Source organism: Paracoccus denitrificans, assembly GCF_900100045.1.
In the GTDB taxonomy this organism is placed as follows: domain Bacteria; phylum Pseudomonadota; class Alphaproteobacteria; order Rhodobacterales; family Rhodobacteraceae; genus Paracoccus; species Paracoccus denitrificans.
The window spans coordinates 53,391-111,061 of the sequence record NZ_FNEA01000014.1 but is presented as its reverse complement, the minus strand read 5'-3'; the positions used below and the strand labels follow the sequence as shown (position 1 = coordinate 111,061).

The 57,671-nt window shown below is 67.9% G+C and carries 45 protein-coding genes and 1 tRNA gene (2 of these 46 cut by a window edge); 14 read left to right on the top strand and 32 right to left on the bottom strand.

Annotation, left to right across the window (positions count from 1 at the left end):
* Both BLT64_RS14025 and BLT64_RS14020 read left to right on the top strand, forming a co-directional pair.
* On the top strand, positions 1-389 hold the 3' end of the coding sequence (locus BLT64_RS14025; protein WP_230998701.1) for a FecCD family ABC transporter permease. Its footprint begins 604 nt before the window's first position; the window shows 389 of its 993 coding nt (coding positions 605-993); its start codon lies off the left edge, out of view; its stop codon occupies positions 387-389.
* Complete coding sequence (locus tag BLT64_RS14020) at positions 377-1,150, top strand: ABC transporter ATP-binding protein (protein WP_011747203.1); 774 nt, start codon at positions 377-379, stop codon at positions 1,148-1,150. The genes BLT64_RS14025 and BLT64_RS14020 overlap by 13 nt, the downstream gene beginning before the upstream one ends.
* Before the next feature lie 28 nt (positions 1,151-1,178).
* Here BLT64_RS14020 and ptsP read toward each other — a convergent pair whose 3' ends face one another.
* Positions 1,179-3,422: a phosphoenolpyruvate--protein phosphotransferase gene (gene ptsP, locus BLT64_RS14015; RefSeq protein ID WP_011747202.1), complete on the bottom strand. Its 2,244-nt coding sequence runs from the start codon at positions 3,420-3,422 to the stop codon at positions 1,179-1,181.
* 31 nt (positions 3,423-3,453) lie between these two features.
* Positions 3,454-4,710, bottom strand: a complete 1,257-nt coding sequence (locus BLT64_RS14010; RefSeq protein ID WP_011747201.1) for an aspartate kinase — start codon at positions 4,708-4,710, stop codon at positions 3,454-3,456.
* Between the two features lie 172 nt (positions 4,711-4,882).
* Between BLT64_RS14010 and BLT64_RS14005 the strand changes: the two genes are divergently transcribed.
* Positions 4,883-5,080, top strand: coding sequence for a hypothetical protein (locus tag BLT64_RS14005; protein WP_041530092.1), 198 nt, complete (start codon positions 4,883-4,885; stop codon positions 5,078-5,080).
* On the opposite strand, the gene BLT64_RS14000 is transcribed toward BLT64_RS14005, so the two are convergent.
* From BLT64_RS14000 to pdxH, 5 genes are all read right to left on the bottom strand, one after another.
* Positions 5,077-5,277 carry a hypothetical protein gene (locus tag BLT64_RS14000; RefSeq protein WP_041529781.1) on the bottom strand — a complete coding sequence of 67 codons (201 nt, stop codon included), beginning with the start codon at positions 5,275-5,277 and terminating at the stop codon, positions 5,077-5,079. The genes BLT64_RS14005 and BLT64_RS14000 overlap by 4 nt on opposite strands.
* A 180-nt stretch (positions 5,278-5,457) precedes the next feature.
* Positions 5,458-5,534, bottom strand: a tRNA-Pro gene (locus tag BLT64_RS13995).
* A 76-nt stretch (positions 5,535-5,610) separates the two neighbouring features.
* Positions 5,611-6,105 carry a DUF192 domain-containing protein gene (locus tag BLT64_RS13990; protein WP_011747200.1) on the bottom strand — a complete coding sequence of 165 codons (495 nt, stop codon included), beginning with the start codon at positions 6,103-6,105 and terminating at the stop codon, positions 5,611-5,613.
* Complete coding sequence (locus tag BLT64_RS13985; protein ID WP_011747199.1) at positions 6,102-6,695, bottom strand: cold-shock protein; 594 nt, start codon at positions 6,693-6,695, stop codon at positions 6,102-6,104. Before BLT64_RS13985 ends, BLT64_RS13990 begins: the two co-directional genes overlap by 4 nt.
* Positions 6,696-6,825: 130 nt before the next feature.
* Entirely contained in the window at positions 6,826-7,488 is a 663-nt protein-coding gene (gene pdxH / locus BLT64_RS13980) for a pyridoxamine 5'-phosphate oxidase (protein ID WP_011747198.1), read from the bottom strand.
* Between the two features lie 83 nt (positions 7,489-7,571).
* On the opposite strand from pdxH, the gene fabI reads away from it, so the two are divergent.
* From fabI to gpt, 3 genes are read left to right on the top strand one after another with little or no spacing between them, the layout of a single operon-like run.
* Entirely contained in the window at positions 7,572-8,399 is an 828-nt protein-coding gene (gene fabI / locus BLT64_RS13975) for an enoyl-ACP reductase FabI (protein WP_011747197.1), read from the top strand.
* A gap of 9 nt (positions 8,400-8,408) precedes the next feature.
* A complete protein-coding gene (locus tag BLT64_RS13970) occupies positions 8,409-9,011 on the top strand; it encodes a LysE family translocator (RefSeq protein WP_011747196.1) in 603 nt (200 codons plus the stop codon).
* Positions 9,012-9,020: 9 nt separating this feature from the next.
* On the top strand, positions 9,021-9,518 hold the full coding sequence (gpt, locus tag BLT64_RS13965) for a xanthine phosphoribosyltransferase (protein ID WP_011747195.1): 498 nt from the start codon (positions 9,021-9,023) through the stop codon (positions 9,516-9,518).
* Between the two features lie 106 nt (positions 9,519-9,624).
* On the opposite strand, the gene BLT64_RS13960 is transcribed toward gpt, so the two are convergent.
* On the bottom strand, positions 9,625-11,091 hold the full coding sequence (locus tag BLT64_RS13960) for an MORN repeat-containing protein (RefSeq protein ID WP_011747194.1): 1,467 nt from the start codon (positions 11,089-11,091) through the stop codon (positions 9,625-9,627).
* A 131-nt stretch (positions 11,092-11,222) separates the two neighbouring features.
* Between BLT64_RS13960 and BLT64_RS13955 the strand changes: the two genes are divergently transcribed.
* A complete protein-coding gene (locus tag BLT64_RS13955; protein ID WP_011747193.1) occupies positions 11,223-12,893 on the top strand; it encodes an NAD+ synthase in 1,671 nt (556 codons plus the stop codon).
* Positions 12,894-13,062: 169 nt separating this feature from the next.
* On the opposite strand, the gene pncB is transcribed toward BLT64_RS13955, so the two are convergent.
* Together pncB and pncA are read right to left on the bottom strand one after the other, a co-directional pair.
* Positions 13,063-14,373, bottom strand: coding sequence for a nicotinate phosphoribosyltransferase (pncB, locus tag BLT64_RS13950; RefSeq protein ID WP_175474410.1), 1,311 nt, complete (start codon positions 14,371-14,373; stop codon positions 13,063-13,065).
* Positions 14,370-14,966, bottom strand: coding sequence for a bifunctional nicotinamidase/pyrazinamidase (gene pncA, locus BLT64_RS13945; RefSeq protein WP_011747191.1), 597 nt, complete (start codon positions 14,964-14,966; stop codon positions 14,370-14,372). The genes pncB and pncA overlap by 4 nt, the downstream gene beginning before the upstream one ends.
* Before the next feature lie 99 nt (positions 14,967-15,065).
* On the opposite strand from pncA, the gene trhO reads away from it, so the two are divergent.
* A complete protein-coding gene (gene trhO / locus BLT64_RS13940) occupies positions 15,066-15,989 on the top strand; it encodes an oxygen-dependent tRNA uridine(34) hydroxylase TrhO (protein ID WP_041529779.1) in 924 nt (307 codons plus the stop codon).
* A gap of 221 nt (positions 15,990-16,210) precedes the next feature.
* Positions 16,211-16,810, top strand: a complete 600-nt coding sequence (locus tag BLT64_RS13935; RefSeq protein WP_011747189.1) for an outer membrane protein — start codon at positions 16,211-16,213, stop codon at positions 16,808-16,810.
* Between the two features lie 60 nt (positions 16,811-16,870).
* On the opposite strand, the gene BLT64_RS13930 is transcribed toward BLT64_RS13935, so the two are convergent.
* The 4 genes from BLT64_RS13930 to BLT64_RS13915 all read right to left on the bottom strand — a co-directional run bounded on the left by BLT64_RS13930 (position 16,871) and on the right by BLT64_RS13915 (position 22,875).
* Positions 16,871-19,153 carry an NADP-dependent malic enzyme gene (locus BLT64_RS13930; RefSeq protein ID WP_011747188.1) on the bottom strand — a complete coding sequence of 761 codons (2,283 nt, stop codon included), beginning with the start codon at positions 19,151-19,153 and terminating at the stop codon, positions 16,871-16,873.
* Between the two features lie 84 nt (positions 19,154-19,237).
* Positions 19,238-20,611 carry an oligosaccharide flippase family protein gene (locus tag BLT64_RS13925; RefSeq protein WP_011747187.1) on the bottom strand — a complete coding sequence of 458 codons (1,374 nt, stop codon included), beginning with the start codon at positions 20,609-20,611 and terminating at the stop codon, positions 19,238-19,240.
* Positions 20,611-22,095 carry a GumC family protein gene (locus BLT64_RS13920; protein ID WP_074810523.1) on the bottom strand — a complete coding sequence of 495 codons (1,485 nt, stop codon included), beginning with the start codon at positions 22,093-22,095 and terminating at the stop codon, positions 20,611-20,613. Before BLT64_RS13920 ends, BLT64_RS13925 begins: the two co-directional genes overlap by 1 nt.
* A 42-nt stretch (positions 22,096-22,137) precedes the next feature.
* Entirely contained in the window at positions 22,138-22,875 is a 738-nt protein-coding gene (locus BLT64_RS13915) for a P-loop NTPase family protein (protein WP_011747185.1), read from the bottom strand.
* Positions 22,876-23,143: 268 nt separating this feature from the next.
* On the opposite strand from BLT64_RS13915, the gene BLT64_RS13910 reads away from it, so the two are divergent.
* Entirely contained in the window at positions 23,144-23,971 is an 828-nt protein-coding gene (locus BLT64_RS13910) for a glycosyltransferase family 2 protein (protein WP_011747184.1), read from the top strand.
* On the opposite strand, the gene BLT64_RS13905 is transcribed toward BLT64_RS13910, so the two are convergent.
* Positions 23,968-24,726 carry a hypothetical protein gene (locus BLT64_RS13905; protein ID WP_232290488.1) on the bottom strand — a complete coding sequence of 253 codons (759 nt, stop codon included), beginning with the start codon at positions 24,724-24,726 and terminating at the stop codon, positions 23,968-23,970. The two genes, BLT64_RS13910 and BLT64_RS13905, sit on opposite strands and share 4 nt — an antisense overlap.
* Positions 24,727-25,043: 317 nt before the next feature.
* On the opposite strand from BLT64_RS13905, the gene BLT64_RS13900 reads away from it, so the two are divergent.
* The gene (locus BLT64_RS13900) at positions 25,044-25,742 is read left to right on the top strand and encodes a sugar transferase (RefSeq protein ID WP_011747182.1); all 699 of its coding nucleotides are present in this window, start codon (positions 25,044-25,046) and stop codon (positions 25,740-25,742) included.
* Here the strand turns inward: BLT64_RS13900 and BLT64_RS13895 are convergent.
* A complete protein-coding gene (locus tag BLT64_RS13895) occupies positions 25,736-25,897 on the bottom strand; it encodes a hypothetical protein (RefSeq protein WP_230998633.1) in 162 nt (53 codons plus the stop codon). The genes BLT64_RS13900 and BLT64_RS13895 overlap by 7 nt on opposite strands.
* Positions 25,898-26,130: 233 nt before the next feature.
* Here BLT64_RS13895 and BLT64_RS13890 point away from each other — a divergent pair, with 233 nt between their 5' ends.
* Positions 26,131-27,336 (top strand): glycosyltransferase, encoded by a 1,206-nt coding sequence (locus BLT64_RS13890; protein WP_011747180.1) that lies wholly within the window; start codon positions 26,131-26,133, stop codon positions 27,334-27,336.
* Here BLT64_RS13890 and BLT64_RS13885 read toward each other — a convergent pair.
* The 5 genes from BLT64_RS13885 to BLT64_RS13865 form a co-directional block, all read right to left on the bottom strand.
* Positions 27,317-27,940, bottom strand: a complete 624-nt coding sequence (locus BLT64_RS13885) for a 4'-phosphopantetheinyl transferase family protein (RefSeq protein WP_011747179.1) — start codon at positions 27,938-27,940, stop codon at positions 27,317-27,319. The genes BLT64_RS13890 and BLT64_RS13885 overlap by 20 nt on opposite strands.
* Complete coding sequence (locus BLT64_RS13880) at positions 27,937-32,562, bottom strand: MupA/Atu3671 family FMN-dependent luciferase-like monooxygenase (RefSeq protein ID WP_011747178.1); 4,626 nt, start codon at positions 32,560-32,562, stop codon at positions 27,937-27,939. The genes BLT64_RS13885 and BLT64_RS13880 overlap by 4 nt, the downstream gene beginning before the upstream one ends.
* On the bottom strand, positions 32,559-33,551 hold the full coding sequence (locus tag BLT64_RS13875) for a glycosyltransferase family 2 protein (protein WP_011747177.1): 993 nt from the start codon (positions 33,549-33,551) through the stop codon (positions 32,559-32,561). Before BLT64_RS13875 ends, BLT64_RS13880 begins: the two co-directional genes overlap by 4 nt.
* Positions 33,552-33,553: 2 nt before the next feature.
* On the bottom strand, positions 33,554-39,835 hold the full coding sequence (locus tag BLT64_RS13870; RefSeq protein ID WP_011747176.1) for a type I polyketide synthase: 6,282 nt from the start codon (positions 39,833-39,835) through the stop codon (positions 33,554-33,556).
* A gap of 99 nt (positions 39,836-39,934) precedes the next feature.
* Positions 39,935-41,359, bottom strand: coding sequence for a hypothetical protein (locus BLT64_RS13865; protein WP_011747175.1), 1,425 nt, complete (start codon positions 41,357-41,359; stop codon positions 39,935-39,937).
* Between the two features lie 117 nt (positions 41,360-41,476).
* On the opposite strand from BLT64_RS13865, the gene BLT64_RS13860 reads away from it, so the two are divergent.
* Positions 41,477-42,250, top strand: a complete 774-nt coding sequence (locus BLT64_RS13860) for a WecB/TagA/CpsF family glycosyltransferase (protein WP_011747174.1) — start codon at positions 41,477-41,479, stop codon at positions 42,248-42,250.
* Positions 42,251-42,286: 36 nt separating this feature from the next.
* Here BLT64_RS13860 and BLT64_RS13855 read toward each other — a convergent pair whose 3' ends face one another.
* The 6 genes from BLT64_RS13855 to BLT64_RS13830 all read right to left on the bottom strand — a co-directional run bounded on the left by BLT64_RS13855 (position 42,287) and on the right by BLT64_RS13830 (position 49,310).
* Positions 42,287-44,002 (bottom strand): calcium-binding protein, encoded by a 1,716-nt coding sequence (locus BLT64_RS13855; RefSeq protein WP_011747173.1) that lies wholly within the window; start codon positions 44,000-44,002, stop codon positions 42,287-42,289.
* Positions 44,003-44,507: 505 nt separating this feature from the next.
* Entirely contained in the window at positions 44,508-45,542 is a 1,035-nt protein-coding gene (locus BLT64_RS13850) for an ABC transporter ATP-binding protein (protein ID WP_011747172.1), read from the bottom strand.
* A complete protein-coding gene (locus BLT64_RS13845) occupies positions 45,539-46,321 on the bottom strand; it encodes an ABC transporter permease (protein WP_011747171.1) in 783 nt (260 codons plus the stop codon). Before BLT64_RS13845 ends, BLT64_RS13850 begins: the two co-directional genes overlap by 4 nt.
* A complete protein-coding gene (locus tag BLT64_RS13840; RefSeq protein ID WP_041529778.1) occupies positions 46,318-47,166 on the bottom strand; it encodes an ABC transporter permease in 849 nt (282 codons plus the stop codon). Before BLT64_RS13840 ends, BLT64_RS13845 begins: the two co-directional genes overlap by 4 nt.
* A gap of 53 nt (positions 47,167-47,219) precedes the next feature.
* On the bottom strand, positions 47,220-48,326 hold the full coding sequence (locus BLT64_RS13835; RefSeq protein WP_011747169.1) for an ABC transporter substrate-binding protein: 1,107 nt from the start codon (positions 48,324-48,326) through the stop codon (positions 47,220-47,222).
* A 144-nt stretch (positions 48,327-48,470) separates the two neighbouring features.
* Positions 48,471-49,310 (bottom strand): 2-keto-4-pentenoate hydratase, encoded by an 840-nt coding sequence (locus BLT64_RS13830; RefSeq protein WP_011747168.1) that lies wholly within the window; start codon positions 49,308-49,310, stop codon positions 48,471-48,473.
* A 156-nt stretch (positions 49,311-49,466) separates the two neighbouring features.
* On the opposite strand from BLT64_RS13830, the gene mutS reads away from it, so the two are divergent.
* Positions 49,467-52,103: a DNA mismatch repair protein MutS gene (gene mutS / locus BLT64_RS13825; protein WP_011747167.1), complete on the top strand. Its 2,637-nt coding sequence runs from the start codon at positions 49,467-49,469 to the stop codon at positions 52,101-52,103.
* Between the two features lie 12 nt (positions 52,104-52,115).
* Here mutS and BLT64_RS13820 read toward each other — a convergent pair whose 3' ends face one another.
* From BLT64_RS13820 to BLT64_RS13800, 5 genes are all read right to left on the bottom strand, one after another.
* Positions 52,116-52,841, bottom strand: a complete 726-nt coding sequence (locus BLT64_RS13820) for a proteasome-type protease (protein WP_041529777.1) — start codon at positions 52,839-52,841, stop codon at positions 52,116-52,118.
* A gap of 63 nt (positions 52,842-52,904) precedes the next feature.
* Positions 52,905-53,711: a transglutaminase family protein gene (locus tag BLT64_RS13815; RefSeq protein WP_011747165.1), complete on the bottom strand. Its 807-nt coding sequence runs from the start codon at positions 53,709-53,711 to the stop codon at positions 52,905-52,907.
* A gap of 10 nt (positions 53,712-53,721) precedes the next feature.
* A complete protein-coding gene (locus BLT64_RS13810) occupies positions 53,722-54,681 on the bottom strand; it encodes an alpha-E domain-containing protein (protein ID WP_011747164.1) in 960 nt (319 codons plus the stop codon).
* A gap of 14 nt (positions 54,682-54,695) precedes the next feature.
* The gene (locus tag BLT64_RS13805) at positions 54,696-56,108 is read right to left on the bottom strand and encodes a circularly permuted type 2 ATP-grasp protein (protein ID WP_011747163.1); all 1,413 of its coding nucleotides are present in this window, start codon (positions 56,106-56,108) and stop codon (positions 54,696-54,698) included.
* Between the two features lie 210 nt (positions 56,109-56,318).
* Positions 56,319-57,671: the 3' portion of a M10 family metallopeptidase gene (locus BLT64_RS13800; protein WP_011747162.1), read on the bottom strand. The gene runs 1,110 nt beyond the window's last position; only the last 1,353 of its 2,463 coding nucleotides appear in the window; the start codon falls outside the window, past its right edge; its stop codon occupies positions 56,319-56,321.

The window sequence follows — 57,671 nt, the reverse complement described above, 5'->3', positions numbered from 1 at the left end:
CCGCACCGCTGCTGGCCCTGCGCTGGCGGATCGGGCTGCTGGCCATGGGCGATGACGAGGCCCGGGCCATGGGCATCGATGCGACGCGCCTGCGGCTGCTGGTCATCGCCTGCGCCACGCTGATGACGGCGGCAGCGGTGGCGCTGGCCGGGGTGATCGGCTGGATCGGGCTGATGGTGCCGCATATGGCACGGCTGCTCACCGGGCCGCGCTTCGACCGGCTGCTGCCCGCCGCCATCCTGATCGGCGCGGGCTTCATGGTGCTGGTCGACACCGCCGCCCGCAGCATCGCGACGCTGGAAGTGCCGCTGGGCATCCTGACGGCGGTCTTGGGTGCTCCGGTCTTCGTCTGGCTGCTGGCACGCGGGGCAAGGCCATGGAGCGAGTGACCCCGCTGATCGAGGCCCACGGCCTTGCCGTCGGCCATCGCGGCAAGGCACTGATCGCAGGTATCGAGCTGCGCCTCGATGCGGGGCGGGTGCTGTGCCTTCTGGGTCCGAACGGCGCCGGCAAGACGACGCTGTTCCGCACCCTGCTGGGCCTGATCCCGCCCATCGCGGGCGAGATCGCGCTGGACGGCCGGCCGCTGGCCCGGCTGACGCGCGCCCGGATCGCCCGCCACCTGGCGCATGTGCCGCAGGCGCTGGCCACGCCCTTCGCCTTCAGCGCGCTCGACATCGTGCTGATGGGTGCGGCCGCCGGCCTGGGGCCCTTCGACCGTCCCGGCAAGGCCGAGGCCGAGCGGGCCATGGCGGCGCTGGATACGCTCGGCATCGCCGATCTCGCGCATTCCGAGGTGACGCGGCTGTCGGGCGGCCAGCGCCAGCTTGTGTTGATCGCCCGCGCACTGGCGCAGGATGCCGGCGCCATCGTCATGGACGAGCCGACGGCAAGCCTTGATTTCGCCAACCGGATCCGGGTGGGCCGGGCGGTCCGGGGGCTGGCCCGCGCGGGCATCGGCGTGATCCTGTCCAGCCACGACCCCAACCAGGCGGCCGCGCTTGGCGACGACGCCCTGCTGATGAATCGCCACGGCGTGATCGCCTGCGGTCCCGTCGACGAAACCATGACCGCCGGGAACCTGACCCGGCTTTACGGCATCAGGGTCCGGCGCGAGCAAGGCTCGGACGGGCGCCTGCGCTTTTCCTGACAGGCCCCGCAGACGGCCCGCGCGTCGGTCACTGCCGCGCCAGCCAGTCGGTGATGCTGCGGCGCAGGTTCGTCTCGCCCAGGGCGCGGGCATCGTCGATCAGCCGCCTCAACTCGCTCAGGTCGACCCGCCGGATCAGGTGCTTGACCGGCCCGATCGAGGCCGGACGCATCGACAGCCGCCGGAAGCCAAGCGCCGCCAGCGTCACCGCCTCGATCGGCCGGCCGGCATCCTCGCCGCAGAACGACACCGGCACCCGCGCCTCGTCGCAGCGCTGCACGATCTGGTCCAGCAGCGAGATGAACGAAGTGTTCAGCGTGTCATAGCGCCGCCGCACCCGCTCGTTCTCGCGGTCGGCAGCAAAGAAGAACTGCTTCAGGTCGTTGCCGCCGACCGAGATGAAATCGCACATCTCGAAGAACTTCTTCGGCGCAAAGGCCAGCGAGGGCGTCTCGAGCATCGCGCCGACCCGGATGTCCGAGGGCATCGCATGACCCAGCCGCTGTTCGCGCGCCAGTTGCTCCATCAGCAGCTTGTGCGCCTCTTCGAACTCGCCCATCTCGGTGATGAAGGGGAACATCACATGCAGCGGCCGCCCGACCGCGGCGCGGATCAGCGCCTGCAGCTGCATCCGCAGCACGCCGCGCTTGTCCAGCCCCACGCGGATCGCCCGCCAGCCCATGGCCGGGTTCGGCTCGTCCTGCGGCTTCATGTAGGGCAGCACCTTGTCCGAGCCGATGTCCAGCGTGCGGAACATCACCGGCTTGCCATGGGCGTTGTCCAGGACATAGGCGTAAAGCGCCGCCAGCTCGCCCCGGCGCGGCACACGGGTCCGGGTCAGGAATTGCAGCTCGGTGCGGAACAGCCCCACCCCTTCGGCGCCCGAGCTTTCCAGGCTGGGCAGGTCGGCCATCAGTCCCGCATTCATGTAAAGCTGGACCGTCGCGCCGCATTTGGCGGTGGCAGGCAGGTCGCGCAGCCCGGCGTAGCGTTTCTGCGCCTCGGCCTGCATGGCCATCTTGTCGCGGAACGCCTTGGCGACCGTGTCCTCGGGGCGCAGATGCACCACGCCCATGTCGCCGTCCACCAGGATCGGATCGCCGTTCAGCGCCTCGGAGGTGATGCGCTCGGCATGGATCACCAGCGGGATCGCCAGCGCCCGAGCCACGATGGCGGCATGGCTGCCGACCGAGCCCTCTTCCAGCACCACGCCCTTCAGGCGCCGGCCGTAATCCAGCAGCTCGGCCGGGCCGATGTTGCGGGCGACCAGGATCGGATCGTCGGGCATCTCGGCGCCAGTGTCGCGGCCCTGCCCGGTCAGGATGCGCAAAAGCCGATTCGACAGGTCGTCCAGGTCGTGCAGCCGGTCGCGCAGATAGGGATCGGCGGCGCTTTCCAGCCGGGCACGGGCCTGGCTCTGCTCTTTCTCGACCGCGGCCTCGGCGGACAGGCCCAGATCGATCGCCTCTTCCATCCGGCGCAGCCAGCTGCGGGAATGGGCGAACATGCGATAGGTTTCCATGACCTCGGCCGAATCGCCCGCCCCCATGTCGGTGGCGGCCAGCATCGAATCGACGGTGGTGCGCAGCATGGCCACGGCCTCGTTCAGCCGGGCCTTTTCCTTCAGCGGATCGTCGGCGACCGGGTTCGTGACCACGACGCGCGGCTCGTGCAGCCAGACGCGGCCCTCGGCGCAACCCTCCTGCCCGGTGCCGCCGCGCAACATGACCGGAAAGCGGTGGAGATGCGGCAGGCTGTCGGCCTGGGTGCCCAGAAAGGCGCCCAGTTCGGCCATCTCGGCCAGCACCATGGCGACGACTTCCAGGCCGTAGACCTCGTCCTCGCTGAACTGGCGGGCGTCGCGGGACTGCACCACCAGCACGCCGAGCTTTTCGCCCACGCGCTGGATCGGCACGCCGAGATAGCTGGAATAAACCTCCTCGCCGGTCTCGGGCATGTAGCGGAAACCGGGCTCGGCGGGGGCGTTGGCGGTGTTCACATGCCGCCCGGTGCGGGCGACGCGGCCGACCAGCCCCTCGCCCAGGCGCAGCCGGGTCTTGTGCACCGATTCGGGCTTCAGCCCCTCGGTCGCGCACAACTCAAGCGTGTCGGGATCGCGGAAAAGATAGATCGAGCAGACCTCGGTTCCCATCGAATCGGCGATGTGATGGGTGATCTGGTCCAGACGGTCCTGGCCGCCCCCGGGGGCGGCCAAGGTTTCGCGCAGCCGCAGCAGCAGCTTGCGCGAGTCGCTTTCCTTGCGTTCGGGCATAATCCTCCCGCTTCAGCCTATCGGCCCGGATTCAGGGCTTTTCCAGTTCGAAGGCATCATGCAGCGCCTGAACCGCCAGTTCCATATACTTGCGGTCGATCAGCACCGAAATCTTGATCTCGCTGGTGGAGATCACCTTGATGTTGATGTTTTCATCGGCCAGTGCCTTGAACATGCGCGCGGCGACCCCGGCATGGCTGCGCATGCCGATGCCCACGACCGAGACCTTGGCGACCTCGGTGTCCACGACCAGGTCGTCATAGGCGATATGGCCGGCGGCCTTGGCATCCTCCATCGCCTTGCGGGCGCGGGCCACCTGGTTCACCGGGCAGGAAAAGGTCATGTCGGTCACCGAGCCGGGGTGATCCTCGTAATCCTTTTCCGAGATGTTCTGCACGATCATGTCCACGTTCACGCCGGCCTCGGCCAGCGGCGCGAAGATCGCGGCCGAGATGCCGGGGCGGTCCTCGACGGTGACCAGGGTGATCTTGGCCTCTTCGCGGGAATAGGCGACGCCGTTGACGACTTTCGATTCCATGATTTCATCCTCATCGCAGACCAGGGTGCCGCTGTTCTCGTCGGTTTCCTCGAACGAGGACAGCACCCGCAGGCGGACCTTGTAGCGCATCGCCAGCTCGACCGAGCGGGTCTGGAGCACCTTGGCCCCCAGGCTGGCGAGTTCCAGCATCTCCTCGAAGGCGATCTTCTTCAGCTTGCGCGCTTTCGAGGTGATGCGCGGATCGGTGGTATAGACCCCGTCCACATCGGTATAGATGTCGCAACGCTCGGCCCCGAAGGCGGCGGCGAAGGCGACGGCGGTGGTGTCCGAACCGCCGCGGCCCAGCGTGGTGATGCGGTTGTCCGAGCCGAGGCCCTGGAAGCCCGCGACCACGGCGACCCGCATGCCCTCGGCGAATTTCTGGTCGATATTGTCGCGCGGGATGCTGACGAACCGCGCCGCAGAATGCTGCGAGGTGGTGTTGATCGGCACCTGCCAGCCCTGCCAGCTGCGCGCGGGCACGCCCAGCTCCTGCAGGGTCAGCGCCATCAGCCCGGCGGTGATGTTCTCGCCCGAGGCGACGACGGCGTCGTATTCGCGGGCGTCGAACAGCGGCGAGGTCGCCTCGACCCAGCCGACCAGCTCGTTCGTCTTGCCCGACATGGCGCTGACGATGACGATCACGTCGTAGCCACGCTCGACTTCGCGCTGAACCTTCAGCGCTGCGTTCTTGATGCGGTCCAGGTCGGCAACCGAGGTGCCGCCGAATTTCATCACCAGAAGCGGCATTCCCTTGCCCCCAGCATCACCAGTTTTCCGGGGCGCCTTCTAGGGTCGGGACGGAAAAAGAACAAGGGGCGGCAGGCAATTCCCGAACTTTACAGTGCATTATTTTGCCTGCACCGCCGCCGGGGCGGGCGGGATCTTGATACGACGCGCGCCGGGCCGCAAAAGGACGGTCATGAAAGTGACGCATGACGAATCCACCTTTACCCTGACCGGAACGATCTGGTCGGCCACCTATCCCCTGGACGAGCTGCCGAAATGGCTGGCCTTCTATCGCGGCCGCAAGGCGCGCTTTCCCAAGGCCGGCAACAGCTATGACGCCACCATCGCCGCGCTGGAGGAACTGGAGCGGCGCCTGGCCGCCAAGACCTAGGCGCCGCTGCGGTCGCGCCAGCGGCTATGGATGTTCTCGCAATGGGCCGTTTCGGAAAAGACGTGGTCCATCAGCACCATGAAGGCACTGCGCCAGGGCGATGGCGGCTGCCGATAGACGCGCGAGCAAAGCGGCTCGGATTGCTGTCCCCCAAGCGTCCGGTTGATGCAGACGGACGCGCTCCACCAAGCGTTCATGAGAACCTCACCTACTCATCAAAACACCTTCGATCAGACGAATGTGACGCCCGGGAAACAGCTGGGCGCCCATCCCGATATGAAGCGGCTGTGATGCAGCAAAGTCACGCTGGCTTTTTCGGCAGGCGGACCCGGAAACGGGCGGCCCGTGGGTCCCAAAGCACGCTGCGGAAAGGAAAGTGGTCGGGGCGAGAGGATTTGAACCTCCGGCCTACGGTACCCAAAACCGTCGCGCTACCAGGCTGCGCTACGCCCCGGACCTGTCGCGCTGTCTAGCGGCAGACCGCGCGGGGGGAAAGGGAAAACTGACGCCGTTCGTTCCGACGCGCCGCCTCAGTCGCAGGGCGCCAGCGCGCCGTCCTGCGGCAGGCGCGGATGCGACAGCACCATGCCGGGGCGGATGCCTAGCCGCGCCGCGTCGCCCCCCGGCACCTCCAGCACCATCAGGCGCTCGGGTTCAGGATCGCCGGGCGCGGCGCCGGGAATCTCGGTCTCGTCCAGCGGCTGCGCCATGGGATGGACGTGACGCACCTCGCCGCGCGCGTCGATGAAGATCATGTCGAGCGGGATCAGCGTGTTGCGCATCCAGAAACTGATTGGCTGCGGCGATTCGTAGATGAACAGCATGCCCTGCCCCGGCGGCAGGTCGCGGCGGAACATCAGGCCCCGCGCGCGTTCCTTGCCGGAATCGGCAATCTCGACCGAGACTTCGACGGGCGCGCCCCTGCCTTGGAACAGCGCCCGATCGGGATGGCATGTGGCCGCAAGGGCCAGGGATGGATTGTAGGCAAGAAGAGCTAGAAAAACCGTTGCGGCCCGCAACTTCATACCGCGCCCGCGACCAGCCGCAGTTTAGCGAGCGCGGCCGCTCCCCCCGGTTGCGACTGCCGCGCCTCGATCGCGGCTCTTTCCCAGGAAAGGATTTGCGCGGCCATCATCCCCCGCCGCCCATCGACCACCCGCAGCGCGATGGCCTCGCCCACGGCCAGGTCGGCAAAGCCCGAATGGCGCAGCACCTCGACGTGCAGGAACACGTCGGCCTTGTCGGCAAAGATGTTGGCAAAGCCGAATCCCTTGGCCTTGTCGAACCATTTCACCCGTGCCGGCAGCAGCGGCAGCTGCGCGATCTCTTCCGGCGTGGCCGAGCACAGATCGGCGATGGCCGGCATCGGCTCGCTGGCCGGGGGCGTGATCTCCAGCACCTCGACCGCCTGCATGCCGCGCGGCGTCTTCTGAATGATGGCAATGACATGAGAGCCCTCGGCAACCGAGCTCTGACCGAAATTCCTCAGCACGTTGGCGTGCAGCAGAATGTCGGCGCCTCCATCGGGATCGGTCAGGAAACCGAAGCCCTTGCTGCCATCGAACCATTTCACGACGCCCGCAATCTTGCGCTGTTGCCCGTCGTCTTCTTCCATGTCGTCCTGTCACCCGTTTGAAACCAGAAACAACCCGAAACTCCGGTTCCAGATCCTTCGATCTGGACTGAACGAAGGTGGAGCCGAATTGGTCAGGTTTTCCATACCATGGATAAATCCCGAACCCGCATCAAGGGCTAAGACGGCAGACTTGCCATAAACTTTGCGGAACTTCCTGCCCCTCATCCCGCAAGGCACTGTTTTCGCCCTGATAACTGGATTTGGTCCAGCGAAAGCGATCATGCAGGCGGAAGGCGCCATCGGCCCAGAACTCGATCTGGACCGGATGAATTCGATAGCCGCCCCAATGCGGCGGACGCGAAGGATTCAACCCAAGGCTGATTCCCAGCCGCGCAACTTCGGCCATCAGCGCACCGCGGCTGGCCAAGGGCCGGCTCTGCCGCGAAGCCCAGGCGCCGATCCGCGATTGCAAGGGACGCGAGGCGTAATAGGCATCGGCCAGCTCCGGCTCGACCCGGGTGACATGGCCGCGCACGCGAATCTGCCGGCGCAGGGATTTCCAGTGCATGACGAAGGCGGCGACGCCGGTGGCCTCGATCTCGACCCCCTTGGCACTTTCGTAATTGGTGTAGAAGACAAAGGAACCGTCCGCCGCACCGCCCTCGATATCCTTCAAGAGCACCATGCGCGCATCGGGCAGGCCGTCCGCATCGACGGTGGCCAGCGCCATGGCGTTGGCGTCGTTCGGCTCGGTCCTCTCGGCCTCGGCCAGCCAGCTGCGCGCGATGGCGAAAGGGTCGTCGCCCGCGAAAATTCCGCCACGATCGCTCATGGCTGCCTGCTTGCCGACACTTGATGCCTCCTTGCAGTTGTCCTAATCCTGCTGAAAACCGAAGAAGCGCGAAGGACAGTAGCATGTCAAGTGACGGCGGGAATGGGCTGATGAAGGGTCGCCGCGGCCTCATCATGGGTCTGGCGAACGACAAGTCCATCGCCTGGGGCATTGCCAGGGCATTGGCCGAGCAAGGCGCCGAGTTGGCCTTTTCCTATCAGGGCGAGGCGCTCAAGCGCCGGGTCGAGCCGCTGGCCGCCCAGATCGGTTCGGACCTGCTGGCCGAATGCGACGTCTCGGACGAGGCGTCCATCGACGGGCTGTTCTCGACCATCGCGGAACGCTGGGACAGCCTGGACTTCATCGTCCACGCCATCGGCTTTTCCGACAAGGAACAGCTGCGCGGCCGCTATGCGGAAACCACGCGCGACAACTTCCTGATGACCATGGACATCTCGGTCTATTCCTTCACCGCCGTGGCGCGCCGCGCCGCCGCGATGATGCAGAACGGCGGCTCGATGCTGACCCTGACCTATTACGGGGCCGAGCGGGTGATGCCGCATTACAACGTCATGGGCGTTGCCAAGGCCGCGCTCGAGGCGTCCGTGCGCTATCTGGCCGAGGATTTCGGCAAGGACGGCATCCGCGTCAACGCCATCTCGGCCGGGCCGATCAAGACCCTGGCCGCCAGCGGCATCGGCGATTTCCGCTATATCCTGAAATGGAACGAGCTGAACTCGCCCCTGCGCCGCAACGTCACCATCGACGATGTCGGCAAGTCGGCGGTCTATCTGCTGTCCGACCTGGGCTCTGGCGTGACGGGCGAAACCCATCACGTCGATTCCGGCTATCACATCGTCGGCATGAAGGCGGTGGACGCACCCGACATCGCCACCGCGAAAAAGGACTGATCCCTCGCGATGAGCGCCGAACAGGTCATCGCGCTTGTCTCGGCGCTGTCGCTGGCGATCCTGACCCCCGGCCCGGCGATCATCGCCACCGTGCAGACCGCCTTTGCCCATGGCCGCAGCCGCGCCCTGCCCTATGCGCTGGGGCTGGCCTCGGGCGCTTCGCTGTGGTGCCTTTTCGCGCTGGCGGGGCTGGCGGTGCTGTTCCGGCTGCATCCCGCGCTGTTCGCGGGGTTGAAGGTCTTCGGCGGCTTCTACCTGCTGTGGTTCGCCTGGACGCTGTGGCGTGCCGCGACCCAACCGCTGCCCAAGGCGGCAGGCGGCGTCTCCAAGGGCTATTGGGGCGGGATCGCGCTGAACCTCTCCAATCCCAAGCCCGCACTGTTCTATGCCGCGCTGATCCTGTCGGTCTTTCCCGAGCCGATGGCGATCGCGCGGCAGGCGCTGATCTATGGCATCTGCCTGGGGACCGAGCTGTTCTGGTATGCGCTGGTCGCCGTTCTGATGTCGACAGCCATGATGCGCACGCGCTATTTTGCCGCAAAGTTCTGGATCGACCGGGCCGCCAGCGTCGCGATGGCGTTGCTGGGCCTGCTGTTGATCGTCAACCACTAAGGAGCCAGCATGAACGATCGCCTGCCCCATGAACGCGGATTCCACATCAGCTGGGACCAGCTGCACCGCGACGCCCGCGCCCTGGCCTGGCGGCTCGAGGATCGCCCGTGGCGCGCGATCCTGGCCATCACGCGGGGCGGGCTGGTGCCGGCGATGATCGTCGCGCGCGAGCTTGACGTGCGCGTGATCGACACGATCTCGGTCAAGTCCTATCGCGGCAAGGGCGGGCAGGAACGCGGCGCGGTCACGGTTCTGAAGGCCCCCGACCCGGCGGTGATGCTGGACGGCGACGGCATTCTGGTGGTGGACGACCTGGTCGATTCGGGCCGTACGCTGGAACATGTGCGCACCATGTATCCCAAGGCGCATTTCGCCACCGTCTATGCCAAGCCCAAGGGCCGGCCGATGGTCGAAACCTATGTGACCGAGGTCAGCCAGGACACCTGGATCTTCTTCCCCTGGGACATGGCGCTGCAATACGTCCAGCCCTATCGCGGCGAGGATTGAGCCCGGGGACGCACGGCGGTCGCGGGGAAATCCGGCGCGGGGCGTGCGGGCCGACATGCCTGCCGCTCAGGCAGGCAGAGGCGGCTGCCTCGCCCCGCAAAGCCTCCTACTGCGCCGCCGGCTCCTGCGAGGGTTCGTCCGGCACCACCCCTTCGGGCGTGGCGCCGTCCTCCGGCTCCTGGCTGTCGCCCGAGGGGGCGGCCAGCCGGTTGTCCTCCCACTCGCCCGAGGCGACCTGGCCGGTGGCATAGCGCATCACCCCGGCGCCCTGCCGCTTTCCAGCGGTGAAATGCCCGGTATAGACGTCACCGTTGGCATAGGTCGCGACGCCCTCGCCATCGATCTCGCCCTCTTTCCAGCTACCCTCGTAGCGGAAGCCGTCCGGCGCGATCAGCCGCCCCTTGCCATGGCGCAGCCCGTCCACGAAGGAGCCGTCATAGGTCGTGCCGTCGGGATAGGTCGCCTGCCCCTGGCCATGCCGCTGCCCGTCGCGCCAGGCGCCGTTATAGACATAGCCGTCGGGATAGGTCATGCGGCCCTGCCCCTCGTTGCGGCCGCGCTTGAAGCCGCCCTCATAGACCAGGCCGTTGGCGTATTTGGCCACGCCCTGCCCCTCGATCACGCCGGCAATCCATTCGCCGTCATAGCTCGCGCCGTCCGGGTAGGTGATCATGCCACGCCCGTCCGGCAGGTCGTTTTTCAGCGCACCCTCATAGACCGAGCCGTCGGGATAGGTGATGCGGCCCAGCCCTTCCATGCGGCCCTCGGCCCAGTCGCCGGTATAGACATAGCCGTCGGTGCCGGTGAAGGTGCCCACCCCCCAACGCTTGTCGGCACGGAAATCGCCCTCGTAGCGGTCGCCGTTGGCATAGGTGGCGATGCCCTTGCCCTCGCGCTTGCCATTGGCGAAGCGTCCCTCGTAGCTGTCGCCCGAGGGCTGGACCAGCTTGCCCTGCCCGGCCATCTGCCCGGCCGACCAGCCGCCCTCGTAGTTCAGCCCGTCCGACATGGTCAGCTTGCCCTGCCCGGAGCGCTGGTTCGCCCGCATCTCGCCTTCGTAGCTGGCTCCGTCGGGATAGGTGATCTTGCCGACGCCCTCCTTGACCCCCGCCTTCCAGTCGCCCTCATAGCGATAGCCGTTGGGTTGGGTCAGCACGCCCTTGCCGTCGTGCAACGCGTTGACGAAGCCGCCCTCGTAGACCGAGCCGTTGGCGTAATGCGCCACGCCCTGGCCGGTGATCTGGCCGTCCAGCCAGTCGCCCTCGTAACTGCCGCCATCGGCATAGGTGATCTTGCCCTTGCCATGCGGCTTGCCCTTGGCAAAGGCCCCCTCATAGACCGACCCGTTGGGAAATTTCGCCGTGCCCTGGCCCAGGATCTCTCCCTCGACCCAATCGCCGGTATATTCGTAGCCCGAGGGCAGCCGGTATGTGCCGCGGCCATGCTGCTTGCCGTTGCGGAAGGTGCCCTCGTAGACGCCGCCGTCGTCGTATTGCTTGGTGATGACCGCCTGCGCGCCGGCCATGCCCGCGCCGGCAAGGATCACCGCGCAGGCGACAAGGGCTGCCTTCATGGGTGCTGCACTCCGCCTCGTTGCTGCTTTTGCCATCGGTTTATCCCAAGGGATGCGCCGGCGCAAAGCCCGACTTTTCCTTTGCCGCGCCCTCGCCTATCAACGGGGGCAAGATCCGGTAAGGAAACGCCATGACCGACACGTTCCGCATCACCCTTGGACAGTTGAACCCGACCGTGGGCGATTTGCCCGGCAATGCCGCCATGGCGCGCGAGGCATGGGCCAAGGCACGCGAGGCCGGCGCCAACCTGCTGGCCCTGCCCGAGATGTTCATCACCGGCTACCAGACCCAGGACCTGGTGCTGAAACCCGGCTTCACGCAGGAAGCCATGGCCCATATCGTCGACCTGGCGCGGGACTGCGCCGACGGCCCCGCCATCGGCATCGGCGGCCCCTATGCCGAAGAAGATCGGCTCTACAACGCCTACTGGATTCTCAACGGCGGCAGGGTGGCGGCGCGGGTGCGCAAGCACGAATTGCCGCACAAGCAGCTGTTCGACGAATGGCGGCTGTTCAATGTCGGGCCGATCTCGGGGCCCTACAGCCTGGACGGGCTGCGCATCGGCAGCCCGATCTGCGAGGACGCCTGGTGGCCCGAGGTCTGCGAAACCCTGGCCGAGACCGGGGCCGAGATCCTGCTGGTCCCGAACGGCAGCCCCTACCATCGCAACAAGCTGGACCTGCGCATGGGGCACATGGTCGCCCGCGTGGTCGAGACCGGCCTGCCGCTGATCTACCTGAACTCGGTCGGCGGGCAGGACGACCAGATCTATGACGGGGCAAGCTTCGTGCTGAACCCGGGCGAGGATGGCGGCGTGGTCAAGGTCATGCAGCTTGCCCCCTTCGACGAAATGCTGGCCCATGTCGATTTCACCCGCACGCCGCAGGGCTGGCGCGCGGCTCCGGGCCGGATGGACCACCAGCCCGACGAATGGGAACAGGACTACCGCGCCATGACGCTGGGCCTGCGCGACTACATGCGCAAGTCGGGATTCCGCAAGGTGGTGCTGGGGCTGTCGGGCGGCATCGACTCGGCGCTGGTCGCAACCATCGCCAGCGACGCCGTCGGCCCCGAGAACGTGCGCTGCGTCATGCTGCCCAGCGAATACACCTCGCAAGCCAGCCTGGACGATGCCGCCGATTGCGCGGGACGGCTGGGCACGCGGCTGGACACCGTGCATATCGAGGGCGCCCGCGACGCGGTGGGCGATGCCCTGGCGCATCTTATGGCGGGCACCCAGCCCGACGCGACCGAGGAAAACATCCAGTCCCGCCTGCGCGGCGTGATGCTGATGGCGCTGTCGAACAAGTTCGGCGAGCTGCTGCTGACCACCGGCAACAAGTCCGAGGTCGCGGTCGGCTATGCCACGATCTATGGCGACATGGCCGGCGGCTACAACCCGATCAAGGATCTCTACAAGACCCGCGTCTTTCAGACCTGCCGCTGGCGCAATGAAAACCACCGCGACTGGATGCTGGGTCGCGCGGGCGAGGTGATCCCGCCGCAGATCATCTCGAAGCCCCCCTCGGCCGAGCTGCGCCCGAACCAGAAGGACCAGGACAGCCTGCCGCCCTATGAGGTGCTGGACGCGATCCTGGAGGGGCTGGTCGAAAAGGACCTGGCGCTCAAGGATCTGGTCGCGCAGGGCTTCGAGCCCGAGACGGTCAAGAAGGTCGAGACCCTGCTTTATGGCAGCGAGTGGAAGCGTTACCAGGCCGCGCCGGGGCCGCGCATCTCGACCAAGGCCTTCTGGCTGGACCGCCGCTATCCGCTGGTCAACCGCTGGCGCGACCGGCTCTAGCGCGACGCGACCGCCCTGCCCTGGCCGCCGAACCCGGGGGCAGCCACCGCTGATGCGCGATCAGCCGGGTCTTGCCGCATGACGGCGGCCGATCTCGTTCGACGGCCGTCCGCCGCCTCCGGCAAGCAGTATGCGCCGGCAGCGACAAGGCGCCGACCGAGCCGGCGGATCAGACCACCACCGCCATGCGCTGCTGCTGGCCGACGTCGAATACGCGCTTGTAGCGCTCGATCTCGTCCTGGGGGCCGGTGGCCTTCTCGGGATTGTCGGAAAGCTTGACGGTCGGCCGTCCCTCGGCCGCCACCGCCTTGCAGACCAGCGAAAACGGCGCCAGCCCGTCGCCCGGCACCAGCCCGCGAAAATCGTTGGTCAGCAGCGTGCCCCAGCCGAAACTGACCTTGGCCCGACCGTGGAAGCGGTGGAACAGGTCCCTGATCTTGTCCACGTCCAGACCGTCCGAAAAGATGATCAGCTTGTTGCGCGGATCCTCGCCGCGCTCCTGCCACCAGCGGATCGCCGTCTCGGCGCCCTCGGCCGGGTCGCCGCTGTCGACGCGGATGCCGGTCCAGCCTGCCAGCCAGTCGGGCGCATGGTCCAGGAAGCCCTTGGTGCCATAGGTGTCGGGCAGGATGATGCGCAGCATCCCGTCATGCTCCTCGTGCCAGTCGGCAAGCACACGATAGGGCGCCTGGCGCAGTTCGGCGTCGCTGTCGGCCAGCGCGGCATAGACCATGGGCAGTTCATGGGCATTGGTGCCGATGGCCTCGATGTCGCGGCGCATGGCGATCAGGCAGTTCGAGGTGCCGATGAACCGCTGGTCGCCCAGCCCCTCGACCATGGCCTGCACGCACCAGTCCTGCCACAGGAAGCTGTGGCGGCGGCGGGTGCCGAAGTCGGCGATGCGCAGGTCGGGGCCGAGCTTGCGCAATTCCTCGATCTTTTCCCAAAGCCGGGCCATGGCGCGGGCATAGAGCACCTGCAGCTCGAACCGGCCCATGTCCTTGAGCACGGCGCGCGAGCGCAGTTCCATGATGATCGCCAGCGCCGGGATCTCCCACAGCATGACTTCGGGCCATCTGCCCTCGAAGACCAGCTCATACTGGCCGTCGCGCTTTTCCAGGTGATAGGCCGGCAGGCGCAGGTTCTCGAGGAACTCCATGAAGTCCGGGCGGAACATCTGCCGCTTGCCATAGAAGGTATTGCCGCGCAGCCAGGTGCTTTCGCCCCGCGTCAGCGACAGGCCACGCGCATGGTCCAGCTGTTCGCGCAGCTCGCCTTCGTCGATCAGCTCGGCCAGGCGGATGCGACTGCTGCGGTTGATCAGGCTGAAGGTGACCTGCGTGTCGGGCCGGTTGCGGAACACCGACTGGCACATCAGCAGCTTGTAGAAATCGTCGTCGATCAGCGAGCGGACGATCGGGTCGATCTTCCATTTGTGGTTATAGACGCGGGTGGCGATATCGACCGTCGGGATCATCATGCCAGTGTTACCCCCGCCTTGCGCATGTCCTCGCGCGCCGCCTCGCGCGAGCCGTTCAGGTCGATGGCGCGGGTGGCGTCCTCGATCACGGTGGCGCGGAAACCCAGCTTCGCCGCATCGATGGCCGACCAGGCGACGCAGAAATCATGCGCCAGCCCGACAAAGGTCAGGTCGTCCATGCCGCGGTCGCGCAAGTATCCGGCTAGGCCGGTGGGGGTGCGGTGATCGTTCTCGAAAAACGCGGAATAGCTGTCGATATGCGGGCGAAAACCCTTGCGGATCACCAGATCGGCGCAATCGGCGGCCAGCGTCGGGTGAAAGCCCGCGCCATCGGTCCCGATCACGCAATGCGCGGGCCAGAGCACCTGCGGCCCGTAGGGCATGTCCACGACCGAAAATGCCGCCGCGCCGGGATGGTTGTCGGCAAAGCTGGCATGGTCGTGGGGGTGCCAGTCCTGCGTCAGCACCACGGCGTCGAAATCCGCCATCAGGTCGTTGATCGCGGCGACGATCTCGTCCCCGCCGGCCACGGCAAGCCGCCCGCCCGGGCAGAAATCCAGTTGCATGTCGATGACGATCAGGGCCTTGGCCATCGCGCCTCTCCTGTTTCCCAGGAAAATTGGTAGGCGCAGGCGGCGGGGGCGTCAATGCGGCAACTTGATTGCACCCCCGCGCGGCGCTATGGCCAGCCCATGCTGATCGTCGCCGCACTTTACCATTTCACCCGCTTTCCCGACCCCGAGGCGCTGAAGGCGCCGCTGGCCAGATGCGCCTGCACGAACGGGGTCAGGGGCACCTTGCTTCTGGCACGCGAGGGGGTCAACGGCACCATCGCCGGCACGCGCGCAGGCATCGACGCGGTGCTGGCCCATATCCGCGCCCTGCCCGGCTGCGCGGGGCTGGAATGGAAGGAAAGCACCGCCGAGACCATGCCCTTCGGCCGCATGAAGGTCCGCCTGAAGCGCGAGATCGTGACCATGGGCCAGCCCGACGTGGACCCCACCGCCGCCGTCGGCCGCTATGTCGCGCCGCAGGACTGGAACGCGCTGATCAGCGACCCCGACGTGGCGGTGATCGACACGCGCAACGATTACGAGGTCGAGATCGGCACCTTCGCCGGCGCCGTCGATCCGGGCACGCGCAGCTTTCGCGACTTTCCCGCCTGGTGGCGCGAGAATGCGCATCGTTTCCACAACAAGCGTATCGCCATGTTCTGCACCGGCGGCATCCGCTGCGAGAAATCGACGAACTTCCTGCTGGGAGAGGGCGTGCCCGAGGTCTTTCACCTCAAGGGCGGCATCCTGAAATACCTGGAGGAAGTGCCCGAGGAGGAAAGCCTCTGGCGCGGCGAATGCTTCGTCTTCGACAAGCGGGTGAGCCTTGGCCACGGGCTGCGGCAGGGCCGCCACGACCTCTGCCATGCCTGCCGCCGCCCACTGGCGCCCGAGGATCGCACCCGCCCGGAATATGAACCCGGCGTCTGCTGCCATCGCTGCGCCGGCGAATATACCGAGGCCGACCGCGCCCGTTTCCGGGAGCGCCAGCGTCAGGCCGAGCGGGGCGAGTGCTTCGTCGGGACTGCCGCCGATGATGAAGCCAGCGAAATGGCAGGCTGAAATATCAAGACTTCTCAGTCCCTTGCTGAATATCTCGGATCACGCATCACACCCCATCACGCCGGCTTGAGTCCGAACCCCCTGTATCGGCAGGCTTTTCCCCCGGCCCTTCGCCTGCTCGGCTAACGGCCCGTCACTTGTCCGTGCCGCGGCGCCGCAAAGCCTTCCAATCCGGGGCCCGGGTGGTAGGCAGGCGGTCCGAGTTAAATGGAGAACTCACCATGAAGAAAGTCGGATACGCAGCTTTGGCTTCGCTGATCGCCGGTGGCGCCTATGCGGGTGGCTATGTCGCCCCCGTGGTCGAACAGCCGGTCGTGGCGCCTGCACCCGTGACGATCACCCCCGAAAGCGACTGGACGGGCTTCTATGCCGGTCTGCAATACGGCAAGGGCAGCGGCGATCTTGGCAATCGCGGCGCGCTGGCCGATTTCGGCGATTACGACGGCTATGGCCTGCATGCGGGCTATCAGCGCGACCTGGGCCGCTTCGTCCTGGGCGGCGAGCTTGACTACAACAAGATCTCGCCCGACGAGAATTACGATGACGGCGACCTGACCCGGCTGCGTCTGCGTGCCGGTGCCGACATGGGCCGGTTCCTGCCCTATGTCACGCTGGGCGCGGCCAAGATCTCGGTCGATGACTTCTCGGAAACCGGGCTGACCTATGGCCTCGGCGCCGATTTCAAGGTCACCGAGCGCTTCACCGTCGGCGCGGAATACAGCCGCAGCGACTTCAAGGACGTGCTGGAGGACGAAACCGGCATCAGCGGCCGCGACCTGGACACCGATCTGGTGCAGCTGCGCGCCTCGTATCGGTTCTGATCCCACCACGACAAGCAAGGCGCCCCCGCTCCGGGGGCGCTTTTCGTTTCGGGCGGCCGGTTATTTCACCTGCCCCAGCCGGCCTGCCGCGATGGCGGCCATGTTCAAGATATCGTTCACCGTCGAGCCGGTCGAGCAGATCTGGATCGGCAGCGGCACCCCGGTCAGGATCGGGCCGATCACCGTCGCCCCCGCCATCTCTTGCAGAAGCTTGACCGAGATCGAGGCCGAATGCCGGGCCGGCACCACCAGCACGTTGGCCGGCTCCTTCAGCCGCGAGAACGGGTATTTGGCCGCCTGCGAGGGGTTCAGCGCCACATCGACCGTCATTTCGCCCTCATACTCGAAATCGACCTTGCGCGTGTCCAGCACTTCGGTCGCATGGGCCATCTTCACCGCGCGCTCGCTGATCGGGTAGCCGAAGTTCGAGAATGACAGGAAGGCCACGCGCGGCTCCAGCCCCAGCCCGCGCGCGACATGGGCGCCGCGGGTGGCGATGTCGGCCAGGTCCTCGGCTTCGGGCCATTCATGGACCAGCGTATCGCCCATCAGGACGACCCGGCCGTTATGCAGGACGGCGGTGATGCCCACGGCGCCATCGGCCGGGGTCACGTCGAAGACCATGCCGATCTGGGCCAGCACATGCGCGTTCTTGCGCGTCGCCCCCGTCACCAGCCCGTCGCCATGGCCATGCGCCAGCATCAGCGAGGCAAAGACGTGGCGGTCGCGATTGGCCAGCTTGACCGCATCCTCGCGGTCATAGCCCTTGCGCTGCAACCGGGTGTAGAGTGCCTCGTGATACTGGTCGAGATGGCGCGAATTGCCGGCATTGACCACGGTGATCTCACGCGCGGCATCGCCAAGCCCGGCTGCCTCCAGCTTGTCCTTCACGTCGCTTTCGCGGCCGACGACGATGGACTGGCCCATGCCGCCGCGCTGCCAGGCCACGGCGGCGCGCAGCACGCGCGGGTCGTCGCCCTCGGCAAAGATCATCCGGGCCTGTGCCTGGCGGGCGCGGGCATGGATGCCTTGCAGGATCGCCGCGGTCGGGTCCATGCGCGCCTTGAGCGACTGGACATAGCCTTCCATGTCGATGATCGGGCGACGGGCGACTCCGGTCTCCATGCCGGCCTGGGCCACGGCGGGCGGCACGACATGGATCAGCCGCGGGTCGAAGGGCGTCGGGATGATGTAGTCGCGGCCGAATTGCAGCTTGCGGCCGTAGGCGACGGCGACCTCGTCCGGCACGTCCTCACGCGCCAGTTCGGCCAGCGCGCGGGCGCAGGCGATCTTCATCTCGTCGTTGATGGCGCGGGCATGGATGTCCAGCGCCCCGCGGAACAGATAGGGAAAGCCCAGGACATTGTTGACCTGGTTGGGATAGTCCGAGCGGCCGGTGGCGACGATGGCGTCGGGGCGGACGGCATGGGCCTCTTCCGGCGTGATCTCGGGATCGGGATTGGCCATGGCGAAGATGACCGGGTTCTCGGCCATGCCCTGCACCATATCCTGCGTCACCGCCCCCTTGGCCGAGACGCCCAGGAACACGTCGGCGCCCTTCATCGCCTCTTCCAGCGTGCGGGCCTCGGTCACCACGGCATGGGCGGATTTCCACTGGTTCATGCCCTCGGTGCGGCCCTGGTAGATCACGCCCTTGGTGTCGCACATGATGCAGTTTTCATGCCGCGCGCCCATGGATTTCAGCAGTTCCAGGCAGGCAATGCCGGCGGCGCCGGCGCCGTTCAGCACGATGCGCACGTCCTCGATCTTCTTGCCCGACAGTTCCAGCGCGTTGATCAGCCCCGCCGCGCAGATCACCGCCGTGCCGTGCTGGTCGTCATGGAAGACCGGAATGTCCATGAGTTCCTTGAGCCGTTGCTCGATGATGAAGCACTCGGGCGCCTTGATGTCCTCGAGGTTGATGCCGCCGAAGGTCGGACCCATCAGCCGCACGGCATCGACGATCGCGTCGGGATCTTCGGTGTCCAGCTCGATGTCGATGGCGTTCACGTCGGCAAAGCGCTTGAACAGCACCGCCTTGCCCTCCATCACCGGCTTGGAGGCCAGCGCGCCAAGGTTGCCCAGGCCCAGGATCGCCGTGCCGTTCGAGATCACGGCGACCATGTTGCCCTTGACGGTATAGTCATAGGCGGTCTCGGGGCGTTCGGCGATGGCCTCGACCGGCACGGCAACGCCGGGGGAATAGGCCAGTGACAGATCCCGCTGCGTCGCCATCGGGGTCGAGGCCACGATGTCGTATTTGCCCGGACGCGGCTCCAGGTGATAGGCCAGTGCCTCTTCCCGCGTGATGCGGGACTTGCGCGGGGTGTTGTCGTCGCTCATCCGGTGCCTCCTCCTCGTGACGTCCCGCAGCAATAGCGTCAGGGCCAGCCGAACCGAAAGGGGTAAAATCACCCGGCGGCGGCGTCAGGGGGTCATGGCGGCCAGAACCGCATCGCGATGCCCGCTCAGCGCGGTCGCCGCCGCGACCAGAGCAACCACGCCGGCGATCAGGTCGTGGCGCGGATCCCAGCTGCCATGGCGGCGCGCGATCCAGACCGTCACCGGATAGCATAACACCTGCGACAATGCCTGGCCGATCAACAGCCCCGGCAGGCCGTAAAGCACCGCCCCGCTGGCGACCAGCGCGAAATAGATCGCCGCGCGCGAGGATTGCATGACGAAGAAGCCGCGCGAATCCCCGGCCGCCAGCGCCGCCTGCTCATAGCTGATCGGGATGACTTGCAGCATCTGGATGCAGGCGATGGCGACCAGGATGCCGCCCGCCGCCGCGTAGCGCGGATCGTAGAGCAGTTCGACCAGCGGCGGGCCGGCCCAGGCCAGCACCACCGCCACCACCAGCAACAGCGCCGTCAGCCCGGCACGGGTGCGCGCCAGGATGCGGGCGTTCCCGGCGCTTTCGGCGGGCGGGTGCTGGCGATAGATCGGGATGAACAGCCGCCCGGCGATGGCCGAGCCCAGCATGGCCGGCACCGTCGCCAGGAACAGGCCGATATTGTAGATGCCCAGCTGGTTCAGGCTCAGCACCCGGCCCAGGATGATGCGGTCGCCCTGGAACAGCAGGAAACCGCAGATGGTGCTGAAAAAGATCCATTTGCCGAACTTCATCACCTCGGCGCGGGCCTCGGGCTCCATCCGCAGCCGGTTGCGGTGCCCGGGCAGGAACAGCCGGAACATCAGAAGCTGGGCAAAGGCGCCCAGCACGTTGCCCCAGACCAGCGCCCAGACCGATTGCAGGATCAGCGCCGCGGCGATGGTCAGCAGAATGCCGACAAGCTGGTTGCAAAGCTCGATCACGGTCAGCCGGCCCAGTTGCAGGTGGCGCGCGGCGGTGTCGATGCGCGTGGGGAAAAAGCCCCCCACGATCATCGAGCTGGCCGCCACCGGGAACACCCAGCCGAAAAGCGGCGCGTCGTAAAAGACCGCCAGCGGCCAGGCCATGAGCATGGCCGCACCGAAGATCAGGAAGCCGCGGATGATCTTGAGCGTCCAGATCGTGTCGAGGAAATCCGGGTCGTCGCCGCGCTTGCTCTGCATGATCGAGGGGCCGAAGCCCATGTCGCTGAACATGGTCAGGCCGATCAGGAAGCTGGTGACCAGCGCCATCAGGCCGAAATCGTCGGGGCTGAGGATGCGGGTCAGGACCAGGTTGGACCCCAGCCGCATGATCTGGCCCAGCCCGAAATTGGCCATGGACCATGCGCCGCTGCCCAATGCCCGCGACGCGATGCTCTTGCCCGGAGCCGGAGCCGCGGCCGCGCTGCCATCCTGCCGGCTCATCAGCCCATCCCGTCGGTCGGCATACTGACCACACCGGGCGAAGGCAGGCCAGGGATCTGGCCGATCAGCCACAGGGCGATGAAGATGCCCAGCACCAGCAGCAGGATCATGTAGATGTTGCGCAGCCGGCGCTTGCGCAGATCGGCCGCCGTCAGCCGGTAGGGCAGCGACACCACCGGCCGGGTGCCGGTGACGCGGGTGAACTGGTCGCCGCGGCGCAGGACGGGATTGAGCAGCTCCAGGACAAAGGCCACCGCCAGGGCCAGGCCCATGCTGGCCCCTGCCCCCATCACCGCGCTTTTCTTGCGGTTCGACATGGCGGGATATTCCGGCGGCAGGGCGCGTTCCAGCAGCACGAAACGCTCGGCCTGGTCGTTTTCCATCAGCATCTGCTGGGTCTCGACCTGGGCCAGCTGGCGCGAGATCTCGTTATAGCGGTCCTGCAGGCGGCGCTGCTGGCGGGTCATGGCCTCAAGCTCGCGGCTGACCTCGGGCGCACGGGCGCGGGCATGGTCGATCTCGGTCCGGCGGATGATGATCCCGGCCTTTTGTTCGTTCAGCTTGGCCAGTTGGGCGTCGATCAGCTCGGCCTGGCGGCGGATCACGTCCGAGCCGCCGCTAGCGACGCCGCTGTTCAGCCGCTCCAGCGTCCCTTCCAGCCGCTTGATCTCGGGGTGGTCGGGCGACAGGGTCCGGCGCGCCTGCGCCAGCTCGACCTCGGCCGAGCGGATCTGCTGCACCAGCGAGGCCGAGGGCCGCGTCTCGGTCGCCAGGCCCCCCGCCTCCAGCGACAGCCGCTCGCGCTGCAAGGTCATGATGTCGCGGTCCAGCGCCGTCTCCATCTCGGTCAGCTGCGCCAGTTCGGTTTGCAGGAATTCCTGCGAGCTGGGCAACGAATCCTCGTTGCGGGCGCTGAACTCGACCGCCTGCCGCTCCTGCTCGGAAAGCTGCTCGTTCAGGCGGCGTTCTTCGTTGTGCAGATATTCCTGCGATTCCAGCATGCGCAGCTGGCGGTTCTCGCGGTCGCGGTTCACCACACTGTCGGCGAAGTCATTGGCGATGGCGGCCGCGGTGGCCGGCGTTTCGGCCTGGGCGGTGATGACGATGGCCGCCAGCGACATGCGGGATTCGACCGAGACGCCGGGGGCGGTGATGCTTTCGATCCGGGTCGAGCTGCGCAGCGCGCCCAGCTTTTCGGTCTCGCTGAGCTGGGTATCGGCGAAAAGCCCCAGCCGCTGGATCACCTCGCGCAGGTTGGCGCGCGCCATCAGGCGCTGCTCGATCAACTGCACCCGGCGCGAGGCGGGCAGCGAGCTGTCGCTGCCCTGGTCGATGGCGGCCGGCATGTCCAGCTGGATGACCGCCGAGGCCTGATAGATGCGGGGCGACGAAATGATCAGGTAAAAGGAAATCAGCACGCCCAGGACCATGATCGTCAGCACCAGCGGCAACCGCCGCCAGATCATCGAGATCAGATCCTGCAAGGATTGAATCGGTCCCAAATCTTGAACCCTGTCTCTCTCTGCTCAGTCTTCCGACTTGTTGAGGACCACGCCCATCACCGGCGGCATGCCGACCAGCAACCGCTCGCATTCCGCCATGTCGGCGGCGGTGCCGCGGCGTCCGTCGGCGACTAGCAGCAGCGCGTCGGCCAGCGGCAGGGCCGCCAGCGCCGCATCCTCGCCCAGAAGCGCGGCGGTGTCGATGACGGCGATCTCGGTGGGGTGACTGTCGTGCAGCCGCAGCATGGCCCGGGCCAATACCTCGTCCTGCAAAAGCTCGGCCGCGCCGGGCTCGGCCCGCTCCGGGGCCAGCACCGACAGGTTCGGCGCCTCGTCCACCCGCGAGACGAGCGGGTCCAGATCGCCGCCCTCGCGCAGCGCGGCCGAAACCGAGGCGCAGCCCGGAATGCCAAGCTGGCTGGCCACGCTGGGACCGCCCAGGTCGAGGTCGATCAGCGCCACCTGCGTATGCGGCTGGCGTGCCAGCGCCAGCGCCAGGTTCACCGCGACAAAAGTGCCGCCGGCGCCCGGCGTCACCGGAACCACGGCCAACCTGCTCCAGCCGCGGCTGCGCATCTCGCGCAGGATGCGGGTGCGCAGCAGCGAAAAACGCTGGGCGCTGACCTTGGCATGTTTCGCATCCGAGGCGGCCAGCGCCGCCTCGCGCCGAATGAACTTGCTCGATACGCGACCGCGCGTCGCATCGGGCGCAGCCGATCCTGCCGGCGTCCTGTCCGGGTCGTTCCCTTTCGCGGGCGTCAAACCTGTGGCCCCTCTGCCTCTGGTGAAATGGCGCCGCCCCAGGGGCGGCGGCCTGCCGATGACTTTCCCGGCAGCGTCATGGTAGCGTCCTCGCCATGAACGCGACAACCGAAAACACGCCCGATTCCGACGATGCGCCGCATTTCCCCGTGTCGCGTGGCCGATTCCCCATAGCCGGCCGGGCAGTCACCCTGGCGGGCGCCTCAACCTGTGATTGCCGCGCCGTGCGATTCGGCCGCGGCCGGTCCGAAAGCCCGGTGGCCGCCCGATGACGCCCTGCACCATCATCCTGCCGGCCCATGACGAGGCCGGCTATATCGAAGCCTGCCTCGACAGCGTCCTGGCCCAGGATCACCAGGGGCCGGTCGAGTTGATCCTGGTCGCCAACGGCTGCACCGACGACACCGCCGCACGCGCCCGCACCCATGCGCCCGCTTTTGCCGCGCGGGGCTGGCATCTGCGGGTCGAGGAACTGGCGCAGGGCGGCAAGATCGGCGCGCTGAACCATGGCGATTCCTGCGCCGGCCCGGGCGCGCGGCTGTATCTGGACGCCGACATCCGCATGACGCCGCGGCTTTTGTCGGGGATCATGCGCGTGCTGGACGTGCCGCAGCCGCGCTATGCCGGCGGGCGGCTGGTCGTCGCCCCGGCCCGCAGCGCCCTGTCGCGCGCCTATGCCCGGTTCTGGCAAAAGCTGCCCTTCGTGGCCCAAGGCGTCACAGGCGCCGGGCTGTTTGCGGTCAACGAGGCCGGGCGCGCACGCTGGGGGGCATTCCCGCCGGTCATCTCGGACGACACCTTCGTCCGGCTGCAATTCACGGAAACCGAGCGTTTCCTGGTCGACGAGCCCTATGAGTGGCCCCTGGTCGAGGGCTTCTCGCCGCTGGTGCGGGTGCGCCGGCGCCAGGATCAGGGCGTGGCCGAGATCGCCCGGCTGTTCCCGGAACTGCCCCCGCGCCAGGGCCATGTCCGCCCCGGCAAGACAGAGCTCGTGCGGCTTGCCGCCGCCGATCCGCTGGGCTTTGCCGCCTATGCCGCCGTCGCGCTGGCCGTGCGGCTGGGGCGCAACCGGCAAGGCTGGGCGCGCGGGCGCTAGCTGCCGCCGAACTCTTGCGCCACCTGCCAGGCAAGCTCCTGAAGCGCGGCCGCCTGGTCCTTCGGCACCGCGGGATAGGGGCCGCCGTCGCCGGGGATCTGGTTGGTCAGCCCGACAGGGCTTTTCCCGGTCAGCGTCGCGTAGTGGATCATGGCGATATAATAGTGTCCCCTCGCCTCGGACGGATGAATGTCGTCATCGAAGAAGTCGCGGATCGAGCGGGCGCCAGGAATGTCGCCGGCTTCGATGGCGTCGTGCAGCCGCACCATTCCCAGCCCGGCCGGGACCAGCCGCATCGGCTCGGCCCCCTGGGGCAGATCGCGGTTCACATGGTCGACGATCGACCGCCACAACGGCAGGTCCGCGACGATCCGGTCGCGCCAGGGCTTGGTCGGACCCGGTTCGATATAGTCCCAGGTCTGGTAGAGATAGGGCTTCACATCCGGGTTGGACTGCCGTGCCAGATCGACCCATTTCGTGGCGTAGCCGAGGCTGTCGTGATACTCCAGCGCCGGTGCCAGCGGCACGCGTTCGGTGATGACCAGCGCCTCCACGGCGTGACCCGGCAGCCATTCGCGCCCGTTCACCCCCTGGGCGTGACCGGCCTCCTTCCACTGCACCTCCAGCGGGGCGCCGTTGAGGATCTGCATCTCGACCGGCTCTTCCAGCAGGTGCTTCATCATGCCGGGAAGCGTCGGGCTGACGAGACTGTGCCCGATATAGAAAGCCGAGACGCTTTCAATTAAAAATTGCATGACCCCGGTCATATGAACAACCCTCGATTGCGAATTGGCTTTCGCAAGCATGGCATTCCCGCATTGCGGAATCCACTCAATTCAACCGGCAGTTGCCAATATAAATTCCAGACAACCGAATTGACGGCAGTTATGACGGGAAAACGAATTTTGCCCAATATGACCGCCTTGTTCCCGCCACGGCCTTCCCTTGGGGAAACGATTGTAAACTATTGTTTTTAAAAGAACCTATACTTTTGGTCAGTGTGAGAATTCGTTCTAGTTTTATTCAAATGCAAAGCTATACTGCCCTAGTAGTGATGAGGGCAGGTTTTCAAATGCGGCACACCACGGATTTCGATATAGAGACGTTCGACTCGGTGCTGCAATCAGCCCCCCATGAAAACACCATCAAGCCTGCCGGAGTCCGGTCCCTCTACGCCCGCTTCGGCAAGCGGCCGCTGGATGTGACCGCCGTGCTGCTGGCGGCGCCGATCGTGCTGACCGTGGTGCTGGTCCTTGCGCTCGTCATCTGGTGGCATGGAGAGAAGCCCTTCTACACCCAGTTGCGGGTCGGCCGTTCCGGCCGCAGCTTCCGGCTGTGGAAGCTGCGCACCATGGTCGAGGATGCCGACAAGCGGCTGGCGGAATACCTGGCCGCCAACCCCGAGGCCAAGGCGGAATGGGACCTGACGCAGAAGCTGAAGAGCGATCCGCGGATCACCGCGACCGGCCGCTTCCTGCGCAAGACCTCGCTGGACGAACTTCCGCAGCTGTGGAACGTGCTGCGCGGCGACATGAGCATCGTCGGCCCGCGGCCGATGATGATCGAGCAGGCGCCGCTTTACCCGGGGGCCGATTATTATCACCTGCGGCCGGGAGTGACCGGCCTGTGGCAGATCTCGGATCGCAACGACAGCACCTTCGCGGCTCGCGCCACCTTCGACGCCCGCTATGCTGCCGACCTGAGCCTCAGGGGCGATGTCGGGATCATCGCCAGGACCGTGGGCGTGGTGCTGCGCTGCACCGGCTACTGAGCGGTGCGGCCTGGCCGCATCTCATGCCGCTCGACACACCTGAAGCGCCGCCAGGCGACGAAAAGCGTGGCAGCCGTGCCGCTGACGACATAGACCAGCAGCGCAACCCAGAACGACAGATCGAAGGCGGCAAGCCCGATCAGCACGCTGGCCAACGCGACTGCGACACCAATGGTCAGGATGCCAGTCAGAGGCTTTCTCCACAAATGCACATGTGCTCAGATCAATAGTGCCAAAGAAACCCGGAATCGCTAGACAAACTTTAGTCCTTCCTGTGGGCATACTGCATATTCGCCCATTGTTGGGCAAAAATAAGCGCCAACCAGCCGAAATGACCGGGCAATATAGCGGTGCGCCAGCTTTTCTTCCTGGATAGGGGATACCCTCCTTGCGAATCGGTTATTTGATCAATACTTACCCCCGCCCCTCGCACAGCTTCATCCGGCGCGAGATCGCCGCGCTCGAGGGCGAGGGTTTCGAAATCCACCGATTCGCCATGCGCGGGGACAAGGGCGCGCTGACCGATCCCGCGGACCTGGCCGAACATGCCCGGACCGAGCGGGTGCTTGAAGCTGGGGCCAGGCGGCTTCTGGCGGATCTTTACCGGCAGGCGCTTGCAAAACCTGCGCAATTCGCGGCAGCCCTGCGGCTGGCCCGCCGCCGGGCCCGGGCCGGGGAATCCAGCCTTGCCCGGCAGTTGATCTATCTGGCCGAGGGCGCGCGCATCGCCGGCCGTGCGCAGGCGCTGGGGCTGGCGCATATCCACGCGCATTTCGGCACGAATTCGGCCAGGGTCGCCGCCTATTCGCGCCTGCTGGGCGGTCCGCGCTTCAGCTTCACGGTTCACGGACCAGAGGAATTCGACAATACCCTGGCGCTGGACCTGGGCGGAAAACTGGCGCTGGCCGAATTCTGCGTCGCCGTCAGCAGCTATGGCCGCTCGCAGATCGGTCGCTGGGCCGAGGCCGGGGATTGGGAAAAGATCCGGGTCGTGCATTGCGGGCTGGACCTGAACCGCTGGGCCGAGCCGTCCCCCCTGCCGCAGGATCCGTTCCACATGGTCGCCGTCGGCCGTTTCGCCGAGCAGAAGGGCTTCGGCCTCTTGATCCGCGCCTTTGCCCTGGCATGGCGCCGCGACCCCCGGCTGCGCCTGTCGCTGGTCGGCGACGGAGAACTGCGCCCGCAGATCGAGGCGCTGATCGCGGCCGAGGGCATGGCCGGGGCCGTCCACCTGCTCGGCTGGCAGGACGAGGCCGGCGTCCGCGCCGCTATGGACGCAGCCCATGCGCTGGTCACCCCCAGCTTTGCCGAGGGCCTGCCGGTGGTCATCATGGAAGCCATGGCCTGCGCCCGTCCGGTGATCGCCACCTATATCGCCGGCATCCCCGAACTGGTCCACCCCGGGCAAGAGGGCTGGCTGGTCCCCGCCGGCGATGCCGGGGCGCTGGCCGAGACCATGCTGCAAGCCTCCGAAACCGACCACGAGACGCTGGAGCGCATGGGCGCCTCGGCCCGCGCCCGCGTGGCGGAACGCCACGACATCCGCGAATCCGCCCGGCGGCTGGCCGCGCTGTTCAGCCGCTCCACAGGCTGAGCGCCAGCCAATAGCCTGCCGCCTGCCCCCAGCGCCCGCCGATCAGCCGGTCGCCCATGCAGGCGCGAAAGCGCCGGGGGCCGATCACCGCCGGCACTGCGCGGAAATCCAGCATCCGCCCGGTCAGCGGATATTGCGCCTTGAACATCGCTTCCTTGGCGCAAAAGGCCAGCAAGGCATCCTTGGGGCCACGCAGGCGGAAGGGCATGATGGTCTCGGCCAGACCTTCGGGAACGGCACGGTCGCAGGGCTCCAGATCGATTCCGACGCTTGCGCCCCCCGGCGGGGCGGCGATGGCGATGCAATAATCGCCACCATGCGACAGGCTGGCGCGGATGCCCGGCGGCAGGTCGGGCTGGCGGTCGGCCCGTGCCGCAATGGGGCGCGTCGCCGGCAGGTCATGCCCGGCCTGACGGATCGCCGCCCGCAAGGCCATGCGACCCAAGGCGAATTCGCGCCGCCGTTTCGGGACGGCGCGGGCGACGGCTCCGGCCTCCTCGGGCAAAAGCGGCGCGGGTTCGGCCGCAAGCGGCAGCACCGCACAGCCGTAGCCCGCGGGCAGCAGGCGCCGCGCCAGCGCGTCCAGCGCCTTGGCGCCGCTCACCGCGCACCGCGCAACTGCGCCCGCAAGGCCCGGCGCCGGGCCATGGCATCGTCGGCCGCCAGAGCCGGCTCGGGCGCCATCGCCGGAGCGGCGGCCACCGGCGCAGCGACGGGCGCCGCCGGCGCGGTGCTGTTCGCCGGCGCCAGCGAGGCGACATGCTTCAGGAAGTCCGCCATGACCGGGAAGCGGAAGATATCCGTCACCCCCAGCCGCGGCAGTGCCAGCCGGTCGCGCATGGTCCGGTGCAGCTGGATCGCCAGCAGCGAATGCCCGCCCAGCGCAAAGAAATTGTCGCGCGGGCCGATCTGCTCCACGCCCAGCACCTCGGACCAGAGCGCCTGCACCGCCTGCGCCAGATCCTCGGTCGGAGCGGCATTTGCGGCAGCGGTGGCGGTCTCGACGGCCGCCGGAGCAGCCGCGGTCGGGACCAGGGCGACAGTCCCCGGCACCGGCAGGTGCTTGCGGTCGATCTTGCGGTTGGGGGTCAGCGGCATCTTTTCCAGCCGCACGATCCGCCCCGGCACCATATGCGCCGGCAGATGCGCGACCAGCGCCTCGCGCAGCGCCTTTTCGCACAGATCGCCAGCGCCGGTGACATAGGCCACCAGCCGCTTGTCGCCGGGCGTGTCCTCGCGCACCAGCGCCACCGCCTCGCGCACGCCGGGCAGGGCCGCCAGTTGCGCCTCGATCTCGCCCAGTTCGATGCGGAAACCGCGCAGCTTTACCTGGTGATCGGCCCGGCCGATATAGTCCAGCCCGCCATCCTCGCGCCAACGCACCAGATCGCCGGTGCGATACATGCGCGCGCCCCAAGGCGCGGCACGATCCGCGGGCACGAAGGGATCGGGCCGGAAGGCCGCCGCCGTCAGGTCATCGCGCCGCCAATAGCCCCGCGCAACGCCATGACCGCCGATCCAAAGCTCGCCCTGCGCGCCGGGGGGCACCGGCACGCCGTCGCCGTCCAGCACATAGACCTGGGTATTGGCGATCGGCCGGCCCAGCGTCACCTCTGCGCCATCGGACAGGTCGGCCACCGTGGACCAGATCGTCGTCTCGGTCGGGCCATACATGTTGAGCACCCGCGCGCGCGTCGCCGCCTTGATCTCGGAGAGCAGCGAGGGCGGCAGCGCCTCGCCGCCGACCATCACGCATTTCAGCCCCGCCATCGCCGCCGCGACCTGCGGGTCCGAGACCAGGATCCGCGCCATGCTGGGGGTGCATTGCAGATGCGTCACCTTCCAGCGCCGGATCTGTGCGGCGATCGAGAAATCGCCGTCCTCGGGTTCCGCGCCATGCGGGTTCACCTCGGCCCGCAGCCGCGCCAGCAGCGGGAAACCGGCCATGACCTGCTCGGGTGCGATGCCATAGTCGATCAGGCAGGCGATCTCGCCCACGCCGATGGCCTTCAGTTGCTCGACCCGGGCGATGCCATCCTCGATGGAGCCGAAAAGGCCGGAATCCTCGAAATAGCGCAGGAAGGCGAATTCCAGGATGCCATCCAGCTCCTCTTCGGACAGCGAACCCAGGTCGATGGCCATCGGGTTGGTCATGCCCGCCGGACGGCGAAAGGCCGGAAAGTCCCAGGCATATTGCTTGACCAGCGCCGCGGCGCTTTTCAGGTAGTTCTTCATCGGCTCGCGAGCGATCTCGCGCGCCGTCTCGCGATCATCGGCCAGGCAGGTGTGCAGCATCAGCGTGACGGTAAAGCGCGCCGGATCATGGCCGGCCTCGCGCAGCGCCGCGTGATAGTCCTTGATGCGGCTTTCCACCGTATCGATGCTCTGCCCCAGCAGGTGGGTCAGCACGTTCATGCCCAGCCGCCCGGCCTCGACCCAGGTCTCGGGGTTGCCGGCGACGGTCATCCACAGCGGCAGTTCCCTTTGCACCGGACGCGGCTGCGTCACCACGCCGAACAGGCTGCCGTCCTTGCGCGGGAACTCCACCGCCTCGCCGCGCCACAGCCGGCGCAACTGGTCCACGCCCTCGGCCAGCGCCGCCTTGTTGTTCGGCGGCGCGTTCTCGGGGCGCAGCACGAAATCGTCCGGCTGCCAGCCCGAGGCGATGGCCAGCCCCGCCCGCCCCGAGGTCAGGTTGTCGATCACCGCCCATTCCTCGGCCACGCGGGCCGGGTGATGCAATGGCAGCACGCAACTGCCGGCGCGGACGGCGACGTTTTTCGTGACCGCCGCAACCGCCGCGCCCGAAACCGCCGGGTTCGGATAGGGTCCGCCGAAAGCGTGGAAATGCCGTTCCGGCGTATAGACCGCGACAAAGCCGTTCTGGTCGGCGAAACGCGCGCCCTCCAGCAGAAGCTGGTATTTCTTCGGGCCGGGACCGTCGTCGTTGCCCCAGTAGAACAGGCTGAAATCCATGCCGCCCGAAACCTCGCGGCGCGGCTGGGCCGGCGCCGAGGACACCGCCAGCCGCGATTCCTCGCCCGCGATCACCAACCGCAATCCGCGCGCCAGCGACCAGAAGATCTCGAGCACTGAAATATCGAACGAAAGGCTCGTCACCGCCAGCCAGGCATCGCCCTGCTGATGCGGGATCACCGCATCCATGCCGGCAAAGAAGTTCGCCACGTTGCGATGCTCGACCATCACCCCCTTGGGCCGCCCGGTCGAGCCCGAGGTATAGATCAGATAGGCCAGATTCTGCGGCCCGACCGCACTGACCGGCGCCGCCACCATGCCATGCGGCAGGTCGGTCGGGATGGTCACCACCTGCGCGCCATGCGCAGGCAGCCGGTCGGCAAGGCCGTCCTGCACCAGCACCACCCCGGCGCCGCTGTCCTCGATATAAAGCTCGATGCGGTCGGCGGGGTAGTCCGGGTCCAGCGGCACATAGGCACCGCCGGCCTTCCAGATCGCCAGCGCCCCGATCACCAGTTCAGGCGAACGACGGGCAAACAGCCCGACCGGCTGGTCCGGGCCGACGCCCATCTGCACCAGCTTCGCCGCCAGCGCATTCGCCGCGCGGTCAAGCTGGCCGCGGGTCAGCGTGCGATCCTCGAAGGCCAGCGCCACGGCATCCGGGTCGGCCCCGGCCATCTCGGCGATCAATTCGTGGATGCAGGCCAGCCGCACGTCCACCTGCGTGGCGTTGCGGGCGACCAGCAACTCCTCGCGCTCGCCCGCGTCCATCAGGGGGATGTCGCGCAGCGCCGTGGCGCCGGGCAGCGCCAGGCCCCCGTCCAGCGCGCGGGCCAGCCGCTGCGTCTGCGCGGACGTGACCCGAGCCGGATCATGGTCCAGCCAGGCACCGTTTTCGGACAGGGTCACGGTCAGCGCCGCGCCCTTGACCGGGCCGCGGGCATCAAGACTGATCGCCAGATCCGGCACCGCCATGTCGCGCAGTTCGGGCGCGCGATGCAGCAGGTCGGCCATGAAAAAGCCGCGCTTCGCCTGATCGGCGATCTGCCCGGCCAGCGCCTGCCCCAGATCGGCCAGGGTCCGGTCGCCCGCCGCCTCGACAGCCAGCGGCTGCCAATCGGCGACGATCCCCGCCGCCTCGGGCCGGCCCTGGGGTCGCAGCGCCAGATCGAACCCGGCCTGCCCCGCCAGCCGCGCCAGCAGCGCGGCCGCCAGCGCGATCCGCTCGGGCGCGGCGCCGGGCATCAGTTGCACGCGCCGGATCGAACCCGAATCCTCGCCCGGCAGCACCGCCGGGTTCATCCGCGCCAGCCGCGCGCGCCAGAAACCGTCATGCTTCGCCGCCTGCTCGCCCAAGGCGGTCAGATGCGCATGTTCCTCGGTGGAAAGCGCCGGAACCACCACGCCGACCGGCGGCAGCGCGCCGGCGAATTGCAGCCTGACCGCCCCATCCGCCGCCGCGATCAGCGCCGAGGCACCGTCATGGGACAGCACCGTGCCGGGCGGGGCGCTGGCGGGCTCGACCCCCTCGAAGCCCGTGACCAGCAGCACGCTATCGGCCAGCTTCACCTTGGGCATGGCCAGCGGGTTCCAGTAGCCGCCATGGTCGAGACCGCGCACCAGCGCGCCGATCCGCGCGGCGGGCTGCGTAAAATCCAGCACCGCCGCGGCTTCGGGGCGCTTGTCGCGGCCGACATAACTGCGAAGCGACAGGTCCTGCCTGACCCGCTGCGGCCCGGCGCCCTCAAGCTGCGCCACCACATCGGCAAAGCTTTCGGCGCCGCGGGCAAAGCAGCGCGCGTTCAGGGTCAGCGCGGTATCGTCGGGGCGGATCTCGAACAGGCGCTGGGTCAGGATGTCACCCTCGTCCACCCCGCCCTCGATCATGTGCCAGGTGATGCCGTGCTGCGGCTCGTCGCCGATGATCGCCCAGACCGGGGCGTTCAGCCCCGCCAGTTTCGGCAAAGGCCCGTCATGGAAATTGATCGCGCCAAGCCGGCCGCGCGCCAGCATCTCGGGGCGCAGGATCGACAGGTTGGCGACGCTGAAGAGCCAGTCGGCAGACAGAGCATCCGGGGCCATGGGCGCGTCCTGATCCTCGACCGCCAGCCCCGCGCCCTGCGCCCAGTCGCGCAGGTCGGGATTGCGCGTCACCACGGCGGCGATGCGATGCCCGCGCGCCAGCAGCGTCTCGGCCGCATGGCGCAGCAGGGATTCGTTACCCACCAGAATCGCGGAAAATTGCGTCATGGCTTACCCTTTTCAACATGAACGGGCTTTGGTTGCGAACGAAAGGCGTGGCGCATCAGCTGTGCCAGATGGCCCGGCGGCCCGTCCGGCTTGCGCCCCGACAACAGGCAGCGCAGGCTGAACACCCCCACGCCCCCCAGATGTGCGACCGTGGCCCAAAGCGCACCCAGCCGCCCATGATGTTTCTCGAAATAGCGCCGGCGCGAATCGTACCAGTAATCCGGCGCGCGCTTCCATTCCTTCATGCCGGTGCTGACCGAACCGATATGCAGCACCAGGCTTTCGACGACGTAATGGGTCTGCCAGCCCGCCTGCGCCGCACGGCGGCACAGGTCGGTCTCTTCGTAGTAAAGAAAGAACCCCTCGTCGAAGAGGCCGATGCGGTCCAGCACCTCCATGCGGATCATCATCGAGGCCCCCGCCGACCAGTCGACGCGACCCGATGCCTCGGGCTGCGGCAGCGCCACGATCCTGCGCCGCAGCAGGCGCGAGATGGGGCCGGTGCGGCTGGTCGCCTCGAACTCGCTCAGCGCGCTGGGAAAGCGAAAGGCGGTGCTGTGCGGCACGTCGTCGGTGCCGCGCAGGCGCGAGCAGGCGATCCCGGCCTGCGGATGCGCGCCCAGGTAATCGACCAGCGCCCGGATCGCGCCGGGCTGCGGAATCGCGTCCGAATTCAGCAGATAGACCAGATCGGCGCGGCGCCCGTCCGGCAGGCCCCGGCGGATGCCGTGGTTGTTGCCGGCGCCAAAGCCGCCGTTCCAGCCCGATTGCACCACCGCGACGCGATCCGAAGGCCAGCCGCGCGCCTGCGCCCCGGCCTGCATCGCCTCATAGCTGCCGTCGCCGGAATCGTTGTCCACGATGGTCAGCCCGCCATCGATTCCCCGCATTTCGCGCAATGCGGCCTCGGCGGCCTGCAAGGACATCCCTGGCGTGCGCCAGTTGAGCACGACGACATGGACGCTGGGCGGGGTTGCACGGGGTTCCATGGTCACTCCGCCGCCTTGATCCCGGCCGGGGCGTCCGCATCGGCATCGCGCAGGATCTCGCGCAGGACCGAGGCAAGGCGGCGCACGTTCGGCTCCAGCACCATCGAATCGTGGTCGCCCGGCACCTCGATCACCCGCAGGTCGGGCATCCAGGGCGTCCAGCCGTTATCCTCGACGACATAATCGCGCCCCGAATTGATCCAGCGCCCGCCCGTCACCTTCCAGCGCTTGTCCAGCGGCGGCCGGAACATCGCCACCGGCCCGTCCCAGACCGACAGCCGCATCTTGGGCAGCGCCGCGAGGAAGGCCGCCTCGATGGCCAGGTCGTGGAAGGCGCCGGTCGCCTGCGCGCCGACCTCGGCCTCGACCGCCTTGGCCTTGCTGCGGCGCCGGAACTCATAGGCCACGCGGTCGCGCAGCCATTTCCAGACGAAGCCCGGCCCGCCTTCGCGCAGCTCGCCCAGGCGGATCATCAGCCGGTCCTTGCGGCCGACCGGCTCGCGCAGCGGCAAGGGCGTGTCCAGCATGACCAGCATCGCCACCTCCTCGCCCGCCGCGCGCAACTGCCGCGCCATCTCATAGGCCGTCAGCCCGCCGCCCGAGAAACCGCCGATCAGATAGGGACCCTCGGGCTGCACCTGGCGCAGTTCCTCGATATAGTCGCGGGCGGCCTCGGCGAGATCCTCATGCGGCTTGTCGTCGCCCAGAAGGCCGCGCGCCTGGATGCCCCAGAAGCGGCGATCCGGCCCCAGCCGCTGCGCCAGCTGGCGCAGGTTCATGATATTGCCGAACATGCCGGCGACCATGAAGAAGGGCGTGCCATCGCCCCGCCCGCCCATATCGACGAGGAAGCGGAAGCGAGGCCGGGCCGAGACCGGCAATTCGCGCACATTGTCGGGCGAGACCAGTTCGCGCGGGCCGGTGCGTTCCTCGACCAATGCGGCCAGTTCGGCGATGGTCGGCGCCTCGAAAAGCGTCGAGATCGGCAGGTCCACGCCGAATTTCTTGCGCAACTGGCCGAACATGCGCACCGCGATCAGCGAATGGCCGCCAAGGTCGAAGAAGCTGTCGGCGGCGCCGACCTGGGCGATGCCCAGGAGTTCGGACCAGATCGCCGCCAGTTCGGCCTGGATGCCCGGCGCCGGCGCGACGAAATCGCTGTCGAGGTCGGGGCGCTCGAAGCCGCCCTCGGCGGGCGCGGCATCCTCGGTCACGCCGGCCTCGGCGATCAGCGCGGGCAGCGCCAGAGACGAGACATAAACCTGCGAAAGCCCGGTCGAGATCGCCCGGCTCAGCATCGCCGGGCCGATGGCGGCGGGGATGCCCTGGCTGATGTTGTGATGCAGGCGACGCTCGGCCGGGGACAGGCTGCGCGGCGGCTGGCTGCGCGCGGGCGTGGCGGAAATCGCCGCCGCCAGCTTGCGCAGCGCAAAGCCCTTGATTTCCGCGACAACCCCGCCGTCCGGCGCCGCCAGCGTGATGTCGAATTGCGCCATGCCCTGCGCGTCGGTGTTCTCCCCGGCATTGCGGATGCGGCTGGTGACCTGCGCCGGCAAGGGCGCGTAAAGCCGGATCGAGCCATAGCCCATCGGCACCCAGAGATGCTCGGGCGTCCAGCCCTTGATCAGCTGCATGGCCCAGCCGGTGGCAATGTCCAGAAGCGCCGGATGCGCCAGCCATTCCCCGGCTTCGGCGGCGAATTCGGGGTCGAGCGACAGCTCCGCCACGCCCTCGTCGCCGGTGATGCGGAAACGGCGCAGCACCTTCCAGCGCGGGCCGAAAGCCATCCGGCCTTCCTGCGCCGAGGGGATGGCCGCACCCTGCCCGTCCCGGTCCCAGCCGCCGGCGGGTTGCAGCGCCTCGGGCGCCGCCTCGGGCAATCCGGCGACCAGCGCCGAGACATTCGGCTCGCCCTGCGGATCGTCCAGGATCTCGATGCGCATCTCATCGCCCTCGGGCGAGACGCGGGTGCTGACCAGCGCGGTGTCCGAGACCAGAACCGGGCGGCGGAATTCCAGGTCGCGGATCGCCAGCGGCAGGCTCAGCCCGCATTCCAGCGCCGCCTCGGCGACCAGTTCGATCCAGCCGGTGCCGGGCATCAGCGCCTGGCCGGCGGCGGTCTTGTGGCCGCCGATGATCCAGTCCTGCATCTTCAGCGCGGTGCGGAACTCGCGTCCGCCCGGCATGGGCAGGCTTTCGTCCAGCAGCGGCCGACCCTGCGGCACCGCCACGGCCGAGGCGGTGTCGAGCCCCATGGCCCGCGCCGCCATGCCGGCATCGGCCCAGACGCCCCAGTTGACCGCGACCACCCGGCCCAGCGCCTGCGGCGCCGAGCGCGCCACGGCGTTCAGGTATTCGTTGGCGGCGACGTAATCCGCCTGCCCCGCCGGCGCGATCACCGAGGAGGTCGAGGAAAACAGCACCGTCAGCCCGACCGGATTCTCGTCCAGCGCGTGGGCCAGCGCGCGGGTGCCCAACAGCTTCGGCGCCAGCACGTCCCAGGCCTCGTCGTCGGTCTTGGCCGCGATCAGGCTGTCGCGGATCACGCCGGCCGCATGCAGCACCACGTCGAGACGGCCGAAGCGCGCCCGCGTCTCGGCCACGGCCCGGGCCATATCCTCGGGCGAGGTCACGTCGGCGCGGATCGCCAGCACCTCGGCCCCCAGCGATTCCAACTGTCGCACCGAGGCGGCGACGGCGGGCGAATCCACCCGGCCGCGCGTGGTCAGCGCCAGCTTCGCCCCGCCCCGCTGCGCCAGTTCGCGCGCGATGGCCTGGCCGATGCCGCCGAAACCGCCGGTGATCAGGCAGGCGGCGCCCTGCGGGATGGCGGCCATGCCGTCATCGGCCAGCGCGACGCGCTCAAGGCTTTGCTCAAAGCGGCGCCCGTCGCGCCATGCGGCGACGGCGGCGCCCGAGGGGGCCAGCGCCTCTTCCAGCAGGTTGGCGGCCAGCGCGTCCAGACCTTTCGCCGGCAGACGCACATCCACCAGCCGTGCGCGGACGTTCGGCATCTCATGCGGCATGACGCGGATCGGCCCGGTGGCGGTGGCCTTTTCGGGCACCGGCGCGGGCTCGTCCGCCACGCGCAGCGCGTCGTTGCAGACCGCGATCACTTCCAGCTTCGCATCCGGCAGTTCGGCGCCGATGGCCTGCGCCAGATGCAGCAGGCCGAAGAAACCGCGCTCCAACTGGCTGTTGAGCAGGCTGGAGCCGGGGCGGAAACGCGCGCCCTGCGTCACCGACCACAGATGCAGGATGCGATCCGGCGCCATCTCCTGCCCGACCAGCGCGGCCAGCAGCATCTCATAACCCTCGCGGTCGGATTCCACCGGCAGGGTGAAGCGGCCCTGGCCCTTATCGGCAAAGGTATCGCCCACCTCGACCACCGCGACACGCTGGCCGCGGGACCGCAGCGCATCGGTCACGCGCCCGGCAAGGCCCAGCTCGTCGGCAAAGACCAGCCAGTTCTGCACACCCTGCACCATGGGCCCCTGCGGCCCGATCTCGATGGCGGGCGAGGCGAGTTTCCATGCCGGGCGCCAGCCCCAATCCGCGGGCTCCTCGATCCGGGCCAGTTCCTCGGCGGCCTCGGTCGCGGCATGGGTGGCGCGCTCGATGAAATAGCGCTTGCGCTGGAATGCATAGCCGGGCAGCGACAGGCGCCGGCGCCGCGCGCCGCCCCAGACCTGATCCCAGTCGACCAGCCCGCCGCAGGCCCAGAACCGCGCCAGGGCAGCCATGAAATAGCTGTCGTCGCCGGTGGCGTGATCGCGGTGGCGCAGCGTGGAGATCACCTGGTTGGCGGCGACCGCCGGATGCGCCTTGGCCATGGCCTGCATGGCGCGGCCGGGGCCCACTTCCAGGAACACTCGCCCCGGCACCTGCGCCAGATGCGCGATGCCGTCGGCAAAGCGCACCGTGCCGCGCAGATGCGCGACCCAATAGTCGGGGCTGGTGGCCTCGGCCGCGGTCAGCACCTGGCCCGTGCGGTTCGAGACGATCGGGATCTGCGGCGCGTTCAGCGGGATCGAGGCGAGATAGGCGCGGAACTCGTCCAGGATCCCGTCGAGCAGCCGCGAATGCGCGGCAATGGAGATGGCGATGCGCTGGCATTCCACCTCGCGCGCCGCCATGCGTTCGGCAAAGCGGTCCAGCACCGCATCGGGACCCGAGACCACCGACAGGCCCGGCCCGTTCACCGCCGCAAGATCCAGCTCCAGCTCGGCCAGTTCGGCGGCGAATTCCTCGGGGGCCAGCGGCACCGACAGCATGCCGCCCGCCGGCACCCTGTCGAACAGCAGCCCGCGCAGGCGCACAAGGCCGATGCAATCCTCGAAGCTCATCACCCCCGCGATGCAGGCGGCGGTGTTCTCGCCCATGGAATGGCCGATCAGCGCGGCGGGCGTCACGCCCCAGCTGATCCACAGCTGCGCCAGCGCATATTCGGTGATCATCAGCAGCGGCAGTTGCAGCGAGGGCTGCAAGAGCCGCCGGTCCGCCTCGGCCTCGGCTCCCGGTTCGGGCAACCACAGCGCGCGCAGGTCGGTGCCATGCGCGGCCGCCATGTGGTCCAGGCCGCGGTCCATCCATTCGCGGAACACCGGCTCGGTCTGGTAAAGCCCGCGCGCCATGCCGGCATATTGCGCGCCACCGCCGGGCAGCATGAACACCGCCTCGGCCGGGTCGCCCGCCTGCTGGTGGTCAAAGACCAGCAGCGGATCGGGATCGGCCAGAAGCCGCGCCGCCTCGGCCGCCGTCTCGGCAACCAGCACGCGGCGGCGGTCGAACTGACGCCGGCCCTGCGTCAGGGTAAAGGACAAGTCGGCCATGTTCACGGCCGGGTTGGCCCGCAGCCAGCCCGCCAACGCCGCCGAATTGGCATCCAGCGCCGCCTTGCTGCGCCCCGAGACGGCGACGATGTGGAACGGCCAGTCGGATTCCCCCGACGCCTCGGCCAGCGGCGGTTCCTGCACGATCACATGCGCATTGGTGCCGCCGACGCCCAGCGAGTTCACCCCGGCCCGGCGCGGTCCCGGCACCGGCCAGTCCGAAAGCCGGTCGTTGACCTGGAACGGCCCGCCCTCGAAGTCGATGGCCGGGTTCGGCGCCTCATAGCCCAGGCTGGGCGGGATCTTTCCGTGATGCACCGCCAGCGCCGACTTGATCAGCCCGGCGCTGCCCGCCGCCGTGTCGAGATGGCCGATATTGGTCTTGACCGAGCCGATGCGGCACGGCCCCTGCCGCGTGCCGTCCGAGACCCGCGCATAGGCCTGGTTCAGCGCCGCCACCTCGATCGGGTCGCCCAGCGCCGTGCCGGTGCCGTGGCATTCGACATAGCCGATGCTGTCCGACGCAAGGCCCGCCATCGCCAGCGCCTCGGCCACGGCCTGCGCCTGGCCCTCGACGCTGGGCGCCAGATAGCCCGCCTTGGCCGCGCCGTCGTTGTTGATGGCCGATCCCTTGATGACCGCCCAGATATGGTCGCCGTCGGCCAGCGCGTCCCTGAGCCGCCGCAGCGTCACCACCGCCGCGCCGCTGCCGAAGACGGTGCCCTGCGCGCGATGGTCGAAGGCATGGCAATGGCCGTCGGGCGACAGGATCTCGTTCTCCTTGTAGAGATAGCCCAGCCCGTGCGGCAGCTCGATGGTCACGCCGCCGGCCAGCGCCATGTCGCATTCGCCCGATTGCAGCGACTGGCAGGCCATGTGGATGGCCACCAGCGAGCTTGAGCAAGCGGTCTGCACGCTGATACTGGGCCCCTTGAGGTCGAAGACATGGCTGACGCGGGTGGACAGGAAATCCTTGTCGTTGCCGGTATGGCGCAGCAGGAAATGGCCGACGCCATCGACCAGGTCGCGGTTCGAGCAGACGTTCCAGTAGTAATAGCTGCCCATGCCGCAGCCGGCCCAGACGCCGATATTGCCGGCGAAACGCTCGGGCGCGTGCGCGGCATCCTCAAGCGCGTGCCAGCAGGTTTCCAGGAACTTGCGGTGCTGCGGGTCCATGATCGCCGCTTCCTTGGGCGACAGCCCGAAGAACTCGGCGTCGAATTCGTCGAACTGCTCCAGCACCGCCGCCGAGGGGACGTAATTCGGGTCCGAAAGCCGTGCCCGGGACTCGCCTCTCGCGATCAGGTCGGCCTCGGGAATGCGCCGGATCGATTCGACCCCGCGGCACAGGTTGTCCCAGTATTCGGTGACCCCCGGGGCGCCCGGAATCTGGGCTGCCATGCCGATGATAGCGATATCACTGTCTTCAACGGCGCTTTGGTCCAAGGCCATGCGGTGCCTCTTTCAACTCGTGCAAGGCCCTTGTGGGCTGCAATGATTTAACAACTGACGCGCGTATCCGGCATAACGAATCCGGCGCTTTGGACCAACCTATAAAACCGTCCGCAGGCCTGCCTTTTTAGGCAGAATCCGCTCGGCCGCGGTCAGATCGGCCTGATCCGAGGCGCCCTGCCGCAGCCGGCGGGCATTGCCCAGCAGCGCCCCGGCGGTCAGCCAGGTCAGCGGCGTCATCGTCGCGTTCGGGATCAGGTCCAGCATGTTCATCGCCAGCATCAGCGCGACCGCACCCAGCACCACCATTTCCTTCTTGCGCGGCGGGTTCCTGCCCCCCGGCATGGCCCGCAGCAGCGCGAAGATCGGCGTCAGCAGCAGCAGGAACTGCGCCAGATAGCCGAAGATGCCGCGCGCGCCGACCATGATCACCCATTGCCCGTCCGGCACCGAGGCCAGCCGGCCGCTGTAGGGATCGTAGAACAGCGGCCGCCCCCAGCCGCCCCAGCCGAAGACCGGCCGCTCCATCGCGCGCTCCAGCAGCGCCTCTTCGTTCATCAGGCGGAATTCCAGCGACTGCCCGCGATCGGGCGAGATCGACATGGCCAGGTCCACCACGCCCTGCAGCGGCATCCAGGGTGTCGTGCGCAACGTCGGATAGGAAAAGGCCACGGTGGCCACCAGCGCCGCCACCAGCACCATCACGCGCGGCCGCGCAAAGGCCACCAGCGGCGCCGCCATCAGCGACTGCAGCAGCGCGCCCGCCGATTTGCACAGAAAGACGATGCAGCCCAAATAGATCGCGATCAGCAGGTTGCGCCGCGTGCGGTCGTTGCGTGCGATGGCGATGGCCGACAGGAAGGCGGTCATGGTCATCAGTGCCACCCACAGCGGATGCTCCAGAAAGACGATGGGCCGATAGCCGCCATAGCGGATGGTCTGGATGAAATCGTGCTGGAAATAGCCATAGACCCAGACGTTGATCTGCGGGCTCAGCCGCAGTTCCGCCAGCATGGGGATCGAATACCACAGCACGCCAAGCAGCAGGCAGCGGATCCACAACTCGGCCCCCTTGGCGTTCCAGAGCAGCCTGTAGCCCATGAAGAAGGGCAAGAACAGCAGCGCCTGCACGATCAGGTCGGCGATTCCCTGGCTGATCGACATGCCGGGGCGATAGTTTATGCCGTCGATCAGCGGATCTGGATTGGTTATCGCCGTCATGATGGGCGAGATGAAGTTCAACGCCACAAGCAACAGCACCCAAGGCCCCATGGGCGGCGGGGCCGGCTCGTCCCGGGCCTGGTCCCTGGTGACGAAATAGACCATGACGGCGGCGGCGAGCGCCGGAATCATGTGCTTGTTCAGGCCGGGAAAGGCCGGCAGGTCGATCTCGACCAGTTGCGGCAGCAGCAGGTAGCCGGCAAAGATCGACCAGATCAGCGCCCGTTCCCGCTCCATGCGCTGGAACAGGACCGCCACGACCACCGGCCAGGTCAACAGCACCATCAAGGCCAATATGGGCATGGCCCGACTCCCGTCCCGCGGCAGGGCCGCCTTCTCGACCGACGGCCGGAAGGACGTTGCAATCCCCTCGCCGCCAACACATCCTGCCGCCAGTTCCGGCCGGACCCGAGGCGTATCATGCATTTCAGCTTTCCCGACGGCAATGCCGTCCGCATCAATTGCCGGGATTCTTCCGCGCTGCTTGCCGCCGTGCGACAGAGACTGGCGGACGGGCGCGGCTTCGCCATCGCCACGATCAACGTCGACCACCTGCAAAGGCTGGGCGAGGATGCCCGCTTTCGCAGCGCCTATGCCGCACATGACCTGGTCTGCGCCGACGGCAATCCCATCGTCTGGCTGTCGCGGATCGCCGGCCGGCCCGTGGCGCTGGCACCCGGCTCGGACCTGGTGCTGCCGCTCGCCGCCGAGGCGGCGCGGGCCGGCCTGCCTGTGGCGCTGATCGGCAGCAGCGACGAATCGCTGGCCCTTGCCGCGCAAAGCATGCAGGCGGCGGTGCCCGGGCTGCGGGTCGCGCTGACCCATGCGCCGGGCTTTCCCTTCGACCCGATGGGCGAGGAAGGGGCCGAGATCATCGCCCGCATCCGCGCCTCGGGCGCGCGGCTGTGCTTCCTGGCGCTTGGCGCTCCGCGGCAGGAACTGTTCGCCATCCGCGCCCGCGATGCGCTTGGCGACGTGGGCTTCGCCTCGATCGGGGCCGGGCTCGACTTTCTTTCGGGCCATCAGCGCCGGGCGCCGCAGCTCATGCGCCGGCTGAAGCTGGAATGGCTGTGGCGGATGCTGTCCAATCCACGCCGGCTGTTCGTGCGCTATGCCAAAGGCTTCGCCATCCTGCCCGGCCATCTGCGCCGGGCGCTGGCGCTGCGCGCCGGAAACGACGAGGCGCCCAGATAAAAGAGGGACGCCGCAGGTCGCGGACGCCCCCGAGGCTCAGGTCCAGTCGAAATGCAGGCTGTCCGCCAGGGTCAACGCATGCAGGGTGCCCGCCCCCTGCCCCTCATGCTGTGCCAGCAACTGGCGATAGGCGTCCAGAAGCTCGCCGTGATTCCAGCCGGAGGCATGCGGCACCCCCTCGGCCGGCCCGTCGAAGATCGCGCGGGCGGGCGTTGGGCCGTGCGAGGTCGGGCCGGGGGCATCCTGATCCACCGTCTCGGCAAGCGTGCCTTCCAGCGGGGCGGCGGCGGCCGTCTTGGCCGCGGCGCCGTCCTCGGCCTGCATGGTCTGCGCCGCCTGCATGGTCTGCGCCGGAGCCTGGCTGTTCTGCGCGGCGGTCAGCGGAATGCCCATCTGGTTCAGCACGGCGCGGGTCAGGGTCACCGGAGCGACGCCCTCAAGGATCAGCCGCTCGCCGTTCGGAAAGGACAGCACCGCATTGCCGTTCTGCCCGGAAATCCGGACATCGCCCACATCGACCCGATTGCCCTGCGCATCATGCAGCCCGGTGACGTTCAGCCGGTCGCCGTGGCGCAGGATGTTGCCGCCCGCGTCGCGCTCGTCGCCGACCTGGAAGGCGCGGATGGTATCGACGCCGAAGCCGTCGTTCAGGATCAGAACGTCGCGCGCCGCATCCCGCGCGGCCAGGCCGCCATTCGCGGCATGGATATCGTCGGTCATCGAGATGAAGTCGTTGCCGCGACCGCCGTTGATGGTATCGGCGCCCTGGCCGCCCTCGATCGTGTCCCTGCCGGCGCTGCCGGTGATGCGGTCGTCGCCCCAACGGGTGTTGATCTGAATGCCCCGCGCATTCACGCCGATATCGGCATTCGCCGCGCTGACCGTGTCCCGGCCCTCATGGGTCCAGAACTGCTCGAACTCGCGAAAGACCAGCGTGCCGTTGGCCTGCGGATAGCTGGCATGGCCGGCGCTGCGGCTGGTGAACACCACATTGGCGCCGACGCTGTTCTCTCCGTCGCCCTTGGCCCATATGTTCAGCAGGTCGTGGCCGGCACCGCCGACCAGCGTGTCGCGGCCGATGTTCTGGATCGGCGCCATGCCGCCATTGTTGCCCCAGCGCACATTGTCGTCGCCCGCCCCGGCATGGCCGAAGTCGTTGCCCTGCGAGGGCATCAGCAGGTCGTTGCCGTTGCCGCCATAGATGGTGTCGTTGCCGTTGCCGCCGTCCAGCACGTCGTCGCCCGGTCCGCCATGGACATAGTCGTGGCCGCCGCCACTGTTGATGGTGACGCCATGCACCGGCGTGTGGTTGACGCCCGAGCCGCGCGCGGCGTTCATCTTGGAGCCCTGGGCGCTGATCCAGTCGTTGCCCGCGCCGGTCTGGAGCCGCTCGAAGCCCACGAAGTTCAGCCGGTTGCCAAAGGCGTCCAGGGCATAGCCGTTCTCGCTGGTGTTGAAGGTGACGCGAAAGCCGTCGGCGCCGTTCAGGTGCAGCCGGTCGCCGCCGGCCAGGTCGCCGTAAGGATTGGGGTCGTAGCGCTCTTGCGCGCTGCCGCCGTGATAGATGTCGAGATTGCCGCGGGAGTTCGCGTCCTGATTCCAGATCAGCACATCCGCCCCCGGCCCGCCATGCACGGAATCGCTGCCTGCACCCCCGTTCAGCGTGTCGTTCCCGCCAAGGCCGGTAATCGTATCACGCCCCGCAGTTCCGCGCAGGCTGTCATTGCCCGCCGTCCCAGAAATCACGGCCATGTCTGTCCCCAGTTCGATGTCGATGGGGATAGGCTTCGAAAAACAGCACAATATCCCGCCCGTTCGCCTATCCGGGGCGGATTAGAGTGAATCGGCCAGAACCGTTGCACCTATCCTTTTGGACAGGAAACCGCCGGTTTTTCTGATGTGTTTCGCGTTGGAGTTGTGGGTTTCTAGGTGTTCCGTTCCTTTCCGTTCCATCCATGGCGTTGCGCCGACCGGCTCGTCCCGCCCGGAAACGACAGCCTTGCCGCCCCTGATCGGCGAATCGGTCACATCCCGCGATTGAGCCTGCCCGTGGCATCACCACCGCAGGATGCTCAACCGCAATCCGTCGTGAATCCGGGGCCTTCGACGATCCCTTGGCCCGCCCTTGGATGAGGCGCCGAGGGGACACGCGAAAGACCGCCGCACGCTACGGCCGATCCGGCAGGTTTTCGCCGATCTAACCCGATCCGCGACCGCAAGTTCAGCTGTGTTTTTGGGCAGGTGCCGGGCCGGGGGGTCAGCCGGTCAGAACCAGCCAGCCGGCCCCCGGCGCCGCAAGACGCACCTGCGCGCCGGGGCTTGGCAATTCGGCCCCCGGTTCGTTGAAACGGTCCAGCACCACCTCGCGCCCGGCCGCCCGCGCCCGCAGGCGCTGGACCGAGCCCAGGAACTCGACGCCGGTGATCTCGGCCGGGATGCCATCGGGCGCAATGCGCAGGCTTTCGGGCCGCGCCGCCAAGGTGATGCGCCCGGCGGGCAGCGGCCGGTCCAGCGCGATCTCGGCGCCCTCGACCCGGACAAGGCCGCGGGCGGCGTCCAGCACCTCGGCCTCGAAGCGGTTCAGGGTGCCGACGAAGCCGGCGACGAAATCCGTGGCGGGCTGGTTGTAGATCTGCGCGGGCGTGCCGGTCTGGTCGGCGATGCCCTTGTGCATGACCACGATGCGGTCGGAAATCGACAGCGCCTCTTCCTGGTCATGGGTGACAAAGATGGTGGTGATGCCAAGCTGCTGCTGGATCTCGCGGATCTGGTTGCGCAGGCTGACGCGGATCTTGGCATCCAGCGCCGAAAGCGGCTCGTCCAGCAGCAGCACCCGCGGGCGCGGCGCCAGGGCCCGGGCCAGCGCCACGCGCTGCTGCTGGCCGCCCGAAAGCTGCCAGGGATAGCGCCCGCCCAGGTCGGGCAGGCCGATCAGGTCCAGCATCTCGGCCACGCGGCCGGCGCGGTCGGCGCGCGGGACGCCGGCGACGCGCAGGCCGAAGCCCACGTTCTCGGCCACGGTCAGGTTCGGGAACAGCGCATAGGACTGGAACACCATGCCGATCTGGCGCTGGTTCGGGCGTGCCCGGGTCACGTCCTGCCCGTCGATCACCACCCGGCCCGCCGTAGGCGTCTCGAACCCCGCGACCATGCGCAGCACCGTGGTCTTGCCGCAGCCCGAAGGACCCAGGAAAGACACGAACTCGCCCTTCTCGATGGCCAGGTCGAAGTCATGCACGACCCGGGTCGCGCCAAAGGATTTCTGCAGGTGATCAAGGGTCAGGAAGCTCATGTCGGTCGTATCCGTGTGCCGAACAGGCGGGAAATCAGCTGCATCAGCCCCATGCAGCCCCAGGTGACGGCAAAGGCGATCACCGCCAGCGCCGCCGGCTCATAGGCGCGGTTCGCACCCAGAAGCTGCATGTAGGGGCCGAAGGCCGGCCGGTTCAGCAGCGCCGCCATGGTGAATTCGCCGATGACGATGGCAAAGGACAGGAAGGCGCCCGACATCACCGCGCCCAGCACGTTGGGCAGGATCAGCCGGCCGATGATGCGCACCCAGCCGGCACCCAGCGATTGCGCCGCCTCGGTCAGCGAGCGCACGTCCAGCGTCGACAGCCCGGTATCGACGGCGCGATACATATAGGGCAGCGCCAGCGTGGCATAGCCGCACAAGAGCAGCAGGTTGGTGCCCGAGGCGGTGCCGGTCAGCGGCAGCACCGACGAGGTATTGTAAAGCCGGATATAGCCAAAGACGACGACGATCGCAGGAATGACCAGCGGCAGCAGGGTGATGAACTCGATCACCGGGCGCAGCCGCGGCAGGCGCAGCCGCACCCAATAGGCGGTCGGCACCACGATCAGCACGCCCAGCACGATGGTCAGCAGCGCCATGGCCACCGAATAGCTGAAGGTGGCGCGGAAATTCGGGTCCGACAGCACCGAGCGATAGGCGTCCAGCGAATATTCCCCGCGCCGCATCCGCAGCGAGAACTCGATGGTGCCGATCAGCGGCAGCAGGAAATACAGCCCGCCGACGATCAGCGCCGCCCAGGACCAGACCCGCCTCATCGCATCCACCGTTCGGCACGGGCGCGCATGACGACATAGGCAAGGTTGGCAAGGCCCGTGACGACGATCATGCCGAAGGCCATGGCATAGCCCAGGTGCGGGTCTTGCAGCACGTCGCCCCGGATCTGCGCGAACAGCATGATCGGCACGATGGACAGCGACGATCCGGTCAGCGCATAGGCCGTCGCCACCGCCCCGAAACTGTTGGCGAACAACAGCGCAAAGGTGCCCAGCAGCGACGGGAACAGGATCGGCAGCGCCACCATGCGCCAATATTGCCCGGTCGAGGCGCCCAGCACCTCGGCCGCCTCGCGCCATTCGCGCTTGAGCCCCTCCAGCGCCGGGGTGATGATCAGGATCATCAGCGGGATCTGGAAGAACAGATAGGTCAGCGTCAGGCCCCAGAACGACAGCAGGTTGAAGCCCATGGCATAGATGTTGATGCCGAACCATTGCCGCAGCAGCATGGTCACCAGCCCCACCCGCCCCAGCGTGGCGATGAAGGCAAAGGCCAGCGGCACGCCGGCGAAGTTCGAGGCGACGCCCGAGAACGTCATCAGCGGCCCCTTGATCCAGCGCGGCACGCCGCCCATGACCACCGCCGCCGCCATGGCGAAGCCGATCAGGCAGCCAAGCAGCGCCGAGGCCAGCGAGATCTTGATCGAGATGGCAAAGCTCGACACGATCCGCGGCGAGGCCAGCCCGGCCAGATTGGCCAGCGTGAACTCGCCCTGCGGGTTCTGGAATGCGCCGATGACGATGTTCATCGTCGGCAACACCAGAAACAGCAACGCAAAGGCGAAAAAGGGCACCACGCCCAGCCAGTTCCAGCCGATCTGTCTCATTCCGTCTCGCAAGTTCGGGGGCGGCCCCGCCATCCAAGCGGGGCCGCCGCGCCTTATTCCTGGACCGCCGCGCCGACGGTGCCGTCCCAGCCCTCGGTCACGACCTTCTTGTTGGCCTCTTGCTGCTCCAGCGACGGGAAGATCGCCTTTTCATAGGCTTCGGCCGGGGGCAGCGCGTCCAGCAGTTCCTGCGGGATCTTGCCGTTGGCCGCCAGGTCGTTGAAGCGGATCGGGTGGCAATAGCCCTTGAGCCAACCCAGCTGGCCCTCGTCCGAATACAGGTATTCCATCCACAGCTTGGCCGCGTTCGGATGCGGCGCATAGGCCGAGATCGCCTGCACATAGACGCCCGCGACCACGCCGTCCTCGGGGATGATCACCTCGACCGGCGGGTTGCCGTTCAGGCTGTCGCGCCAGGAAAGCAGGTTGTAGTCCCAGGCGGTGACGATGGGCGTCGCACCCTGGGCGATGGTCGCCGACTTGCCGATGACCGGGACGAAATTGCCGGCCTTGTTCACATCGGCCATCAATTCCATGCCCTTCTGGCCGGATGCCTCGCCCGGCTCGCCGCCATTGGCGATGCCCGCCGCCATGACCGAGATGATCGCCTGGGCCGAGGCGCGCGGATCGCCCGCCAGCGCGAAGGCGTTCGCGTATTCCGGCTTGGTCAGGTCCTTCCAGCTTTGCGGCGCCTCGTCGATCAGGTCGGTGTTCACGCCAAAGGCCATCACGCCGTAATAATCGCCATACCAATAGCCCTCGGCATCCTTGGCATCGTCGGGAATCGTGTCCCAGGTCGCGACCTTGTAGGGCTGGATCAGCCCCTCGGCCTTGGCCTGCGGGCCGAAGGACAGGCCCACGTCGATCACGTCGGGCGCCTGCGGCCCCTTGTTGTCCTTGTTGGCGCGGATCGCCTCCAACTCATCGGCCGAACCCGCGTCGGGGTTCAGCTCGTTGACCTTGATCTCGGGGTATTTCGCCTTGAAGCCCTCGATCACGCCGCCGTAGTTGCACCAGTCATGCGGCAGGGCGATGGTGGTCAGCATGCCCTCGGCCTTGGCGGCCTCTTCCAGCGCCGCCAGGTCCTGGGCCACGGCCGCCCCCGAACCCGCCAGCAGGGTCAGCGCGGCCAGTCCTGCCGCGGTCGATTGAATGGTCATTGGTCAACTCCGTTCCAGAACACGCCCCATCGGCGGCTGGATGCCACCTAGCGGCCCCCCATGACAGTCTTGCGACAGGAAGGCCCTGCTGGCAAAGCTTTTTTTCGCAGTTGACCCAAGGGAACCGCGCCCGGCCCCGGCCGCTCAGGGCACCAGCACCAGCCCCACCTTCATGGCCCTGCCGCCGATGCGGTATTCGGCCTCGACCCGGTGGCCGGGCTGGGCGGGATGCAGCGTGCCCAGCGAACCCAACGAGATCACCGAGCCGGGCTTCAGCTCATAGCGGCCCTGCTGGACCAGCCACAACACCACGTCCAGCGGATGGCCCAGCAGCATCTCGCCCGAGCCGGTGCCGATGCTCTTGCCGTCAAGTTTCAGGTTCACCGTCAGCGCCGCCAGATCGGCGACCGGATCGCGCAATTCGGAAATCGGGATGCCCCGCCCCAGCACGCCGCGCCAGGGCGTGACGCCATAGGCCACCATCAGGGGTCCGGTCGGCACCACGTCCTTTTGCAGCGCCAGGTCGGGCAATTCGATGAAGGGCCGCACATCCTTGAGCGCGGCCGCCACCTCTTCGCGCGTCCGGGCCTGCATGATGGCGGAACTGCCCACGGTCACGACCAGATCGGCCTCGAAAAACGGGTCGCGGCCGCCCTTGAGGCTGAGCCGCGCCCCGTCCGGCAGCAGCATCGGCGCGAACAGCGCCCCGGCCACCGGCTCGGACACGCCGAACCGCTCTTGCACCGGCTTCGAGGTGAAGCCGACCTTCACCCCGACCGGAGCGCCCAGTTCCGCCTCCAGCACGCTGCGGAAACTGGCATAGGCGCAGGCCCCCTCCTCGACGGTGCGCACCAGCGGGTCGGGCAGGCGCTGGCCGGCGATCCAGCCGCGCGCGGCGTTCTGCATCAACGAGACATCCGGGCAGGCTGCGACGGCCACGCCCGCGAACGGCAGCATGATTGCGCCCAGAATCAACGATTTCATCGCCACCGCCCCAAGACTGTTTTCCCGCAGACGATGCCGCAACAAGGGGCGGCTGTCACCGGGATTCTTGCGTTCCTGCGGCAACTTGCCCGCATCCTGTTTGCATCGGCCCGCGCATCCCCTAGAAGAACGGGACCGCAGGCGACAAGGCTGGACATGAGCGACCAACCCACTCCGATGATGGCGCAGTATCTCGCGATCCGCGAGGCCAATCCCGGCGCGCTGCTGTTCTATCGCATGGGCGATTTCTACGAGATGTTCTTCGAGGACGCGGTGGCCGCCGCCGCCGCCCTCGACATCGCGCTGACGAAACGCGGCACCCATCTGGGCGAGCCGATCCCAATGTGCGGCGTGCCGGTCCATGCCGCCGAAAGCTACCTGCTGACGCTGATCCGCAAGGGCTTCCGCGTCGCCATCGCCGAGCAGATGGAGGATCCGGCCGAGGCCAAGAAGCGCGGCAGCAAATCCGTCGTCGCCCGCGATGTGGTGCGGCTCGTCACCCCCGGCACGCTGACCGAGGAATCGCTGCTGGAGGCGCGGCGGCACAATTTCCTGGCCAGCTTTGCCAGTGTGCGCGATGAATCGGCGCTGGCCTGGGTGGACATCTCGACCGGCGCCTTCCGCGTCATGCCCTGCCCGCCGGCGCGGCTGGCCCCCGAACTCGCCCGCCACGCGCCACGCGAATTGCTGGCGGCCGAGGGCGCGAACCTCGATGAGATCGCCGCCGAGGCGGGGGCCGCGCTGACGGAACTGCCCGGCGGCAGCTTCGACAGCAGCGCGGCGACGCGCCGGCTGTGCGCGCTGTTTTCGGTCGAGACGCTGGACGGGTTCGGCCAGTTTTCCCGCGCCGAACTGGCCGCCATGGGTGCCATCGCCGATTACCTGGAACTGACGCAAAAGGGCCGGATGCCGCTGATCCGCCCGCCGGTGCGCGAGGCGCTTGGCGGCGCCATGCAGATCGACGCCGCGACACGCCGCAACCTGGAGCTGACGCAGGCCCTGTCCGGCGGGCGCGAGGGCAGCCTGCTGGCCGCCATCGACCGCAGCGTGACGGCGGGCGGCGCGCGGCTGCTGGAACGCCGCATCAGCGCCCCCTCGCGCGACCTGGACGAAATCCACGCCCGGCAGGCGGCGGTGGCGCATCTGGTGGACGAGCCGCGCCTGACCGCCGATCTGCGCGAGGCGCTGTCGCGCGCGCCCGACATGGACCGTGCCCTCTCGCGACTGGCGCTGGAGCGGGGCGGGCCGCGCGACCTGGCCGCAATCCGCGCCGGGCTGACGCAAGGCGCGGCCATCGCCGCAATGCTGGGCAACGACGAGATCGCCGTGCTGGCCGAGGCGGCGCACGACCTGACCGGCCACGACGCGCTGATCGACCTGCTGGACGAGGCGCTGGTGGCCGAACCGCCCTTGCTGGCGCGCGACGGCGGCTTTGTCGCGCCGGGCTATGACGAGGACCTGGACGAAACCCGCCGCCTGCGCGACGAGGGCCGCGGCGTCATCGCCCGCATGCAAGCCGACTATATCGCAGAGACCGGCGTGCAGAGCCTGAAGATCAAGCATAACAACGTCCTGGGTTACTTCATCGAGACGACTTCGACCCATGCGGAACGGATGCTGGCCCCGCCGCTGAACGAGCGGTTCATCCACCGCCAGACCACGGCGAACCAGATCCGCTTCACCACGGTCGAGCTGTCCGAACTGGAAACCCGCATCCTCAACGCCCGCGACCGCGCGCTGGAGATCGAGCGCGAGATCTTTGCCCGCCTGTCCCGCGCCGTGCTGGACCGGGCCGGCCCCGTCGGGCAGGCGGCCCGCGCGCTGGCCGAGATCGACCTGACCGCCGCTTTCGCCGACCTCGCCTCGGGCGAGGGCTGGGTGCGCCCCGAGGTCGATGCCAGCCGCGCCTTCGTGATCGAGGGCGGCCGGCACCCGGTCGTGGAGCGTGCGCTCAAGCGCAAGGGCGAGGCTTTCGTCGCCAACGACTGCGCGCTGACCCAGGGCGAGACCCCGGCGATCTGGCTGCTGACCGGCCCGAACATGGCCGGAAAATCGACCTTTCTGCGCCAGAATGCGCTGATCGCCATCCTCGCGCAGGCGGGCGGCTTCGTGCCCGCGCGCCGCGCCCATATCGGGCTGGTCAGCCAGCTTTTCAGCCGCGTCGGCGCGGCGGACGACCTGGCGCGCGGCCGCTCGACCTTCATGGTCGAGATGGTCGAGACGGCGGCGATCCTGAACCAGGCCGACGACCATGCGCTGGTGATCCTGGACGAGATCGGGCGCGGCACCGCGACCTGGGACGGGCTCAGCATCGCCTGGGCGGTGATGGAGCATCTGCATGCCACGAACCGCTGCCGGGCGCTGTTCGCCACGCATTACCACGAGATGACATCGCTGTCGGCGCGCCTGCCCGGCGTCGAGAACGCCACCGTCGCGGTGCGCGAATGGGAGGGCGAGGTGATCTTCCTGCACGAGGTCAGGAAGGGCGCCGCCGACCGCTCCTATGGCGTGCAGGTGGCGCGGCTGGCGGGGCTGCCGCCCTCGGTTGTGGACCGCGCCCGCGATATCCTGCACCAGCTGGAAAGCGGCGAGCGGCAGGGCACCGGCAAGCCCGCCGCGCTGCTCGACGACCTGCCGCTGTTCCGCGCCGCGCCGGCCCCCGCACCCGCGGGCAAGGCGAAGCCCTCGGTGGTCGAGGACCGCCTGCGCAGCCTGAACCCCGACACGATCAGCGCCCGCGAGGCGCTGGACCTGGTCTATGAACTCCGCGGCATGCTGGATGGCGAGCCGTGACGGCGGGCGGCGCTAGATCGTCACCTTGACGAAACTGTCGCGCAGCGCGGCGGACCAGGCGGCGGACATGGCCATGAAGGCCGGGTCGCCCTCGAGGATGCGGCGCTTGTGGCTGACCCGGCAGTCGTCCTTGCGGATCACCGCCAGGTCCAGCGGCATCCCCACCGACAGGTTCGAGCGCAGCGTCGAATCCATCGACAGGAGCACCGCCTTTTGCGCATCGGCCAGCGAGGTGTCGGGCCGCACCACCCGGTCCAGGATCGGCTTGCCGTATTTATGCTCGCCGATCTGCAGAAACGGCGTGTCCTCGGTCGCCTCGATGAAATTGCCCTCGGGATAGACCAGGAACAGCCGCATCTCGCCGCCCGCGCGCTGGCCGCCGACGATCATGCTGGCGCTGGCCTGCTGGTTCAGGTCGCGGCATTGCTCGACGATCTCGCGCCGGGTGCGGTTCAGCGTCTGGCCGATGATCGTCGCGACCTGAAGCATGGTCGCGGCATGCATGATCGAGCTGGTCTCGTCGGCCTCGGGCAGGTCGATGGCCTCTTGCAGCCGCGCGATGGTGGTCTGGGTCAGCGACAGGCTGCCGGCGGTCAGGATGGCGATCACCCGCTCGCCCGGCTGCTCGAAGAAGAACATCTTGCGATAGGTCGAGATATTGTCCAGCCCGGCATTCGTCCGGGTATCCGAGAGCAGAACCAGCCCTTCGTTGAGCTTCAAGCCGACGCAATAGGTCATGACCGTTTCCTGGCACAGAATTCCCCGAGGCATACGACCGCCCCGCGCCCCGTGCAACCGGGGTTACTGCTCCATCTCCTCGACCTGCACCCGCACGTCCAGGCTTTCCTCGCCCGAGCCGAAGGTGGTGCCGCGCACCGGCGCCGCATCGTCCGCGTCCAGCCCCGAGCCCAGCCGGACATAGCGGTCGTCCGGGCAGCAGGCATTCGCGGCGTCGAAGCCGACCCAGCCGAGGGAGCCGACATGGATCTCGGCCCAGGCATGGGCGGCGTCATGCGGCTCGCCCCCGGCATTGGAATGCAGATAGCCCGAGACATAGCGCGCCGGCAGGCCGCGTTCGCGGGCGCAGGCGATCAGCGCATGGGCATGGTCCTGGCAGACCCCCTGCCCCAGCGCCAGGGCCTCGGCGGCGGTGGTATGCGCCTCGGTCACGCCCGGCTCATAGGCGATGGCCCTTGCGACGGCCGCGGCCAGCCGGTGCGCAAGGTCCAGCCCGTCCTCGCCCTGTTCGGAAAGGGCAAGGTCGCGCAACGCCGCGTCGATCCGGGTCGCCGCCGTCGGGCGCAGATAGACCAGCGGATTCACCGTCTCGCGGTGGCCGCGCAGCACGCCGGCGGTGTCGCGGGTCTCGACCTGGCCAGCGATCGAGACCACGATCTCCTGCACCGGGCCGCGCACGCTCCAGCCCTCGATCCAGTCGCCGGCACCGTCGCGAAATGCGGCGCCGCGCTGGCCGCCGCTGACCGAAATCGTCCAGTCCGCGACCCGCTGCCCCTCATGGACCGAGGGCGTCAGCCGCAGGCTCTGCACCAGTCCCTGCGCCGGCGGATCGTAGCAATAGCTGGTCTCGTGGGTGATCTTCAGCCGCATCGTCCGCCCCCTACATCCGTCCGCTCAGGTAATCGTCATGCACGGCATTCGAGATGCTGGCCACCTCATTGATGAACCAGGACAGGAACTCGTGCAGCCCTTCGTCGAAGATCGCCTCGATGTCGCGGGCGATCAACTGCTCCAGCGTCTCATGCGCGCGGGCCGAGGCGCTGGCCGGCACCGCGGCGCCATAGCGGCGCACCAGCCCGTCCAGATGCCAGACCGCCTCGTAAAGCGAGGTCAGAAGCGAACGCGGGCTCTCGCCGTTCAGGATCAGGAAATCCGCGACCTTGCTGGCCGTCACCTCGCCGCCATAGGCCCAGTGGAACGCCCGATGCGCCGAAAGCGCGCGCAGGATCACCTGCCATTGGTAATTGTCGAGGCCCGAGCCTACGAACTCGACCCGCGGCAGCAGCACGAAGTATTTCACGTCCAGCAGCCGGGCGGTGGCGTCGGCACGTTCCAGCGAATAGCCCAGATTGATGAAATGCCAGCCGTCGTTGCGCAGTTGCGTGGCGTTGATCGCCCCGCGCACGGTCGAGCTGTGCCGGGTGGTGAAATCGGTCAGCATGGCGGGGTCGAGCTGGCCGCGCGACCGGCGTTCCAGCGCCCGCAGATCCTGATAGGCGCTGTTCAGCGCGTCCCAGACCTGGCTGGTCAGCGCCGTGCGCACGATCCGCCCGCCCTCGCGCGCGCGCTCGATGCACGAGGCGACCGAGGAAGGGTTGGCATGGTCGAAGAACAGCCAGGTCTCGACGTTCTCCTGGGTGATCTCGTCGCCGTAGCGCTCGGCAAAGGCGGCCTGCGCGCCCGAGGCGCGCAAGAGCGATTCCCATTCGTTGCGATAGCCCTCGGCGGTGTTCGGCAGCAGGGTGATGCGCGCACCCACGTCCAGAAGGCGGGCGGCGGTTTCGGCGCGCTCCAGATGGCGGCCCATCCAGAACAGGTTGGCGGCGGTGCGGCTGAGCATGGCTGGCCCCTTTCCTATTCCGACAGAACCCAGGTGTCCTTGACGCCCCCGCCTTGCGACGAGTTCACCACCAGCGAGCCCTCGCGCAGCGCCACGCGGGTCAGCCCGCCGGGCACCAGCTCGATCCGGTCGCCGCAAAGGCAGAAGGGGCGCAAATCGACATGGCGCGGCGCCACGCCCTCGTCGACAAAGGTCGGGCTGGTGGACAGCGCCAGCGTGGGCTGGGCGATGTAATTGCCGGGATCGGCCTTGATGCGCTCGGCAAATGCCTCGATCTCGGCCTTGGTCGCGCGCGGCCCGATCAGCATGCCGTAGCCGCCCGAGCCATGCACCTCCTTGACCACCAGGTCCTTGAGATTGGCCATGACATAGCGGTAGTCGTCGTCCTTCCACAGCGTCCAGGTCTGGACGTTGTTCAGGATCGGCTCTTCGCCCAGATAGAAGCGGATCATCTCGGGCACGAAGGTATAGACCGCCTTGTCGTCGGCCACGCCCGCGCCGGGGGCCGAGGCGATCGAGACCCCGCCCGAGCGCCAGACATCCATCAGCCCCGGCACGCCCAGCATGGAATCGCGGCGAAAGCACAGCGGGTCGAGGAACTGGTCGTCGATGCGGCGATAGATCACGTCCACCCGTTTCGGCCCCTGCGTGGTGCGCATGTAGACGAAGCCGCCGTCGACGAACAGGTCGCTGCCCTCGACCAGCTCCACCCCCATCAGGTTGGCAAGGAAGCTGTGCTCGTAATAGGCGCTGTTGTAGTGGCCGGGCGTCAGGATCACCACGGTCGGCTCGCCCTCGCATTTCGCCGGCGCGACCGAGGCGAGCGTGCGGCGCAGCAATTCGGGATACTGGTCCACCGGCTCGATGCGGTTGTTGCGAAACAGCGCCGGGAACATCCGCATCATGATCTCGCGGTTCTCCAGCATGTAGCTGACGCCCGAGGGGGTGCGGCAATTGTCCTCCAGCACATGGAACTCGTCCCGGCCGGTGCGCACGATGTCGATGCCGACGATATGCGAGAACACCCCGCGCGGCGGCACGAAGCCGACCACCGCCTTTTCATAGGCGGCGTTCCGATAGACCAGCGGCGCCGGGATGCGGCCGGCGCGCACGATCTCGCCCCGGCCGTAGACATCGCGCAGAAAGGCGTTCAGCCCCCGCGCCCGCTGCTTGATGCCGCGCTCCAGCCGGCGCCATTCGCCTTGCAGGAACACCCGCGGCATCATGTCGAAGGGGATCAGCCGGTCCGGGTCGCCGCCCTCGCCATACACGGCGAAGGTGATGCCGATGCGGCGAAACAGCGCCTCGGCCTCGGCCTGCTTCATCTGGCGGATCTCGGCCGGCATGGTCTCGATCCAGTCCGAGAGCATGGCGTAGGGCTCGCGCACTAGGCCGCCATCGACCATTTCATTGTAGTAAATCGTCATCGCTGCCACCCTTCCCTGTGCCCATGATCTTCGCATCCTCGCTGGCGCTGTCCACAGCAGCGGCGCCTGCGGCCAAAACGAAATCAGGGTTTGACGAGCGCCGGGCCTTTTCTGCCGAAATAACAGGCAGAAAAGGCCGGCACGGCTCGGGGGAGGCGGAAAGGACGGGAAACCGGCCGCAACAGGGCTGCCGATTCCGCGGGCAGTGCCTCAGACGATGATCAGGTCGTCCTGCAACGCGGCGATATTGGCAAACCCGTTCAGCGTAAGCACATTGCCGTTGCCGAAATCGAAGACGGTATTGCCGCCCGCAACATGGGCGAGTTGCAGGACCTGCGCCACGCTGCGCGGGCCGCCGCCCCAAAGCGCGTCGTCGATGCGAAGCGTATCCAGATCGTCCTGAAAATCGCCCACGACGTCCCGGCCGCCCTGAAAGACGAAATGATCGGCCCCGGCCCCGCCCAGCATGGTATCGTCGCCCTGGCCGCCGACCAGCAGGTCGGCACCGGCGCCACCCTCCAGCCAGTCGTCGCCCTGGCCGCCAAACAGCAGATCGTTGCCCTGACGGCCCAGCAGCGTGTCGTTGCCGAAAAAGCCCTCCAGCCGGTTGGCATGGGCATTGCCGGTCAGCCGGTTGGCCAGCCCATTGCCGCTGCCGTCCTGCGCCGCGTTCGAGATCAGCACCAGGTTCTCCAGATTGGCGCCCAGCCGCAGGGTGACGGTAGAACGCACGGTATCGATGCCCTGCCCCGCCGCCTCGACGATCTGGTCCCGGCCATCGGTGACATAGACGTCGTCGCCCGCGCCGCCCTCAAGCCGGTCGGCACCGCCCTGGCCGTTCAGCGTGTCATTGCCGGCCCCTCCGCGCAATGTGTCGTTGCCGGTCCAGCCGCGCAGGATGTCGTTGCCGTTGCCGCCGATCAGCAGGTCGGCCCCGGCGCCGCCGCCCAACACGTCCCAGCCGTTGCCGCCATACAGCGTGTCGTTGCCCTGACCGCCCAGCAGCGTGTCGTTGCCGGAAAAGCCCTCCAGCCGGTTGGCATGGGCATTGCCGGTCAGCCGGTTGGCCAGCGCATTGCCGCCGCCGTCCTGCGCCGCGTTCGAGATCAGCACCAGATTCTCCAGATTGGCACCCAGTTGCAGGGTGACGGTAGAACGCACCGTATCGATGCCCTGCCCCGCCGCCTCGACGATCTGGTCCCGGCCATCGGTGACATAGACGTCGTCGCCCACACCACCCACAAGTCGGTCGGCGCCGCCCTGGCCGTTCAGCGTGTCATTGCCCGCCGCACCACGAAGCGTGTCGTTGCCGGCGCCGCCGCGCAGGATATTGTCGGCCCAGTTGCCGATGACCAGATCGTTGCCGCGGCCGGCCTGCGCGTTCTCGATCAGCGTGCCGGGCATGATCGAGATATTGCCCACCAGCCCATAGGCGTTGGACGACGTCCCCGCCACCAGCGAAATGCGCTGGCCACGCGTGTCGGTGCCCAGGTCCAGCATGTCCACGCCGCCCTGGTCGAAGATGGTAAAGGCGATGTCGTCCCGCGTATCCGCATTGCGCAG

Excerpts from the sequence above, each read along its gene's own strand:
- BLT64_RS14020 (WP_011747203.1), top strand. The coding sequence starts at position 377 with ATGGAGCGAGTGACCCCGCTGATCGAGGCCCACGGCCTTGCCGTCGGC.
- ptsP (WP_011747202.1), bottom strand. The coding sequence starts at position 3,422 with ATGCCCGAACGCAAGGAAAGCGACTCGCGCAAGCTGCTGCTGCGGCTG.
- BLT64_RS14010 (WP_011747201.1), bottom strand. The coding sequence starts at position 4,710 with ATGCCGCTTCTGGTGATGAAATTCGGCGGCACCTCGGTTGCCGACCTG.
- BLT64_RS14005 (WP_041530092.1), top strand. The coding sequence starts at position 4,883 with ATGAAAGTGACGCATGACGAATCCACCTTTACCCTGACCGGAACGATC.
- BLT64_RS14000 (WP_041529781.1), bottom strand. The coding sequence starts at position 5,277 with ATGAACGCTTGGTGGAGCGCGTCCGTCTGCATCAACCGGACGCTTGGG.
- BLT64_RS13990 (WP_011747200.1), bottom strand. The coding sequence starts at position 6,105 with ATGAAGTTGCGGGCCGCAACGGTTTTTCTAGCTCTTCTTGCCTACAAT.
- BLT64_RS13985 (WP_011747199.1), bottom strand. The coding sequence starts at position 6,695 with ATGGAAGAAGACGACGGGCAACAGCGCAAGATTGCGGGCGTCGTGAAA.
- pdxH (WP_011747198.1), bottom strand. The coding sequence starts at position 7,488 with ATGAGCGATCGTGGCGGAATTTTCGCGGGCGACGACCCTTTCGCCATC.
- fabI (WP_011747197.1), top strand. The coding sequence starts at position 7,572 with ATGTCAAGTGACGGCGGGAATGGGCTGATGAAGGGTCGCCGCGGCCTC.
- BLT64_RS13970 (WP_011747196.1), top strand. The coding sequence starts at position 8,409 with ATGAGCGCCGAACAGGTCATCGCGCTTGTCTCGGCGCTGTCGCTGGCG.
- gpt (WP_011747195.1), top strand. The coding sequence starts at position 9,021 with ATGAACGATCGCCTGCCCCATGAACGCGGATTCCACATCAGCTGGGAC.
- BLT64_RS13960 (WP_011747194.1), bottom strand. The coding sequence starts at position 11,091 with ATGAAGGCAGCCCTTGTCGCCTGCGCGGTGATCCTTGCCGGCGCGGGC.
- BLT64_RS13955 (WP_011747193.1), top strand. The coding sequence starts at position 11,223 with ATGACCGACACGTTCCGCATCACCCTTGGACAGTTGAACCCGACCGTG.
- pncB (WP_175474410.1), bottom strand. The coding sequence starts at position 14,373 with ATGATGATCCCGACGGTCGATATCGCCACCCGCGTCTATAACCACAAA.
- pncA (WP_011747191.1), bottom strand. The coding sequence starts at position 14,966 with ATGGCCAAGGCCCTGATCGTCATCGACATGCAACTGGATTTCTGCCCG.
- trhO (WP_041529779.1), top strand. The coding sequence starts at position 15,066 with ATGCTGATCGTCGCCGCACTTTACCATTTCACCCGCTTTCCCGACCCC.
- BLT64_RS13935 (WP_011747189.1), top strand. The coding sequence starts at position 16,211 with ATGAAGAAAGTCGGATACGCAGCTTTGGCTTCGCTGATCGCCGGTGGC.
- BLT64_RS13930 (WP_011747188.1), bottom strand. The coding sequence starts at position 19,153 with ATGAGCGACGACAACACCCCGCGCAAGTCCCGCATCACGCGGGAAGAG.
- BLT64_RS13925 (WP_011747187.1), bottom strand. The coding sequence starts at position 20,611 with ATGAGCCGGCAGGATGGCAGCGCGGCCGCGGCTCCGGCTCCGGGCAAG.
- BLT64_RS13910 (WP_011747184.1), top strand. The coding sequence starts at position 23,144 with ATGACGCCCTGCACCATCATCCTGCCGGCCCATGACGAGGCCGGCTAT.
- BLT64_RS13905 (WP_232290488.1), bottom strand. The coding sequence starts at position 24,726 with ATGCAATTTTTAATTGAAAGCGTCTCGGCTTTCTATATCGGGCACAGT.
- BLT64_RS13900 (WP_011747182.1), top strand. The coding sequence starts at position 25,044 with ATGCGGCACACCACGGATTTCGATATAGAGACGTTCGACTCGGTGCTG.
- BLT64_RS13880 (WP_011747178.1), bottom strand. The coding sequence starts at position 32,562 with ATGACGCAATTTTCCGCGATTCTGGTGGGTAACGAATCCCTGCTGCGC.
- BLT64_RS13875 (WP_011747177.1), bottom strand. The coding sequence starts at position 33,551 with ATGGAACCCCGTGCAACCCCGCCCAGCGTCCATGTCGTCGTGCTCAAC.
- BLT64_RS13870 (WP_011747176.1), bottom strand. The coding sequence starts at position 39,835 with ATGGCCTTGGACCAAAGCGCCGTTGAAGACAGTGATATCGCTATCATC.
- BLT64_RS13865 (WP_011747175.1), bottom strand. The coding sequence starts at position 41,359 with ATGCCCATATTGGCCTTGATGGTGCTGTTGACCTGGCCGGTGGTCGTG.
- BLT64_RS13860 (WP_011747174.1), top strand. The coding sequence starts at position 41,477 with ATGCATTTCAGCTTTCCCGACGGCAATGCCGTCCGCATCAATTGCCGG.
- BLT64_RS13855 (WP_011747173.1), bottom strand. The coding sequence starts at position 44,002 with ATGGCCGTGATTTCTGGGACGGCGGGCAATGACAGCCTGCGCGGAACT.
- BLT64_RS13850 (WP_011747172.1), bottom strand. The coding sequence starts at position 45,542 with ATGAGCTTCCTGACCCTTGATCACCTGCAGAAATCCTTTGGCGCGACC.
- BLT64_RS13845 (WP_011747171.1), bottom strand. The coding sequence starts at position 46,321 with ATGAGGCGGGTCTGGTCCTGGGCGGCGCTGATCGTCGGCGGGCTGTAT.
- BLT64_RS13840 (WP_041529778.1), bottom strand. The coding sequence starts at position 47,166 with ATGAGACAGATCGGCTGGAACTGGCTGGGCGTGGTGCCCTTTTTCGCC.
- BLT64_RS13835 (WP_011747169.1), bottom strand. The coding sequence starts at position 48,326 with ATGACCATTCAATCGACCGCGGCAGGACTGGCCGCGCTGACCCTGCTG.
- BLT64_RS13830 (WP_011747168.1), bottom strand. The coding sequence starts at position 49,310 with ATGAAATCGTTGATTCTGGGCGCAATCATGCTGCCGTTCGCGGGCGTG.
- mutS (WP_011747167.1), top strand. The coding sequence starts at position 49,467 with ATGAGCGACCAACCCACTCCGATGATGGCGCAGTATCTCGCGATCCGC.
- BLT64_RS13820 (WP_041529777.1), bottom strand. The coding sequence starts at position 52,841 with ATGACCTATTGCGTCGGCTTGAAGCTCAACGAAGGGCTGGTTCTGCTC.
- BLT64_RS13815 (WP_011747165.1), bottom strand. The coding sequence starts at position 53,711 with ATGCGGCTGAAGATCACCCACGAGACCAGCTATTGCTACGATCCGCCG.
- BLT64_RS13810 (WP_011747164.1), bottom strand. The coding sequence starts at position 54,681 with ATGCTCAGCCGCACCGCCGCCAACCTGTTCTGGATGGGCCGCCATCTG.
- BLT64_RS13805 (WP_011747163.1), bottom strand. The coding sequence starts at position 56,108 with ATGACGATTTACTACAATGAAATGGTCGATGGCGGCCTAGTGCGCGAG.